The following is a 56,801-nucleotide window of genomic DNA, read 5'->3' on the forward strand; positions in this document are numbered from 1 at the left end:
GAGGAATGCTAAAGGCCTGCCGAGACGTCGATCTCAACGCTCGCGTCCACCTGCACCTCGACCTCGGTCACCGAGAACAGGTCTCGCACCGGCTCGACGGTCCAGGGCATATGCTTGGCGCGCGCGGCCGCGACCGGGGCAAAGAAGCTGCGGTGGTGGATGGTGGGGCCGAGGCGGTCGAGCGCGTCGAGGTGCTCGGGGACGGCATAGCCCTTGTGCTGCTCGAAGCCGTAGCCGGGACAGTCCTGCGCCAGCGCGCACATCAGGCGGTCACGCGTCACCTTGGCGATGATGGAGGCCGCGGCGATCGACAGCACGATGCCGTCGCCGCCGATCACGGCCTCACAGTCGCATTCCGTGTCGAGCCGGTCGCGGCCGTCGACGAAGACATGCCTGGGCGCCTCCGGCAGCGCCACCACGGCGCGCTTCAGCGCCCACAGCGAGGCGCGCAGGATGTTGTCGCGATCGATTCGCGAGGGCGAGGCAACGGCAACCGAGACCTGCGCGGTGGCGCAGATCTTGTCGAACAGCTTTTCGCGCTCCTCGGCCGTCAGGCGCTTGGAATCGTCGATGCCGCGCGGGATGCGGTCGGGGTCGAGAATCACGGCAGCCGCCACCACGGGGCCTGCCAGCGGTCCGCGACCGGCCTCGTCGCAGCCGGCGACCGGCCAGACCCCGCGCTTGATCAGCGCGCGCTCGCGGCGAAAGCTCGGGGGGGCGACGGCAATGATAGCTTTCTTGCCGGCGGGAGCGGCCATTGCTTGGGGCGCAGCCGTTTTCACCTTGGCAGGCGCTGCCTTGTTCGCAGCAGCCTTCTTAGGCGCGTCTTTGGCCGGCTTGGTCGCGGACTTGTCCCGAATCATGGCCGGGATCGTGCGCAAGGGGCCCGGCCTGCGCAACCGGGAACCTCGCACAATTCCCGCTATTCAGGCCCCTACTCCGCCAGATGCACCCGCCGGTCGTCGCCGACATCGATGCCGGGCGCGACCACGACCTCCCAGGGATGGCCGTCAGGGTCGGCGAAATAACCGCAATAGCCGCCGTAATCGGTCTCGTGCGCGGCCTTCACCAGCTTCGCCCCCTTGCCGAGCGCGAAGGCCATCACCGCATCGACCTCCTCACGGGTCCGACAGTTCCAGGCGAGCGTCATGCCGCGGAAGGCCTGCGGCCTCGGCTGGTCCGGCAGCCCCGCGTCGGCCGCAAGCTGATCCCAGCGATACAAGGCGAGCACGGGACCACCGGTATCGTAGAACGCAACCGCCTCGCCGGTCGCCTTCAGCCGGCGCGAGAAACCGAGCGCGTCGTAAAAAGCGATGCTGGCGCGGATGTCGCTGACGCCGAGTGTGATGACTGTGAGCCGCGGCACCGGCGCGTTGAGTTCCTTGAGCATACGACGCCTCTTCCGTTCCCGATCAGAACAGGCTGAGCTGATCGCCGTTCCGCTTCGGCCGCGCAAAGTGATCCGTCGTCAGCTTGGAGCGGCGCTTGTTCAGGCCGAGCCGCTCGCAGGCGATCTCGAAGCGGCGGCCGATGGTCCAGGCCATCGGTCCGGTGCCCTTCATCCGCTCGCCCCATTTCGCATCGTAGTCGCGCCCGCCGCGCATGTCGCGGATCAAGGTGAAGACGTGGCGGTAGCGGTCCGGATAGTTCGCCATCAGCCATTCGCGGAAGAGATCGCGCACCTCCAGCGGCAGCCGCAGCAGCACATAGGAGGCTTCCTTGACGCCGGCATGGGCGGCGGCATCGAGAACGCGCTCGATCTCGCAATCGTTCAGCGCAGGGATCACCGGCGCCACCATCACGGTGGTCGGAATGCCGGCATCTGAGAGCTGCTTCAGCGCCTCCAGCCGCTTCGGCGGCGTCGCGGCGCGCGGCTCCATGGTGCGGGCCAGTTTCGGATCGAGCGAGGTCACGGAGATCGCGACCTTGGCGAGGTTGCGCTTGGCCATCCGCGCGAGAATGTCGATATCGCGCAGCACCAGCGCCGATTTGGTCACGATGCCGACGGGATGGCCGGCACGTTCCAGCACCTCGAGGATGCCGCGCATGATCTTGTGCTCGCGCTCGATCGGCTGATAGGGATCGGTGTTGGTGCCGATCGCGATCATGCGCGGCTCGTAGCCGGCCGCGGCGAGCTCCTTCTCGAGCAGCGAAGGCGCCTCGGGTTTCGCAAACAGCTTCGATTCGAAATCGAGGCCCGGCGACAGGCCGAGATAGGCGTGGGTCGGCCGGGCGAAGCAGTAGACACAGCCGTGCTCGCAGCCGCGATAGGGATTGATCGAGCGGTCGAAGCCGATGTCGGGTGAGTCATTACGGGTGATCACCTTGCGCGACGTGTCGACTGCGACCGTGGTCTTGAACGGCGGCAGCTCTTCCAGGCTCTGCCAGCCGTCGTCGAAAGCGACGCGCGCCTCGGCCTCGTAGCGGCCGCTGGCGTTGGACTGCGCCCCTCGCCCTCGCCGGCGGGCGCGGTCGATGGCGACGCCGAGTTCGGGAAAATCAGAGTCCGCACCCGCCGGCTCGGAGGGCGCCTTGACCGGCGGGTGCTTGAGAGCATGAGAGGATGCTGCTGGACTCATGAACCCAAGATAGCACGCCAAAGGAACAAATCAAGAACACAGATGAAAAATGGAAAACAACCCCATGCAAAGCTGCCGCCCAAATTTCGGGCGCTTTCTCTTGACCTCACGCAACAAGCCTGTCGCAACGATCCCGTTTGATGCCGGACAGGGATCGATCGCGCCGGAACAATGTTGGTGACGATCGCGGGGCGTAGCTCGGCAACAATCGGCAAGAACATGACAAATCAACAACAATCAGCTGCCGCGAGCAGCAATCTCGATCTCCTTGATCGCTATTGGCGCGCCGCCAACTACCTCTCCGTCGGGCAAATCTATCTGCTCGACAATCCACTGCTGCGCGAGCCGTTGCGGGCCGACCACATCAAGCCGCGCCTGCTCGGCCATTGGGGCACGACGCCCGGCCTGAACTTCATCTATGCCCATCTCAACCGCGTGATCCGCGCGCTTGATCTCGACGTGATCTATGTCTGCGGCCCCGGCCATGGCGGGCCGGGCATGGTCGCCAACACCTATCTGGAAGGCAGCTACAGCGAGCTCTATCCCGAGATCGCCCGCGATGCGGACGGTATGCGCAAGCTGTTCAGGCAGTTCTCCTTTCCCGGCGGCATCCCGAGCCATGCGGCGCCGGAGACGCCGGGCTCGATCCACGAGGGCGGCGAACTCGGCTACGCGCTGGTGCACGCCTACGGCGCGGCCTTCGACAACCCTGATTTGATCGTCGCCTGCGTCATCGGCGACGGCGAGGCCGAGACCGGCCCGCTGGCTGCGTCCTGGCACTCCAACAAGTTCCTGAACCCGGCCCATGACGGCGCGGTGCTGCCGATCCTGCATCTCAACGGCTACAAGATCGCCAATCCGACCGTGCTGGGCCGGATGCGAGATGCGGAAATCCGCGATCTCTTTCGCGGTTTCGGCCACGAGCCGCTGTTCGTCGAGGGTGACGATCCCAAATTGATGCACCAGGCCATGGCGGACGCGCTCGACGTCGCGCTCGCCAGCATCCGTTCGATCCAGCAGCACGCACGCGACGGGCGCAGCAGCGTCGAGCGGCCGCGCTGGCCGATGGTCGTGCTGCGCAGCCCGAAGGGCTGGACCGGTCCGAAGGAGGTCGACGGCAAGAAGGTCGAGGGCTTTTGGCGCGCGCATCAGGTCCCCGTCGCCGGCTGCCGCGAGAACCCGGCGCACTTGAAAGTGCTCGAAGACTGGATGCGCAGCTACGAGCCCGAAAAGCTGTTCGACGCCAGCGGCGCCCTCGTTCCCGAGCTTCAGGCGCTCGCGCCTCGCGGCGACCGCCGCATGGGCGCCAACCCGCACGCCAATGGCGGCCTGCTGAAGAAAGAACTGAAGCTGCCGGACTTCCACCGCTTCGCGATCGAGGTGCCGCAGCCCGGCGGCGTCGTGGCCGAAGCGACGCGCGAGCTCGGCAAATTCCTGCGCGACGTCATCCGCCTCAACGCGACGGAGCGCAACTTCCGCATCATGGGCCCGGACGAGACCGCGTCAAACCGGTTGGACGCGGTGTTCGAGGCGACCGAGCGCGTCTGGATGGAACCGATCGAATCTTACGACGTGCATCTGGCGCAGGATGGCCGCGTCATGGAGGTGCTGAGCGAGCATCTCTGCCAGGGCTGGCTCGAGGGCTATCTGCTCACCGGCAGGCACGGCTTCTTCTCGTGCTACGAGGCCTTCATCCATATCGTCGATTCCATGTTCAACCAGCACGCCAAATGGCTGAAGGTCACGCGCGAGTTGCCGTGGCGGCGCCCGATCGCCTCGCTGAATTACCTCCTGACCTCGCATGTCTGGCGTCAGGACCACAACGGCTTCAGCCATCAGGACCCCGGCTTCGTCGATCTCGTCGCCAACAAGAAGGCCGACATCGTCCGCATCTACTTCCCGCCCGACGCCAACACGCTGCTGTGGATCGCCGACCACTGCCTGCGCACCTACAACCGCATCAACGTCATCGTCGCCGGCAAGCAGCCGGCGCCGCAATGGCTATCGATGCAGGAAGCAGCGACGCATTGCGACGCCGGAATCGGCATCTGGACCTGGGCGGGCACGGAACAGGCGACGGGCGAGCCCGACGTGGTGATGGCCTGCGCCGGCGATGTTCCGACGCTGGAGACGCTCGCCGCAGTCGACCTGTTGCGAAAGGCACTGCCGGATCTGAAGATCCGCGTCATCAACGTCGTCGACCTCATGACGCTGCAGCCGAAGGATCAGCATCCGCACGGCCTGTCCGACCGCGACTTCGACAGCCTGTTCACGCGCGACAAGCCTGTCATCTTCGCCTATCACGGCTATCCCTACCTGATCCACCGGCTGACCTATAACCGCACCAACCATGCCGGCATGCATGTGCGCGGCTTTGCCGAGGAAGGCACCACGACGACGCCGTTCGACATGGTCGTGCTCAACGAGCTCGACCGCTACCACCTCGCGATCGAGGCGATCGAACGCGTGCCCGGACTCGCGGCCAAGGCTGCGCAGGCCAAGCAGCAATTCCGCGACAAGCTGATCGAGCATTCCCGCTATGTGCGCGAGCACGGCGAGGACATGCCGGAGATCCGCGACTGGGTCTGGCCCAACAGCTCCGGCGGCAACACGCCTGCCGAAGCCGGCGACTAGCCATGTCGGACATGGTCCTCGTCCTCAACTCGGGATCGTCGAGCATCAAGTTCGGCCTGTTCGACATCTCGGCGGCTGAGCCCGTCCTGCTCTGCAAGGGCCTGCTCGACGAGCACGAGGCAAGACCGCGCCTCGCGGTGAAGAGCCCGGCGGGCGACGACCTGTTCGCGACACGGAGGGAAGCGCCGGATGCCGGCGGCGGCCATTTGTTCGCCGACGTGCTCGCCTTCATCGAGGAGAGGTTCGGCGCCCACAGCCTGCGCGCGGTCGGCCACCGTATCGTCCACGGCGGGCCGGATTATTCGGGCCCGGTGGTGCTGACGGACGACGTCACCGCGACGCTGGCCGCATTGACGCCGCTGGCGCCGCTGCACCAGCCGCGTTGCCTCGCGCCGGTTCGCGCGCTTGCGGCGATCCGGCCTGCGCTGACGCAGATCGCCTGCTTCGACACCGCCTTCCACCACGGCCTCGCGCCGCCCGCGCGCCGTTTCGCGATTCCGCGGCGCTATGAGCAGCGTGGCGTCCGACGTTACGGCTTTCACGGCCTCTCCTTCGAATACGTCACGGGCCGCCTCGCCGCGATTGCACCGGAGCTCATCGCCAAGCGCAGCGTCATCGCGCATCTCGGCAATGGCGCCAGCCTGTGCGCGTTGCACCACGGCCGCAGCATCGACACTACGATGGGACTGACGCCGCTCGACGGCCTCGTGATGGGCACCCGCTGCGGCAGCATCGACCCCGGCGTGCTGCATTATCTGCAACAGCACGAGAAGATGTCGGCCGACGAGATCCAGCACCTGCTCTATCACGAGTCCGGCCTGCTCGGCGTCTCCGGCATCTCCGCGGACATGCGAACGCTGCTGGCGAGCGGCGAGGTCGGGGCGCGGGAGGCGGTCGAGCTCTTCACTCTTCGCGCGGCGCAGCAGATCGCGATGATGGCCACAACACTCGGCGGCCTCGACTGCCTGGTCTTCACCGGCGGCATCGGCGAGCACGCCAAGGAGATACGCAGCGCGATCTGCGAGCGGCTCGGCTGGCTCGGCGTGCGCATCGATGCTGCGGCGAATGACGACGCGCGCGAGCGGATCGGCGCCGGCGGAAGTGCTGTCGATGTGTTCGTCATCCCGACGGATGAAGAGATGATTATTGCGCGACATTGTGCGGCGCTGATCCGCAGCCGCGGCGCCACGTGACATTTTTATGAATGATCTGCCGCAATGAGGCCGTCGCGGTTTCGCGGCATAAGGCTCGGAGCAATCCTCGAGCGGACAGATCATGAAGACCCATATCATCGAAGAGCTCGGACAAGGCGGCATCCTGTTGCCCGCGCTGGTGGCGGAAGGGCTCGCCGCCAACGACCGCATCAAGGTGCGGATGAGCGCACTGCAGGCGGCTGCCCAGCATGCGCAGGAGCCGGGTCGACCCGCGAGCGACCTTGGCGTGGAGAGTCAGACTGCGGGCATCGCGCCCGCGGCGATCGCGGCGCTGATCGGCGGCGCCCGTCTGATCGGGCCGGGCCGGCTCGCGGCTCCCGATCTCGCGCAGCTGATGCAGGAGATTGCGGAAGATGCAGCGACCATGATCCGCGCCGTAGGCGCCGGCGCGGCCAACGAAGGCGAGAGAGCGCAGGCGCGCCTCGACACGATCCGCGCGGCCGGCCTGCTCGACCCCGCCGACGAGATCGCGATGTCCCACATCGTGCGACTGACCGGCGTTGCCGACGCTGGCGGCGACAGTCTGCATCGCCTCGTGATGGATCTGCACAAGCAACTCAACAAGCTGGCGACGAGCTGCTCGGAAGAAACCCTCGACGGCGCCCATGTCTTCGGTCTGCACGGCGACGACCGGCCGGCGGTTGCTGCCTTCATGAAGGGCCTGAACGCGACGCGCGGCCTCAAGTTCAATCATCCGGGCCTCGACACCATGGCGACACGCGCCGACAGTCGGCTGCTGATCCAGAACGACATCGGCACCACGGACGCCCATGTCGTCGTCATCGCAGTGAAGAAGAACGCGGTCACGGTCACCTACACCGACGTGCATTTGGCACGCGCGAAGTTCTTCATCTCGCTGTTCGAGAACTTCGAGGCGACCTGGAGCGGGCTCGATCGTCACACCGCCGCAGGCCTCGGCGAGGACAATTCCTTCTATCTGGTGACCGGGCAGTATCAGTCCGGACACGCCGCCGATCGCAACGAATTCCTCTCCGCACTCGGTGCCGCGCTGGTCTTCCTGATTGACTGGAACAAGGCGCGCAAACTGCTCAGGACCTGGGTTGCCAAGGAGGACGCGGCACGCATCCTGGAATGGGCCGCGCGTCAGCGGATCGGCCACCGCGGCTTCCTCGAGCTCGGCGGCAACGAACTGCTGGGCTCTGCGGTCCGGAACGCCGCCCCCACGCGGATCGGCTTCGGTGAGCGGCTCGACCAGGCGCTCGGCCGCAACGCGGCAATCGATTTTCTGAAGGCGTCTCTGCGCGCCTCCACCGAGGCACTGCTCGCCGGCCGCTCGGTCAGGACGGTGCGCGACCAGATCGAAGCCGATCTGATGCGGCACCTGGATCGCGTCGATGGGGCATTGCTGGCGGCGGTCCTGCGTCAGATCGGCCTCGCCCACGATCTCGTCGCGGCGATCTCGCGCCATATCGCCGCGTTGCGAGCCGGTCAGCCTGCCGACGGCACCCTGCTGACGCAGCGCTGCGGCGTGATCGAGCAAAAGGCCGACAGAATCGCGTTCGAGAGCCGCAACGAGGTCGACCGCCTCAATGCGCGTCCGCTGATCGGCCAGTTGATCGATCGCGCCGAGGAAGCCGTCGACGAATTGGAGCAGGCCGCTTTCATCGCCTCGCTGATGCCGGAAAGGACCGATCCATCCCTGCTGACATCGCTGGCCGAGCTTTGCACGGTGGCAGAGACTGCGACCGAAATCGCCGCGAGCGGCGTCGCCGCTGCGATCGACGTGCCGGAGGGACGACGCGCCGATTCGGAGGACGCGCTCTCCGCCGTGACCCGCCTGATCGACGCCGAACACGCCGCCGACAGCCGCGAACGCGCCACGACCGCACTCGTCTTCCGTGGCGGCTTCGACGTCGCGACCTCGCTGTCGGTGATCGAGCTCGCCCGCGCCGTCGAGCGCGCCACCGATCGCTTCGCCGCGTTCGGTCATCTGCTCCGCCGCCACATCATGATCGATCTTGCAGCTTGAGGGAACCACCATGCATATCGTGCGTATCGGCGGTGAAGCCTCCGAATTGCGGCCTGCCGAAGAGATCGGCGCCAAGGCCGCCAACCTCGCCCGCATGGCGGCACTGGGCCTGCCGGTGCCGCCTGCCTTCGTGCTCCCGGTCAAGCTCTGCGCCGCCATCATTGCCGGCCACGCGCACGCCACGCGACACCTGCGCGACGGCCTGGAGGAGGGAATCTCGTTCCTGGAGAGCGCGACCGGAAGGCGCTTTGGCGACCGCCGGCAGCCGCTGCTGGTGTCGGTGCGCTCGGGTGCGGCGCGATCGATGCCGGGCATGCTCGACACCGTTCTCAATGTCGGCTGCACGTCCGATGCCGTGCATGGCCTGATCCGTGCGACCGGCCGGCCGCGGCTCGCCTGGGATTGCCGGCGCCGTTTCCTGGAGAGCTTTGGCGAGACCGTGCTCGGGCTCGACCAGGCCGGGTTTGCCGCGCGCATCTCAGAACTCGTCGCAGCCGAATGCGCCGGCAGCGACCGCGAGCTCGACAGCGAAGCGCTCGAGCGGCTCGCCGGCCGCGAGCAGGCGCTGATCGAGGACCACACCGACGGCTCGCTGGAGGATGCCTTCGCGCAGTTGGAGGCGGCAGCCCAAGCTGTTTATCGCTCCTGGACGAGCGAGCGCGCGCAGACTTATCGGAGCCTCCAGCACCTCGAAACGCTCGAGGGTACCGCCGTGACCGTGCAGGCGATGGTGTTCGGCAATGGCGGTCTTGCCTCCGGCGCGGGCGTGGCATTCTCGCGCGATCCGTCGACGGGCGCGCGGCGTCCGATGATCGACCTCGTGCTCGATGCGCAGGGCGAAGACGTCGTTTCCGGAAGGCGCGCACCCGATACGACCGAGGCCATCGCCCGCGAGTTGCCGAAACTGGAATCGGAGCTTGGCGATATCCTGAGGCAACTCGAGCGCGCGTTCGCCGACGCGCAGGATGTCGAGTTCACGGTCGAGAACGGCAAGCTCTGGATTCTCCAGACCCGGGCGGCCAAGCGCACGCCGCGGGCCGCCGTCAGGATCGCGATCGACTTCGTTCATGAAGAGCTGATCTCGAAAGACGAGGCATTGGAACGGATCGCGGAGATCGATCTCGCCTCGCTCACCGAAACCCGCTTGGTTTCCTCAGGCAAACCCGCAACGAGGGGCATCGGCGCGTCCGGCGGCATCGGGATTGGACGGGCGGCGTTCTCGTCCGAAAGCGCTCAGCGCCTGTCAGCCGCGGGCGAGCCGGTCATCCTGCTGCGTCCCGATACCAGCACCGCCGATGTCGCGGGATTCGCCCTGGCCGCCGGCATCGTCACGGCTGTCGGTGCGCGCACCTCGCATGCAGCCCTGGTGGCGCGGCAGATGGGCAAGCCCTGCGTGGTCGGCTGCCGTGAGCTGAAGATCGATCCCGTCGCGCGGCAGGCCCAGCTCGGCCAAGTCAGCTTTGCCGAAGGCGAGTGGATGACGATCGAGGGCGACGCCGGAGAGCTCTATCTCGGACGCTGCGAGACGATTCGGACACGGCCCGAAGCCGAGCTCGCCGAGATCGCCGCCTGGAGGGCGCAATCCGGCCGACATGACCAGCTCGCCGCCGCGCCTCAGTGAGTGCCGGTCAGGAGTTGGAAACTCCCCATCGCGACCTCGATCAGGATCAGCACCACGACAGCAATCTCCAGGCGGAGCGAGCGCTGGGTGTCGATGATGTCGGTGAGCGCGTTGCGGTCTCCGACACCGCGGTGAGCTTGCGCTCGAGCGTGTCGAGGCGCTCCTTCAGCTCGTACTCGTCCTCGAGCCGGGAATAGAGCCGGTCGAGCTCGGGCTTCTCCCAGAGCACGTCGGGCTTCTCGGCGATCGCGACGCGGCCGGCGACGCGCTGCTGCACCAGCAATGCGTTGCCGATCAATTGCAGGATGCCCTTGCGCCGTTGCGGCGTGCGGCCGCGTTCGGCGAGCTCCCGCGCAAAGGGCTCGATCACATCGAAGACCGCCGCGACGCGGCGCTCGTCGCGCGCCAGCGACGTGCTCTTGGCGAGCGCATCGGCAACCAGCAACAGCCGGTCGTCGGAGAATTTGGCAAGGCAGATCGGCCCGCCCGGCTGGATCGCCTCGGCGGCCTCATCGCTGCAGAGCTGGGCCTGCGCGATCTCTTCTTCGTAGGGGCTGAGCTCTCCGGTCACGCGTGACTTCAGGTTGTCGATGAGAGCCTTCTCTTCCGACGGCAGCAGGCCGATCAGCACCACGACGCCGTAGCGGAAGATCACGGCCAGACCGGCATGGACCCGGAAGGCCGCCGGCGTGGAAGAGACCAGCGTCCCGATTTCCAGGCCGGAAGCATTGATGCGGTCCCCCAGCATCAGCGCCCGGATCCGCAAGCTCGGCGCAGCCTCCTGCTTCGGCGATGCTGGCGCCATGCCAGCGGCGAGTTGATCGGCGTTCATGTGAGGCCTCTCCCGGCACCAGGATCGCACATTTTCCGTTCGACCTCATCTGGCGAGCTTCGTCCTTGTCTGCGAGAGGCCGACTGCCCGCACGCAGCGAAGTGTTGCCATGAAACTTCGGGTTAATAACGTCGGGATGAACTTGTGCCGAAACATTCGGCAATATCACCTGCCCGCGCGTGACCGATTTGGCCACGATGACTGGCTGCGGTTTACCATCGCACGCCGAAGCGCCGCCCGAAAGTTGCACTCGGCAACGCGACCGGTTTATGACAGCATCATAACGAGCTACGCTTCTCCCGAAGTGCGGACATTGAAGCCTCAATCATGCTGAGCGTCATCATTCCGACCGAAGGCGTCGAGCAGACGGCGGTGGCGACATTGGCCGCGCTGGTGCCCGGCGCCGCCGCCGGTGTCGTCCGGGAAGTGCTCCTGGTCGACGGCACGCGCAACGGCGTGATCGAGCGCGTTGCCGACGTCGCAGGCTGCCGTTTCGTCGGCTTCGAGGGGACCTCGCGGGGCGCCGCGCTCGCCGCCGGCGCGCTCCAGGCGCGTTCGCCCTGGTTGATGTTCCTGCCCGCCGGCGCCGTGCTGGAAACCGGCTGGATCGATGAGACCACCCAGTTCATCCAGGCCGTTGCGACCAGCGGACGGGATCGGGCCGCAGTGTTCCGCTATGCGCGCTCGCCTTATGCAGATACCGGATTGCGCGATATCCTCCGGGCCGCGGCACGCGGGCTGATTGGCCCGCTCGGCGACCAGGGACTTCTGATTGCCCGTGCTCATTACGACCGGATCGGCGGCTACCCGCCGCAGGCCCGACGTTCCCAGGCACAGCTGCTCCGGCGGCTCGGCCGCTCGTCCCGCACCATGCTGCGCAGCCGCATCGTCATGATCGGCTGAGATGAGCTAATACTTGCCAAAGTCAAATAACTATTTGACAATGGCAAGTATTGAGGTGATCCATGCCGATCGACGGTACCGACGACCACATTGCAGCGGTCCGCGCGTTCAACCGCTTCTATACCCGCAAGCTTGGCGTGCTCGACCAGCATCTTGGAAAGAGCCCGTTTTCCCTCAGCGAGGCCCGGGTGCTGTATGAGCTCGCGCAGCGCGACGACCTGGCGGCCAAGGAGATCGGCAACGAGCTCGGTCTCGACCCCGGCTATCTCAGCCGTATCGTCCAGAGCTTCGATGAAAAGGGGCTGATCACGCGCAGGCCCCTGCCCGCGGATCGCAGGCAATATCAGCTCAGCCTCACCGCCAAGGGCCGCCAGGCGTTCACCAGGCTGAACCTGAGTTCGCAAAATGAGGTCGCCGCAATGCTGGCCCAGCTTTCGGCCAGCGATGCATCGCGGCTCACGCAGGCCATGGCGACCATCGAGTCCGTGCTGGAGCAACGGCGAACCCAGCCCGCGGCTTTCATGCTGCGCAGCCATCGCGTCGGCGACATGGGCTGGGTGATCTCCCGACAGGGCGCCGCCTATGCCGCGGACTACAGCTGGGACATCAGCTACGAGGCACTGGTCGCCGAGATCTGCGCACAGTTCATTCGGAACTACGACGCCGCGCGCGAGCACTGCTGGATCGCGGAAGTCGGCGGCGAGCCGGTCGGCTCGGTCTTCCTGGTCAAGGCCACGGACCAGATCGCCAAGCTGCGCCTGTTGCAGGTGGAGAAGAAGGCACGCGGGCTCGGCGTCGGCCGCGCGCTGGTCGAGCAGTGCATCCAAGGCGCGCGCGAGCGGGGCTACAGCAGGATGACGCTGTGGACGCAGAGCATCCTGGTCGCCGCGCGCGGCATCTACAAGAGTGCAGGCTTCAAGCTCGTGGCCACCGAGCCGCACCACAGCTTCGGGCAGGATCTGATCGGCGAGACCTGGGAGCGTGATCTGTGAGCTTGCTGCGGGCGAAATGCGCATCGTGGCGAGATGCACATTAATGTGCCCTCTCCCCTTGTGGGAGAGGGCGTCTCCGCTGGCTGACACAGATCCGCTTGGGTGAGGGGTATGCCTCCGCGAGCGTCAGTGCATGTGGATAGCACCCCTCATCCGGCGCCGTAGCCGAAGCTCCGCTTCGGCGTTCCTAGGAACGGCGGCAGGAGGCCGCCTATGCCACCTTCTCCCACAAGGGGAGAAGGGAAGAAGTCCGTGCCTCGATCAACTGGACATCATCCGCACAACGCACTCACGCCGTCGCGCCCTGGGCCTTCGGCCTTCGCAGATGTTCGTCGAGGCGCGGCATGATCTCGACGAAATTGCAGGGCCGCGTACGGTAGTCGAGCTGGGCCGCAAGGATGCCGTCCCAGCCGTCGCGGCAGGCGCCGGGCGAGCCGGGCAGGCAGAAGATGTAGGTCGCGCCCGCAACGCCCGCAGTGGCGCGGCTCTGGATCGTCGACGTCCCGATCTTGGCGTGGCTGAGCATGTGGAACGCGATCGAGAAACCGTCCATGCGCTTTTCGAACAGCGGCTCGATTGCCTCCGGGGTGACGTCGCGACCGGTGAAGCCGGTGCCCCCGGTGGTGATGACGACGTCGACGCCGGCATCCGCGACCCAGCGGCGAACGACGTCACGGATCGCCTCGACGTCGTCGGTGACGATCTCGCGCGCGGCGAGACGGTGGCCGGCAGCGGTGAGACGATCGGCCAGCGTCTGGCCGGACTTGTCGTCCGCCAGCGCGCGCGTGTCTGACACCGTGAGCACCGCGATGTTGAGCGGGATGAACTGCTTGGTTTCGTCGATGGAAGCCACGACCTCACTCCTGTTTCCCCAGCCTCCGCCGTCATCCTGAGGTGCGCGCGCTGCGATGCACTTGCATCGCAGGGCGAGCCTCGAAGGATGGGCCAGGGGCTCGTCCTCCTTCGAGGCTCGCCAAAGAGGCGAGCACCTCAGGATGACGCCACTACTTCTGAATCCTAAGATGCACAATCACGCATCATAATTCGTGCTGCGTCCGGGGCACGAAATCTTCGCTACAGCGCCCCCGCTCCGAACGTGTTGCAGGCCTGGACCGTGCCCTGCTGATAGCCGGTCATGAACCACTGCTTGCGCTGCGCAGCCGAGCCGTGGGTGAAGGAGTCCGGGACGACGCGGCCCGTCGACTGGCGCTGCAGCGTATCGTCACCGATCGCGCTCGCCGTGCTCAGCGCAGCCTCGATGTCACCCGGCTCGAGGAAGTTCGGACGCTTCTTCGCCTCGCGATTGACCCAGACACCCGACAGGCAGTCGGCCTGCAATTCGACCTTCACCTGGAGCGCATTCGCCTCCGCCTTCGAGCCCGCCTGCTGCTGCAGCCGCGTCACCCGCGGAATGATGCCGAGCACGTTCTGGATGTGATGGCCGGCCTCGTGCGCGATGATGTAGGCGGTGGTGAAATTGCACGCCGACTTGCCGGAGCAGCCGCGGAAGCGCGTCTCGACCTCGCGGAAGAAGCCGGTGTCGAGGAAGATGGTGCGGTCCGGCGGACAATAGAACGGGCCCATCGCCGACTGCGCCATGCCGCAGCGCCCGCCATTGGTGGCGTTGCGGAACAGCACGATCTTCGGCCCGGTATAGGACTGGCCCGAGGCCTGGAAGATCTCGGTCCAGCGATCGTCGATCTCGCCGAGAATGCCCGAGATCATGCTGCCCATCTCGTCGGTCGGCGCGCCGCGCTTGCCGGAGGAGGCCTGGCGGTCGGTCTGGTAGCTCGGGGCATGGCCACCGCCGGTGAGGATCTCGGCGCCGCCGATCAGGATGCGCGGATCGATGCCGAAGGCGTAACCGACGAGACCCAGGATGATGATGGTGCCGATGCCGAGCCCGCCGCCGCCGATCGGCAGGCCGAATCCGCCGCCTCCGCCGCCGCCAAAGCCGCCACCTTCGTCGCGACGATCCTCGATGTCGTCGCTGCGGCGGAAGTCATCGTAACGCATGGCGGCCTTCCTTTGGGGTCCCTGATTCAGGTTCGTCGGCTTCGTCGGACGCATGAACGCGAAAGCTCAACGCGCTACACACGTAAAATTTCCGTTGCTTTTATCAATATCGTGGTCGGCAAAAATTGCCTAGTGCGGCAACATGCCGATGCCAGCAATTTTTTCCGAGGGTCGAGCAATTTTTTCCGAGAGAAATTTGCGGCCCCATTGAAGCCATGATTGCTTCCGCGACCCAAGCAAACGCGAAATCCCCTGTAAAACACAGCGAATCCTCACGACAACATGCACGCAGAACGCGACTCGAGGCCTGCTCAGCAAAGCGGCGGGTTAAGTCGATTTTTACTTTGCCGCTTCAATGTAGCGGTCAGTCGGTTGTTTGGTCCCGCGTCGCCGACAGCGTCGCCTGAGTCAGAGTTCTTGAGTCATGGTAGAGTCGCGTCGCGGGGCGTCTGCAAGGGCGCCCCGCACAAATTTTGAGTCTCCTTCGCATCGCGTCATCCTCGGCGATTGCGTCGCCGAGATGTCGAAGCTTCAGGCCGGTTCGGTCGATCTCGTATTCGCCGATCCGCCCTACAATCTCCAGCTCAAGGGCGATCTCAAGCGCCCCGACGAATCCCACGTCGACGCCGTCAATGACGACTGGGACAAGTTCGATTCGTTCTCCGCCTATGACGATTTCACCCGCGCCTGGCTGCTTGCCGCCCGCCGCGCGATGAAGCCGTCGGCGACGATCTGGGTGATCGGCTCCTATCACAACATCTTCCGCGTCGGCGCGATCATGCAGGACCTCGGCTTCTGGCTCCTGAACGACATCGTCTGGCGCAAGTCGAACCCGATGCCGAATTTCCGCGGCCGCCGCTTCACCAACGCGCACGAGACCATGATCTGGGCCGCGCGCGACGAAAAGTCCAAGGGCTACACGTTCAACTACGAGGCGCTGAAGGCCGCCAACGAGGACGTGCAGGCACGGTCCGACTGGCTGATTCCGCTCTGCACCGGCGAGGAGCGACTCAAGGGCGCCGACGGCAAGAAGGTGCATCCGACGCAGAAGCCCGAAGGCCTGCTCGCCCGCGTGCTGTTGTCCTCGTCGAAGCCCGGCGATCTCGTGATCGATCCGTTCAACGGAACCGGCACCACCGGCGCGGTCGCAAAACGTCTCGGCCGCTCCTATATCGGCTTCGAGCGCGACAAGACCTACGCCAAGGCCGCCGAAGCGCGTATCGCCGCGGTCGAACCGTTGCCGGAAGCGAGCCTCGCCCCGTTCATGACCGCGCGCGAGGCGCCGCGGGTCGCGTTCTCCGAGCTGATCGAGCGCGGCATGATCATGCCCGGCACGAAGCTGTTTGACGCCAAGAAGAAGCTCGGCGCCCTGGTGCGCGCCGACGGCGCCATCATGTTCGGCGACAAGGTCGGCTCGATCCACCGCATCGGCGCGGTGGCGCAAGGCGCGCAAGCCTGCAACGGCTGGACCTTCTGGCACGTCGAGACCAAGAAGGGTCTCAAGCTGATCGACGAGCTGCGCGCCGAAATCCGCGCCGGCATGGCCGCGGAATAGCCGCTTCCCCTCCGTCATTCCGGGGCTCGCGAAGCGAGAACCCGGAATCCATCCAACTACAGCACAGGCGGCCCAATGGATTCCGGGCTCGCGCCAAGAGGCGCGCCCCGGAATGACGGCGCGGTTGAAAGCCACCTCTACGAGGACTAGACTTCCCCGATCAGCCTCCGTCCTGGCCGGCCTGCTCTCATGCGACGACAGTCCGAGACATTGCTGTTGGTGCCGCTGCTGCCGATCTTCCTGGTCGGCATGTTTCCGATGTTCCTGATCGCCCTGCTCGGCTTCTTCGGCCTCGCACTATTCGGCGTGCTCGTGATCTGCGTCGGGCTCGCCAGCAGCAACGAGGCTCACGACAATTTCAATCACGACGTGATCGTGCACGGCTACGCGCGCGGATCGGAGCGCGCCGCGCGGGCCTCCGACATGCATCTCGCCGCGCGCCTCGGGCTGCGCCTGGAGGCGGTCGGCGTGGCGATGATTGTTACGGCGGCAATCGGCCTTTGTTATGCCGGCTGATCTGCGTGGCGCGCAGACACCGCCCGGCAAACTCGCCGGTTGCTCTCTCCGACCCGGTTCGGGCAAGAGAGGCGGCGCGGCAACGACGCTGCATGCGTGCCTGGCAACAAACCCTGGGGAGATCGATGCTCAAATTCTATTTCAACGGATCGCCGAATCCGACCAAGGTCGCGCTCTATTTGGAAGAGAGCGGCCTTGCTTTCGAGCCGGTGAAGATCGACACCCGCAAGGGCGAGCAATTCACGCCCGATTATCTGAAGATCAATCCGAACGGCAAGGTGCCGGCGATCGACGACAATGGGACGATCGTGTTCGACTCGAACGCCATCCTGCTCTATCTCGCCGAGAAGACCGGCAAGTTCCTGCCCGCCGCGAGCCTGCGCGGCGAGACGCTGTCATGGCTGATGTTCGTCGCCACCGGCGTCGGCCCCTATTCGGGCCAGGCGGTGCACTTCAAGCATTTCGCGCCGAAGGACCAGAACCACGACTACGCCCATAACCGCTACCAGTACGAGACCGATCGCCACTACAGGATTCTCGATGCTCACCTCGAAGGCCGCCGCTACATGGTCGGCGACAGCTATTCGATCGTGGACATGGCGCTGTGGGGCTGGGCGCGGATGCTGCCGTTCAAGCTCGGTGACGACGCCTTTGCGCGATACCCGAACGTGAAGCGGCTGGTGGACGAGATCTCGGCGCGGCCCGCCGCAGCGCGCGCGATCGCCTTGAAGGACAAGTTCACCTTCAAGGCCGAGATGGACGACGAGGCGCGCGCCAACATGTTCAAGCACATGACGACCAAGGTCGCCTGATCGCGCGACCTCACCGGTCGGGCCACGCGCTTGCGCGCGGCCCTTTGCCTTCAAGACTCAGGCGGCGTGAACCGAGCTCAGGAACTTGGCGACTTCCTGCTTCAGCCGGTTGCTGTCGGCCGACAGCGAGCGCGCCGCGGACAGCACCTGCGACGAGGCCGATCCGGTCTCCGACGCCCCGCGCTGCACGTCGCCGATATTGGTCGAGACGCGCTGCGTGCCATGCGCCGCTTGCTGGACGTTGCGGGAAATCTCCTGCGTCGCCGCGCCCTGCTGCTCCACGGCGGCGGCCACCGTCGACGAAATCTCCGACAGCCGCTCGATGGTGCCGCTGATCTCCCTGATGGCGCCGACCGATTGCTCGGTCGCAGCCTGGATGTTGGAGATCTGCTGGCCGATCTCACCGGTGGCTTTCGCGGTCTGCTCGGCCAGCGCCTTGACCTCGGAAGCGACCACGGCAAAGCCGCGGCCGGCATCGCCGGCGCGCGCCGCCTCGATGGTGGCATTCAGCGCCAACAGGTTGGTCTGGCCGGCGATGGTGCTGATCAGCTCGACCACGTCGCCGATCCGCGCGGCGGCCTTGGAGAGTTCACCGACATGCGCGTTGGTCCTGCTCGCCTGACCGACGGCCTCGCCGGCGATCCGGGCGGATTCCTGCACCTGGCGGGCGATCTCGGACACCGAGGAGGACAGCTCCTCGGTCGCCGAGGCGACCGCCTGCACATTGGCCGAGGCCTCCTGCGAGGCGCTGGCGACCTCCGTCGACAAATCCTGCGCCCGCGAGGCGGTCGTGGTCAAAGTGCCGGCGGAGGCTTCGAGCTCGTTCGACGCCGACGATACCGTGTTGACGATCTCGCCGACGGCCTGTTCGAACTGGTCAGCCATCCTGACCATGTCCTTCTTGCGGGTTTCGGCCTGCCGCTCCTCGAGCTCGGCCTGCTCGGCGCGCATGCGCTCGGTGTCAATCATATTGTCCTTGAACACCTGGATCGCCTTGGCCATGTCGCCGATCTCGTCGGCCTTGCCGCGACCGGGGATCTCGACCGCGAGATTGCCGCCGGCAATCAGCCCCATCGCACGCGTCATCGAGGTCAGGGGACCGACGATGCTGCGGGCGATCAGGAAGGCGACGATGCCGCCGAACAGGATGGCCAGACCGCCTGCAATCTCCTGAACGGTTGTCGTGCCGGCGATCACGTCTTCGGCGTGGGTGCGCGAATCCTGATAGTCCTTCTTCAGGGTCGCTTCAGCGACCTTGAGCCGGCCGATGCTGTCAACGATGAGGGGCGCGAGGCTCTTGTGGTAGATCTCGTCGGCCTGGAGCATCGCGGCGGAGGTCGTCTCGAACGCGGATTTGTAGATGCCGAGCGCGGTCTTCACCGGCGCGAGCGTGGTTCGCAATTCGGCTGCCTGCGGGCTCTTTTCGATCGCCGCGAGCCGTTGCGCCGCCCTGTCCACACTGGCCCGGAAGTTGGCCGGCCCCTGGGTGTCGCGCAGCGCCAGGAAACGCCAGTTTGCGACCCGGACAAGGAGGACCCTGGATTCGAGGTCGGCAACGAGGGCTGCGGTGTCTTCGTCGACGGCTGCGCGCGCCGTATCGACCAGCTTGCCCATCTTGACAGCCAGCTCCTCGCCGCTCGGCAGCAACGTCGCCTTGCCCGTCCGCGCCTCGTTGACGGCGTCTCCGAGATTGTCACGCAGGCGTCGCATCTTGGCGACGTCGTCGATGAGGCCGTTGTAGAGCGCGCGCCGCTCCTCCGAGAGCGTGCCCTTCGCGCCGACCCGCAACAGCTCGGTCGCCGCAGTTTCCCGCTCTTGCGCCTCCTTCATCGCGGGTTCGTTGGCATCGTAGACGTAGCGCAGATTGGCGCGCTGGATGGCCTGAAGGTGGGTCGAGATTTCCAGCACCCGCGCCGTGCTGTCCGAGAGCGCGGATTGTCTTGCGACCTGATCCTGCACCACCCGCAAATTCCAGATGGCAACCACGGCCATCACGAGACCAACCGCCACCAGGGCCATGAAGCCTGCGTACAGGCGTCCCCTGATCCGCAAACGAAACTTCGGCATTCCCACTGTCCACCACGATGCATTTCACTTCGAGCGGCCGAACGAGTCCGGCGATCGTCACCGGCCACCCCGGCAGCCGTGAGTCGCGTCCTTGCGACCCACGCTGCACCGCGACACAATGGCGGACACTCGTTAATTGAACCTTCCCATTTTTCGCGCGCGCCAAAGCGGCGCGCACAAAATCTGCTGATTTTGTAGCCAGTTGCGCGACGCCTCGGCGTAAGGCGTGCACCCCCATGCAGATAACCGCATGGGGTTGCCAGAATGCGTGCTTGTTAGATGGTGGCCTCCCGCAATCCGCAGTGCTGAATTCCTGCCTCTTCACCTTCATTTTCGTCGGATGGGCCGCTTCAGCTGAAACTCAATCTCCGAACGAGACGTCCCGCAGTCCTGAAGCTCCCGCTCGCTCATGGCTGCGAGTTGGCAGCGCTGGCGAGAGCGCTGCCGTTGAATCCGGACCATCTCCGCCAGCGATCGGAAGACCGGCACGACCCATGCAAACCGGAGCGGACGCCTCCAGCTGGCGGACCAGATGGCGCTCAACCCGGTCAGCTCGCAGCCCTCATCGCTGCTTGCGGAAACGGGCCCAGCGCCCTCTCCGTCAGGATCGAGTCGCAGTACTCGCGGATCTCCTTGATCTTGCCGTTCTCGAGACGGAACACCAGGCAGTAGTCATTGTCGTAGCGCACGCCCTCAGGCGTGACGTTGTCGCCCTTGGCCTCCACGACGACCACGTCGCCGTCGGCGATGAAGCGGTGCGCGACCGTGCGCGTGCGGTCGCGCAGGCGGGTGCGCACATAGCCGTGCAGATCGTTGAGGATCGCCTCCTTGCCCGAAAAGGTGCGCGACCAGGAATACTGGCCGGTGACGACCCATTTGGCGTCGTCGGCAAGGCTTGCGGTGAACAAGGCGCGATCGCGCGCGGCCGGATCGGGATTGGCGGCAGCGGCGAAAATATCCTGCATCAGTTTCTTGTTGGCGGCAGCGCTCATGGCGGCATCTCCGTTTGGTGAGAACACGGAGATCTTCCGGGAGGGAAGAGAATTCTTCAAATCGATAGAGAATATGATATCTATTCACAGCATGAATTTGACTTCGCTTGACCTCAATTTGCTGACTGCACTCGACGCGCTGCTGCGCGAGGCCAATGTCAGCCGCGCGGCGATGCGGATCGGCCTGTCACAGCCTGCTACCAGCCACGCTTTGCAGCGCCTGCGCGATATCTTCGGCGATCCGCTGCTGGTGCGCACCGGCGCACGGATGGAGCTGACGCCGCGGGCGCAGGCCCTGCGCGCGCCGCTCGCTCAGGCGCTCGACCAGGTGCGCGGGCTGTTCGTGCCTGACGACTTCGATGCCGCGCGCAGCGAGCGGCAATTCCGCCTGATGATGCCGGACTTGGCGGTCGAGCTGCTGATGCCGCCGCTGATGGAGAAGGTGACGCGGGCTGCGCCCAACGTCCGGATCGACGTCGTGCCATGGCGGGGACCTGCGATCTTTCACGCCGAGTTCGCCCGCACCATCGATCTCGTGATCTCGATCGGCAACGCCTTCAAGGGCTTTCACCGCCAATTGCTCTACACTGACAGCGATGCGCTGGCCGTGCGGCGCGGCCATCCCATGACGGCGAAGCTGAAGCGGCGCGAGACGTTCCTCGCCGCGCGTCATGTCGGCGTCATCATTCGCGGCAATGCCGAAGATCTCATCGACACCTGGCTGCGCAGCAAGGGCATCGAGCGGCACATTTCGCTGGTGGTGTCGGGCTATCTCGAAGCGCTGCACGTCGCCGCGCGCACCGACCTCGTCGCCTTCGTGCCACGCCGGCTGATTGCCGCACTGTCGAAGCAACTCGGCCTCGTCACAGTGACGCCGCCGCTCGATCCCGGGATCGACGAGCAGTTCATGTTCCATCCGACCCGGGCGCAGATGGACCCCGGCTCCATCTGGTTGCGACGGCTGATGCTGGAGACGGGACGGGAGCTGGAGCAAGCCAAGCGCAAGTTCTCGTAGGGTGGGCAAAGGCGCAAAGCGCCGTGCCCACCATCTTCCGCGGCAACGAACCGATGGTGGGCACGCTTCGCTCTGCCCACCCTACAAAGCCGGAACGTTGTTACGCCTTCTGCGCTTCCATCACCTTGCGCACCGCGGGGCGCTCCGACATGCGCTTGAAGTGATCGGCGATCTTCGGCGTCGCATTGATGTCGACGCTGTCGCCTTCGAGCCAGGTGGCGATCGTGAACAGATAGGGATCGCAGATCGTGTACTGCTCGCCCATCACCCAGGGTCCCCTGAACATCTTCTGCTCCATCAGCGCGAAGCAGGCCGCCATGGTCTTCGGAACCATCGCCTTCATGTCGGCGAACGAGCTCTCCTGGGTCGCCCAGCGCGCGCCGCGCATCTTGTGGGCATGGTTGATGTGCACGGTCGAGCACAGATAGGAGTTGAACGACTGCACCTGGGCGAAGTCGAAGGGATCGTCGAGCGGCGCGAGCTTCGCCTTCGGGAAGGTCTGGGCGAGATAGGCCAGCATCGCCGGCGTCTCGGTCAGGACGCCGCGATCGGTCACCAGCGCCGGCACGCGGCCCTTCGGGTTGATCTTGAGATAATCAGGGCTGTTCTGCTGGTTGTCCTTGAAGCTCAACCGTTCGGCCGTGTAGTCGGCTCCGGCCTCCTCCAGGGTGATGTAGGTGGCGAGCGCGCAGGTGCCGGTGGCGTAGTAGAGCTTGAGCATGTCGGACCTCGTGGGGAAAATCCGAGGTTAGCGGCCCTCCGCCGCGCCGTCCATAGGCGACCTCTTCGCAGTTGCCCACCGCCGCCCGCCTGTGCCAAGACGCCTTCAATCGGAGGGGATCTCATGACCGTACTCATCGCCGGTGGCGGCATCGGCGGGCTGACGCTTGCGCTCAGCCTGCACCAGATCGGCGTTCCCGTGAAAGTGTTCGAGAGCGTCGCCGAGCTGAGGCCGCTCGGCGTCGGCATCAACGTGCTGCCGCATGCGGTGCGCGAGCTGATCGAGCTCGGGCTGCTGGACAAGCTGGATGCCAGCGGCGTGCGGACGCGCGAGCTCGCCTATTTCTCCAAGCATGGCAAGCCGATCTGGAGCGAGCCGCGCGGGCTGGAGGCCGGCTATAAATGCCCGCAATTCTCGATCCATCGCGGCACGCTGCAACAGCTGCTGCTCGATACCGCGATCGAGCGGCTCGGCCGCGACAACATTCTCACCAGCCATCATCTGACCGGCTGGACCGAGACCGCAGAGGGCGTGCGCGCCGACTTCATCGACCGCGCGACCGGCAAGGCCGCCGGAACCCATGAAGGCGCGATCCTGATCGCCGCCGACGGCATTCATTCCGCCGCGCGAGAAAAGCTTTATCCGAACGAAGGCCCGCCGATCTGGAACGGCCGTATCCTCTGGCGCGGCGTCACTCCGGCGAAGGCCTTCCTCACCGGCCGCACCATGATCATGGCCGGGCATGAGATCCTGAAATTCGTCTGCTATCCGATCAGCAAGGAGCCGGACGCGAACGGCAATCATCTGATCAACTGGGTCGCCGAGCGCCATATGCCGCCGACCTATCGGTGGCGGCGCGAGGACTATAACCGCACCGCGCGCCTGGAGGAGTTCCTGCCCTGGTTCGAGAGCTGGCAGTTCGACTGGCTCGACGTGCCCGGCCTGATCAGAGACTGCCCGCATGCCTATGAATATCCACTGGTCGACCGCGATCCGGTTTCGCAATGGACTTTCGGCAAGGTCACGCTGATGGGGGACGCCGCGCATCCGATGTATCCGATCGGATCGAACGGCGCCTCGCAGGCGATCCTCGATGCCCGCGTCATCACCCGCGAGATTCTCGCGCATGGACCGACCAGCGCGGCGCTGCTCGCCTATGAGGCCGAGCGCCGGCCCGCCACCACCGATCTCGTCCTGCTCAACCGCAAGAACGGCCCCGAGCAGGTGATGCAGCTGGTCGAGGAGCGCGCGCCCGACGGCTACAAGACCGTCACCGACGTGCTGTCGCAAAAAGAGCTGGAAGACATCGCCGCCAATTACAAGCGCGTCGCGGGGTTTCAGGTCGAGGCGCTGAACGCCAAGCCGCCGATCGTGAGCGCAGGTGCGCGCGCTGGGGTTTGAGCGTTCGCCGCGAGCTCCTGTTCACCTCGCCCCGCTTGCGGGGAGAGGTCGGATTGCATCGAAGATGCAATCCGGGTGAGGGGGCACAGGTCTCACGACAATCTCACCCGGAGAGAGAGACCCCTCACCCCACCCTCTCCCCGTAAGAACGGGGCGAGGGAGCGAAAGAGTGGTGCCCGCCTTACTTCACAGCCCTCGCCGCCTCCAGCAGCCGCTCGCTCGCGCTCGCTGTCGCCAGCACCGTGCCGTCCTCCGCCATCAGCTTCGCCTCGACGAAGGCGATAGTCTTGCCGAGCTGCGTCACCCTGGCTTCGCCAATAATCGTCCCAGGCCGTGCGGGGCTGAGGAAATTCACGGTCATGCTGATGGTGGTCGTGTAGAGCCGGCCTTCGCTCATCACCAGCACCGCCGGCCCCATGGTGTCGTCGAGCATGGCCGAGAGCATGCCGCCCTGAATGAACCCTGCGGGGTTGCAGAACGCCGGCTTGCCTTCGAAGGAGAGCCTGATCCAGCCTTCCTCGGGACGGGCGTCGAGCAGGCGCCATCCCAGCAGCTCGGCACAGGGCGGTCTTGGAAAGTTGTCGAGTGCGGTCTTGACCATTGGCAGCCTCCGGTTCGCACCCCCGATAGCGCAACGCTGCTGCCAGCGTGCTGTCAGGAGGATCGGCGCGGTGGAAGATCCAGCGCGTGTGCGATGACCTTGCGCATGACGTTGGGCAGCGCTTCGCCGGCAAGGGTCGCGGTCGGCACCCAGCGCATGCCCTCGGGCGCGCGCGTGCGCGCCGCCGCCTTCGCCGTATAGACCACGAGCTCCAGCGGAAAATGCGTAAAGACGTGGGTGACCACGCCCACCTTGCGCTGCCAGCGTGACAATCCCTTCAACTCGGGCGCCTGCCGCTTGGCGGTCGCATCGTCCTGGCCGGCGAGCCAATCCGAGCCGGGCACCTCCGTCATGCCACCGAGCAGCCCCTTTTCCGGCCGGCTGCGGACCAGCAGCTCATCGCCACGCGTCACGACGAAAGCGGCCCCGCGCCGCAACGTACCGCTCTTCTTCGGCGCCTTGCGCGGGAAGGTCTCCTGCGTGCCTTGCGCACGCGCGATGCAATCCTCGTTCAGCGGACACAGCGAGCACGCCGGCTTCTTCGGCGTGCAGATCGAGGCGCCGAGATCCATCAGCGCCTGTGCGCTGTCTCCGGCCCGGCTGTCGGCCAGCAGCGTCGCCGCCAGTTGCTGGATCAGCGCCTTGGCCTGAGGCAGCTCTTGCTCGACCGCGAAGAGCCGCGACACCACCCGCTCGATATTGCCGTCGACCGGCATGGTGCGGCGGTCGAAGGCGATCGCCGCAATCGCCGCCGCCGTATACGGCCCGATCCCCGGCAGCGCGCGCAGGCCCTCCTCGGTGTCCGGAAAGATGCCGCCATGCGCGCGCGTCACCGCGACGGCGCAGGCATGGAGGTTGCGTGCGCGGGAGTAATAGCCGAGCCCTGCCCACATCCGCAGCACGTCATCCTGCGAGGCGCTTCCCAGCGCCGTGACATCCGGCCAGCGCACGACGAATTTCTCGAAATAGGGCCCGACCGCCTTAACCGTGGTCTGCTGCAGCATGATCTCCGACAACCAGACGCGATAGGGGTCCGACGCCTGCCCCGGCGCGGCGCGCCAGGGCAACCGGCGGCGGTGGCGGTCGTACCAGGCGAGCAGGAGGTTCGGGCGTGATGTTGCTTTCGACGGCGCGGGTTCCGGCCTGGCCTTGAGGGCAGATCTGGGGCTCATGCTCTTACCCTAACCGACGTTGAGCCGATCTCTCCACGTCATGTCCGCGCTTGTCGCGGGCATCCACGTCTTTCTTCGCGGGAGAACGTGGATGGCCGGGACAAAGTCCGGCCATGACGGCGATGCGCATGTGGCCCGCCCGCCGAAATGCTATAAGGCGCCATGTCCAAATCCGGTCCCATCTTCAAACCCGGCCCCATCAGCGCCAAGCCGCTCGGGATCCTGCTCGACGACGTCTTTGCCGAGGCCTATGCCAAGCAGGGGTTCGCGGCGCGCGAGCTGGTGACGCGGTGGGCGCAGATTGCGGGAGCCGAGATCGCCGCCCATGCCGAGCCCTTGAAAATGCAATGGCCGCGGCCGGTCGAGGGGCAGCCGCAGCAGCCGGCGACCCTGGTGCTGCGGGTCGAGGGGCCGATGGCGCTGGAGATCCAGCACTCCGCCGACGTGATCCTGGAGCGGGTCAATCGCTTCTTCGGCTGGAGCGCGGTCGGCAAGCTGGCCTTCCGCCAGGCCCCGCTGTCGCGGCCCCAGGCCCGGAAGCGGCCCGCCCCGCCGGACCCCAAGAGCGTCGCCAAGGTGGCGGAGAGCCTGGGGGAGATTGAAGACGAAGAACTGAAGACGGCGCTGGCCCGGCTCGGGGCCGCCATCAAGCGAAATTGAGCCTCATTTCGCGGCCAATCTGGACCGATCCCTGTCGCGCGCCATTGCCTCAAACCACGTTTCAAGCTAGCGACAGGCCGCCCGGGAACCTTGCCAAACCTCGGGGCGAGACCACGCCAATTCGGGAGCCGACCGTGATCATCACCCGCCGCGCCTTCACCACGATGCTGTCGCTGACCGGGCTTGCCGCGCTCGCCGGGCTCTCGCCGCTCCGCTTCATCTCCGACGCGATGGCGCAGTCGGCCGCCGACGTCGCCAAGCCGGTGTCGCTGCCCGACATGGCGCTCGGCCCGAAGGATGCCGCCGTCACCATCACCGAATACGCCTCGATGACGTGCCCGCACTGCGCCGTCTTCAACGAGCAGGTATTCCCCAAGATCAAGAAGGAATACATCGACACCAACAAGGTGCGTTACATCTTCCGCGAGTTCCCGCTCGACATCAAAGCCGCCGCCGGCTCCATGCTGTCGCGCTGCATCGCCAAGGACGACGCGCCGAAATACTTCGCGGTCACCGACATGCTGTTCCGCCAGCAGAACGACTGGGTGGTGAAGAACACCACCGAGACCCTGACCCGGATCGGCAAGCAGGCCGGCCTCACCCAGCAGCAGGTCGAAGCCTGCCTGAAGGACCAGGCGCTGCTGGACAAGATCGCCGCCGACCAGAAATACGCCAGCGACGTGCTCAAGGTGGATTCGACGCCGACCTTCTTCATCAACGGCGAGAAGATCAAGGGCGAAACCTCGTTCGAGGAGTTCGCCAAGAAGATCAATCCGCTGCTGAAGAGCTGATTCGCACGCGACAGCTCTGATTCGCGCATCCGACAGCCGTATCTTTCCCGGCATAAATCCCTTGGGAAAAGCGGCTTTCGCCGGTTGCCCTCGCTGCCCACCGCGGCCATTGTCCAGCCGCATGAGGCGCCTCGCGCGACTCGCCCGGATACCGACATTGCCTTCCATGGTATTGTCCCGGCAGGGGGATTCGCGCCTGCCAACAGAGATGCGTGCTTATGAAAATCACCCGCCTGCGCCTTCACGGCTTCAAGTCCTTCGTTGAGCCCACGGACTTCGTCATCGAGCCCGGCCTGACCGGCGTGGTCGGCCCCAACGGCTGCGGCAAGTCGAATCTCGTCGAGGCGCTGCGCTGGGCGATGGGCGAGACCTCCTACAAGAGCTTGCGCGCCGCCGACATGGACGCGGTGATCTTCGCCGGCTCCGGCAACCGTCCGGCACGCAACCACGCCGAAGTGACGATGACGATCGACAATGCCGATCGCACTGCGCCCGCGGCGATGAACGACAGCCAGCTGCTCGAAATCTCGCGCCGCATCGAGCGCGAGGCCGGCTCGGTCTATCGCATCAACGGCCGCGACGTGCGCGCCCGTGACGTGCAGATCCTGTTCGCCGACGCCGCCACCGGCGCGCGCTCGCCCGCGCTCGTCCACCAGGGCAAGATCGGCGAGATCATCCAGGCCAAGCCCGAGCAGCGCCGCCGCGTGCTGGAAGACGCCGCCGGCGTCGCCGGCCTGCACGCCCGCCGCCACGAAGCCGAGCTGCGGCTGAAGGCGGCCGAAACCAACCTCACCCGCGTCGAGGACGTGATCGGCCAGCTCTCCGGCCAGATGGAAGGCCTGAAGAAGCAGGCCCGCCAGGCGGTGCGCTATCGCGAGGTCGCGGCCAAGGTCCGCAAGGCCGAGGCAACGCTGTACCATCTGCGCTGGATCGGCGCCCATGCCGACGTCAATGAGTCCGGCCAGACCCACGACCTCGCCGTCCGCGAGATGGCCGAGCGCACCCAGCACCAGGCCGAGGCCGCCCGCATCCAGGCGATCCGCGCCGCGGAGATGCCTGCACTGCGCGATGCCGAAGCGCGCGCTGCGGCCGGGCTGCAGCGCCTCACCAATGCCCGCGAGCTGCTCGACCGCGAGGAAGAGCGCGCCAAGGAGCGCGTCGCCGAGCTCGAGCGCCGCCTCGCCCAGTTCGAGGGCGACATCTCGCGTGCCCAGCAGCAGACCATGGATGCCGACGTCGCGCTGCAGCGGCTCGACACCGAAGACGCCGAGCTGAAGGAAGAGATCAAGTCGCGCGTCGAGAAGCGCTCCGGCGTCGACGAGCGTGTCGCCGAGGCCGAGGCGGTGCTGACCGAAACCGAGCAGCAATTCGCCGAGCTCACCACCGCGCTCGCCGACCTCACCGCCAAGCGCAATCAGCTCGAGGCCAACGTCCGCACCCACCGTGACAAGCTCGCCCGGCTCGACCAGGAGATCGCGAACGTCGCCGCGGAAGAGCAGAAGCTCACCGAGGCGACCGGCGGCTTCGGCGACCTCGACGAGCTGACCGCGCTGGTCCAGACTGCGGAAGAGACGCTGGCGGCGTCCGAAGCTGCGGCACAGGCCAGCGAAGCCGCCCACGTCGCGGCCCGCCAGACGCTGGAATCCTCGCGCTCGCCGCTGGTCGAGGCCGACAAGCGCGTGCAGCGCCTTGAGACCGAGGCGCGCACGATCTCCAAGATCGTCAACGGCGAGACCAAGAATCTGTGGCCGCCGATCATCGACGGCATCACCGTCGACAAGGGCTTTGAAAAGGCGATCGGCGCCGCGCTCGGCGACGATCTCGACGCCCCGATCGACCCATCGGCGCCGATGCGCTGGACCAATGTCGGCCACACCGAAGGCGATCCGGAGCTGCCTGAAGGCGCCGTGCCGCTCGCCAACCACGTGCAGGCGCCGGCCGAGCTGGCCCGCCGCCTGGCCCAGATCGGCGTGGTGCCGCGCGAGCGCGGCGCCGAGCTGGTCTCGCAGCTGAAGACCGGCCAGCGGCTGGTCTCGCCCGAAGGCGATGTCTGGCGCTGGGACGGTTTTGTCGCCGCCGCGCATGCCCCGACCGGCGCCGCCCGCCGCCTCGCCGAGCGCGCCCGCCTCGTCGACATCGAGAACGAGCTGGAGCAGGCCCGCATCGATGCGCAGATCAAGCGTCAGGCGCTGGAGAACGCCGAGTCCGAGCTGCAGATGGCGGCGAGCACCGAAGGCGCCAGCCGCGAAGCCTGGCGCGCTGCGCAGCGCGAGCTCAACGTCGCGCGTGAGCGTCATGCCAATGCCGAGCGCGAGATCAGCCGCCATGCCGCGCGCAAGGCGACGCTGTCGGAAGCGCACAGCCGTCTCGCCGCCGACCGCGCCGAGGCCGAGGCCGCCTACGAATATGCCGAGGCCGGCATCAGCGAGCTGCCGTCGAGCGAGGACACCGAGACCCGTCTCGCCGCCGTTCGCAGCGACATCGAAGGCCACCGCCGGATCGCCGCCCAGGTCCGCGCCGAAGCGCAGGCGCTGGCGCGCGAAGCCGAGCTCGCCGACCGCCGCGTTCAGGCGATCCTCGCCGAGCGCACCGAGTGGCAGAACCGCAAGGAGAGCGCGGCCTCCCATATCGACACGATCCAGGCCCGCATCGCCGAGCTCACGATCGAGCGCAGCGAGCTCGAAAACGCGCCCGCCGTGTTCGCCGAGAAGCGCAGCGCGCTGATCACCGAGATCGAGTACGCGGAGAACGACCGCCGCATGGCCGCCGACGCGCTCGCCACGGCGGAAAGCGCGATGGCCGAGACCGACCGCGTCGCCAAGCTGACGCTGGAGGCGCTCTCCAGCGCCCGCGAGGCCACCGCCCGCGCCGAGGAGCGCATGGAAGGCGCCCGCCGCCGGCTCGAAGACGTCGAGCGCGAAATCCGCGACATGCTGGAGGTCGAGCCGCAGGCCGTCGCGGGCCTTGCCGAGATCGAGCCCGGCGCCGAGCTGCCGCCGCTGCACGACATCGAGGAAGACCTCGAAAAGATGCGCCGCGACCGCGAGCGTCTCGGCGCCGTCAATCTGCGCGCCGAAGAGGAGCTGCGCGAGGTCGAGACCCAGCACAACGGCCTGGTCACCGAACGCGACGACCTCGTTGAGGCCATCAAGCGGCTGCGCCAGGGCATCCAGAGTCTCAACAAGGAGGCGCGCGAGCGGCTGTTGACCTCGTTCGAGGTCGTCAACAACCACTTCAAGCGGCTGTTCGTCGAACTGTTCGGCGGCGGCGAAGCCGCGCTGCACCTGATCGAGAGCGACGACCCGCTGGAAGCCGGTCTCGAAATCATCGCCAAGCCCCCGGGCAAGAAGCCGCAGACGCTGTCGCTGCTCTCGGGCGGCGAGCAGGCGCTGACCGCGATGGCGCTGATCTTCGCGGTGTTCCTGACCAACCCCTCGCCGATCTGCGTGCTGGACGAAGTCGACGCGCCGCTCGACGACCACAACGTCGAACGCTACTGCAACCTCCTGCACGAGATGACCGGCTCGACCGACACGCGCTTCATCATCATCACACACAACCCGATCACGATGGCGCGGATGAACCGCCTGTTCGGCGTCACCATGGCCGAGCGCGGCGTCTCCCAGCTGGTGTCGGTGAGCCTGCAAGAGGCCGTGGACATTCTCGACCAGAACGTGGCGTGAGGCTGCTCTCGTCCTCCACCCATTGACGTCATCATCCGCGAAGGCGGATGATCCAGTACGCCGTGACATCTCGGTTTACGGCACTGTCTCGGAGTACTGGATGCCCCGCCTTCGCGGGGCATGACCGCGGATGATGATTACCCCGACCCTCCCCGCCGAACTGAAGGCCGCCCTCGACGCCAAGCTGCAGGGCTTTTCCCGCACCGACGCGGCACAGCGGTCGCAGAAGATCTCGACCACTTATCGCGCCGGCGGCGGCTCCGGCGCGATCAAGTCGGAAGCCGATGCCCTCGCCTACGCGCTGGCGCGCATGCCGGCAACCTATGCGGCGGTGGCTGCGAGCCTGAATGCGCTCACCGAGATCGCGCCCGACTTCGCCCCGGAAACGCTGCTCGACGTCGGCGCGGGCCCGGGCACCGCGAGCTGGGCCGCCGCGGAGGCGTTTCCGTCGCTGCAGGATTTCACGCTTCTCGACGCCAATGCCACGCTGAGCCGCCTCGCGCTCGAGCTGGCGCGCGACAGCTCGCGGCTCGCCGAGTGCCGCTATCTGCCCGGCGATGCCGGCGGAAACCTTGCAGAGGTCTCGCAAGCCGATCTCGTCATCGCCAGCTACGTCATCGGCGAACTCGGTGAGACCGAGCAGCGCGCGCTCACCGAGGCGATGTGGGCGAAAGCGCGCCACGCGCTGGTCGTGATCGAGCCCGGCACGCCCGCCGGCTATGCCCGCATCCTCGCGCTACGCCAGCAACTGATCGCGGCCGGCGCCTACGTCGCCGCGCCCTGCCCGCACGAAAAGCCCTGCCCGCTCATCGCGCCCGATTGGTGCCATTTCAGCCAGCGCCTGCCGCGCTCGCAGGCGCACCGCCAGATCAAGGGCGCCGAGGTGCCGTTCGAGGACGAGCGCTTTATCTACGTCGCCCTGACCCGCACAGCGCCCGCAAGCCGCGCCGCGCGCGTGCTGGCGCCGCCGGACGTCGGCAAGGCCGAGATCACGGCCAAGCTCTGCACAGAAGACGGCGTTGAGCTCGCGACGGTACCTCGGCGCGACAAGGCGGCCTATGCAGCTGCCCGGCGCTGGCGCTGGGGCGACACCGTCATGGCCGAAAGTTAACCTCGTTCCTCGCCTTGCCTTGAACTTGGCCGGCTCTCCGTTCGACCAAGTCTAACCCCCCTCCGCGTCGGGCTCTCATCCTGCACCAATCTGGTCTATCCTAGCGCCCGCCTTCTTTCCCCTTCAGGAGTTCTCCATGTCGACCGGCTGGATCGTTCTCGGCGTCATCGTCGTCCTCGCGCTGTTCGCCTTCAGCGCGTATAACCGCCTCGTGGCGCTGAGCCAGCGCGTCGGCCAGGCCTTTGCCGATATCGACGTGCAGCTCAAGCAGCGCCACGATCTGATCCCGAACCTCGTCGAAACGGTAAAGGGCTATGCCTCGCATGAGCGCGGCACGCTCGACGACGTCATCAAGGCGCGCAATTCGGCAATGTCGGCGCAAGGTCCCGCGCAGGTATCCGCAGCCGAGAACCAGCTGTCCGGCGCGCTCGGCCGGCTGATCGCGCTGTCCGAAGCCTACCCGGACCTCAAGGCCAATGCCAATTTCCAGCAGCTCGCATCCGAGCTCTCCGACCTCGAGAACAAGATCGCGGCGAGCCGCCGCTTCTTCAACAGCGCGGTCCAGGAATACAACACCGGCATCCAGCAGCTGCCGGCTGCGCTGTTCGCCGGCATGTTCGGCTTCACCAAGAAGGACTTCTTCGATCTCGGCGCCAGCCGCACCGAGGTCGAGGCCGTACCCCAGGTGAAGTTCTGATTGCCTGATATGTCGATTGTTCTTCTCCGTCATTCCGGGGCGTTGCAAAGCGACGAACCCGGAATCTCGATCGAGATCCCCAATCTCTGGATTCCGGGTTCAGGCCTCCGGCCTGCCCCGGAATGACGGTGATGAGGAAGCAGCCATGGCCGCCTATGGTCTCTACACGCATATCGCCTCGAACAAGTTTCGTTCGATGCTGCTGCTCGGCGGCCTGTTCGCGCTGGTTTATGTGCTGGTCTATGCCGGCGCCCTGGTCGCCGAAGTCTTCATCAACGGCAATGAGACCGTCGCGTACTATCTGAGGCATGCCTTCTCCGACCTGCTCAAGGCCGCGCCCGTTGCGACGATCGTGGCGGCGGTCTGGATCGTGATCGCCTATTTCTTCCATCAGTCGATGATCGATGCGGTGACCGGCGGCCATGACGTCACCCGGCGGGAGGAGCCGCGGCTCTACAACCTGCTCGAAAACCTCTGCATCTCGCGCGGCATCACCATGCCGAAGCTGAAGATCATGGAGAGCCCGGCGCTGAACGCGTTCGCGACCGGCCTCAATCCCAGGCAATATTCCATCACCGTCACCACGGGTCTCCTCGATGCGCTTGATGACAAGGAGATCGAGGCGGTGCTGGGCCACGAGCTGACCCATATCAAGAACGGCGACGTCCAGCTGATGGTGGTCGCCGTCATCATCGCCGGCGTGGTCGGCTTCTTCGGCGAGATGTTCTTTCGCCTGTTCACGAATTTCAACTGGAGCTCCGGCTCCGGCGGCTCGTGGTCCTCGGGCTCCTCCTCGTCGTCGCGCTCGTCCTCGTCATCGAGCGACAGCAAGAGCTCCGGCGGCGGCGCGGTGATCGTGATCATCATCGCGATCGTGCTGATCGTGGTGGCCTGGCTGCTGTCTCAGGTGGTCAAGCTCGCGCTGTCGCGGTCGCGCGAGTATCTCGCCGACGCCGGCTCCGTCGAGCTGACGAAGGATCCCGATGCGATGATCTCGGCGCTGCGCAAGATCGAGAATCGCGGCGAGCTGCCCGGCGCGACCTCGGCCGTGATGGAGCTCTGCGTCGACAATCCCCGCGAAGGCTTTGCCGATCTGTTCGCAACCCACCCCTCGGTGCAATCCAGGGTCGATGCACTGGTCAAGTTTGCCGGCGGCCATGATCCGGGCCCGCTGCCGTCGACCGAGGCAACGGACGAGCCCGAGGCCCCAGCCGACCAGCAGGACGCCCCGCCGCCGCCAAATCACGGCCCCTGGAACGATGCCGGCGGCCCTGTCGCTCCGCCGCCCGTGCCCGCACCCGGCCCCTCCGGAACTGCGAACAGCAACCCCATGGGCACGCCGGTCGGCAATTCCATGGGCAATCCTATGGGTCCTTGGGGCCGTCATTAAGCGTGCAGTGTGCCGCCATGCGGGGCAGTTTCGCCGCGATTGGGAAAAACTTCAGGAATTGCCGTATCGACATGCCGAGGAATTGAATTCTCCCTTGTTTCTGCCATGTTCGCGCCCAACAGCAGACTCGGGACATCCTTGGGACATCCTTGGGACATCGATTTGGGGCCCGGCCGATTGCGACCTCGCGATCGGGGGCGCGTTAGGGGACAGCAATGGCAAAGCCGGCAGTGGTTGTGGTGGGTGCGGACAAGGGCGGGGTCGGCAAGACCACGGTGTCGCGCACCTTGCTCGATTATTTCTCAGCCAACAACGTGCCGACGCGCGCCTTCGACACGGAATCGCCCCGCGGAACCCTGAAGCGCTTCCACCCCGACATCACCGAGATCGTCGACATGACGACGACGTCGGATCAGATGAAGATCTTCGATACGCTCAATGCGACCAGCCCGTCGGTGACCGTGATCGACGTCCGCGCCGGCCTGCTCTCGCCGGCGCTCGCCTCGCTGCGCGACATCGGTTTCCTCGACGCCGCCAAGGCCGGGCAGATCACCTTCGCGGTATTCCACATCCTGGGACCCTCGATCGCCTCGCTGGACGAGATCGCCGAGACCGCCGGCTTCATGACCGGTGCAAAATATTTCCTGGTGAAGAACTTCATCAACGACACCCAGTTCTTCCAGTGGGACCAGGCGACCTATAATTCCTACTTCCACCGCATCAAGGACGCCACCGAGCTGACCATCCCCAAGCTCAACGAAATGGCCTATGAGCAGGTCGAGGTGTCCTCCGTTCCGTTCCTGAAGTTCGTCGCCAACAAGGGCATCAATGACGAGGCCGCGAACTATTCCTTCGTGCTGCGCGGCTATGTCCGGCACTGGCTGGCCAACGTCTGGAGCGAGTTCGACCGCATCCGGCTGACCGACATCGTCGGTTCGAAGCCGGTGAGCCGCAACAGCGAAAAATAGTTGCGCAAGCCGGGCTGATACGGCTGGATTGGTCGCCAAGTTCGACTGATATAGTTGTCGATGTCCGCAACGCCCGTCTACATCATCTGCTCGCCCCGCCCGCAGGTCGGCAAGACCCTGCTGGCGCGGCTTTTGAGCGAGTTCCTGCTGCTCAAGAACGGCAACGTCGCGGCCTTCGACGTCAATCTGAAGGAGCCGTCGCTGCTCGACTACCTGCCCGGCGTCACCGAGACCGCCGACGTGATCGACACCTACGGCAAGATGCAGCTGATGGACCGCGTCATCGTCGACGACGGGCTTGCCAAGGTGATCGACCTCGGCTTCCACGCCTTCGACGAGTTCTTCAAGATGACCGACGAGATCGGCCTGTTGAAGGAAGCAGCCCGCCGCCATGTCGCGCCCCAGATCCTGTTCATCGCCGACACCGACCGCGTCTCGGCCCGCGCCCACGAGATGCTGCGCACGCAGATCCCGCGCATGAACCTGATCACGGTCGACAACGAATATGTGGTGCGCGGCGAGATGCCGGCCGCGATGGAAGGCGGCCGGCTGCTCCGCCTGCCCGCACTGCCCGGCTTCCTCAAGACCTATGTCGACCGGCTGAACTTCTCGTTCACCCGCTATCTGCGCCAGGAGAAGGACTCCTCCACCGAGCTGCATCAGTGGACCCGGCGCAATTACCTCGCCTTCCGTGAGCTCGAGCTCAATCTGATCCTGCAACGGTCCTGAATATTTTACCCGGGTAATATTGACAGGGGCCAGACGTGCCGCTACTGGATTGCGCAGCAATGCCCTCAGTTAAAAGGCCCGTCCGTGAGCATCGACCGGAAAGCAGCGATCACCGCCTACAAGGAGCGCAAGACCATTGCGGGCGTCTACGTCGTGCGCTGCGCAGCGTCGGGGCAGGCCTGGGTCGGCCAGGCGCCGAACCTGGAGACGATTCAGAACCGCATCTGGTTCTCGCTGCGCCAGGGCAGCCACACCTGCCGCAGCCTCCAGGCCGCCTGGACCACGCATGGCGAGGCAGGCCTGAGCTTTGCCGAATGCGAGCGTTTGGAGGACGAAGAGAGCGCCTATGTCAGGAACGCGCTCCTGAAGGAGCGCCAGCAGCATTGGCGGGCCGAGCTGAAGGCCGAGCTGATCTGACCACGGCAAGCGGCTCAGTGGCCTTCGAACGTCATCAGCGTGCGCACCGGCACGTCCATGGCGCGCAGCTTGGCGGCGCCGCCGAGCTCGGGCAGGTCGATGATGAAGCAGGCGGCGACCACGTTGGCGCCGATCTGGCGCAGCAGCTTCACCGCGCCTTCCGCGGTGCCGCCGGTGGCGATGAGATCGTCGACCAGGATGACGCGCTCGCCGGGCTGGATCGCGTCGACATGCATCTCCATCTCGTCGATGCCGTATTCGAGCGAGTAGGCGATCCGCACGGTGGTGTGCGGCAGCTTGCCCTTCTTGCGGATCGGCACGAAGCCGGCCGAGAGCTGGTGCGCCACCGCGCCGCCGATGATGAAGCCCCTCGCCTCCATGCCCGCGACCTTGTCGATCTTGTTGCCGGCCCAGGGATTGACGAGCTCGTCGACCGCGCGGCGGAAGGCGCGCGCATCGGCGAGCAGCGTGGTGATGTCGCGGAACATGATCCCCGGCTTGGGATAGTCGGGAATGGTGCGGACGCTCGCCTTGATGTCGTGGTCAAAGGTCATGGTTATCTCGCTCTGGTGTTTCCACCGTCATTGCGAGCGAAGCGAAGCAATCCAGGCCTTCTCCGCGGCAGCAGTCTGGATTGCTTCGTCGCTTCGCTCCTCGCAATGACGGCCCCTATTCAATCCGCCCAGCATCCAGCCGGAACGCGTTTTCAACAATACGTAGTCCCACTTCATTGCCGAGCGACATCAGCGATTCCGGATGGAATTGCACGCCGGCGACCGGCAGGGTCTTGTGCTCCAGCGCCATGGCGACGCCGTCCTCGGTGCTGGCGGTGACGGACAACACTTCCGGCATGCTGTCGCGCTCGACGTAGAGCGAGTGATAGCGGCCGATGACGATCTCGTTCGGCAAATTGCGCATCAGGCGCCCGCCGCGCACCTGCACCCGCGAGGGCCGGCCGTGCGCGGGATGCGTCAACTGCCCAAGCTCGCCGCCGAAATATTCGCCGATGGCCTGGACGCCGAGGCAGACGCCGAACACCGGCAGCTTCTTCTCCAGCGCCGCATCGATCGTCTTCTTGATCGCAAAATCTTCCGGCCTGCCGGGGCCCGGCGACAGCACCAGCAAATCCCAGGTCTTCTGCCTGAGCATGTCGAGCGCGTGCACATGGCGGACCACGGTGACGTCGGCGCCGACCTGGCGGAAATAATCGGCCAGCATGTGCACGAAGCTGTCGTCGTGGTCGATCAGCAACACCCGCTTGCCCGAACCGGTCGCATCGGGCGCGAAGGTCGACAGCGGCTTCGGCGGATCGCCGCGCAGCGCCTGGAACAGCGCGGCGGCCTTGACCTGACATTCGCGGTCTTCCGCGGCCGGATCGGAGTCGAACAGGCAGGTGGCGCCGACCCGCACTTCGGCGAGGCCATCCTTCATCCGGATGGTGCGGATGGTGAGGCCGGTGTTGATGCTGCCATCGAAATTCACCGCCCCGATCGCACCGGCATACCAGCGCCGCGGCGAGCGCTCGTGATCCTCGACGAATTGCATCGCCCAGAGCTTTGGCGCGCCTGTCACGGTCACGGCCCAGGCATGGGTGAGGAACGCATCGAGCGCGTCGAAGCCGGGGCGCAGCATGCCCTCGACATGATCGACGGTGTGGAACAGCTTCGAATAGGTCTCGATCTGGCGGCGCGCCAGCACCTTGATGGTGCCGGGGACACAGACGCGCGCCTTGTCGTTGCGGTCGACGTCGGTGCACATGTTGAGCTCGAACTCGTCCTTCTCCGAGTTCAGCAATTGGCGGATCTGCTCGGCATCGCCGATCGCATCAAGGCCGCGCGCGATGGTGCCCGAGATCGGGCAGGTCTCGACGCGACGTCCGTCCGAGCGCACGAACATTTCCGGCGAGGCGGAGACGAGAAACTCTCCCTCCCCCAGATTCATCAGCGCGCCGTAGGGGGAGGGGTTGATGACGCACAGACGCTGGAAGACTTCGGCCGGCGAGCGGTCGCAGGGCTCGGCGAACAGCTGTCCCGGCACCGCCTCGAACAGATCACCGCGGGCAAAGGCGGCGCGCGCGGTCTCGACCGTGGCCTGATATTCGCCCGGCGCGTGATCGGCAAAGCCCTGGCGCGGCGTCTTCAGGTACGGGCTCTCGGCGGTCTCGCGCGGCAGGCCCTCGGTCGACTTGCCCTTCCAGGCGAAGTCGTAAGCGAGGACGACGCCGCGGCCGGTGGCGCGGTCATAGGCCAGCAGACGATCGGGCACATAGAGCACGATGTCGCGCTGGTCCTGCTCACGCGGGCGCTTCTGCACGAGGTCCTCGATCTGGAACACGAGGTCATAGGCGAAGGCACCGAACAGGCCGAGCAGCCCGTCGTCATTGGCGAAGAAAGCGGCGATGATGTCGCGTACCAGCGACATCACGCTGGCGCGCCGCGTGCGCTGGTCCTCCTCGACCGGCGCGTCGCCGCGGACGATGTGGCCGGCAAGGCGCGTCGCGGTCTTCTCGGAGATCACGACGCAGGGCTCGCGCAGGACGTCGCCGAGGAAGGCGATCAGCACCTCTCCTCGCCGGTTGAGCGCCTCGAGCTTGAAATTGATGCCTGTGGTCTCGAGCTTGAGCGGCGGATCGGAGAAGCCGAGGTCAAAGCTCTCGTAGCGACCGGGGACGGTCGTGCCCGACGACAGCACCACGCCGCGGCGGCGGTCGAGCAGATTGATCAGGTCGTCGAGCCGGCTGGCGCCGCCGGTGAACTGCTCAGCCACGCGCGTGATCGCAAGACCGGCGCGGGTCGCATAGTCGCTTCTGGCCGGAAGGGCAAAGACGGTCCTGTTCATGTCGTCCTCTTACGAAACTTGCCGAGGGAACGCCACACAGGACAAACGATCAGGCCGCCGCACTGCGTGGGCGACCTTCGACGATTTTGGGAAAAGAAATCGCACCGGCCACCTCGTCAGGAGGTGCGCCACCAAAGACGGGCTGGGCGGACGGCGGTGCTCATGGGGCGATACTCACCATGGCGCGGGGACGGCGTCAAGGTGAGAAAACCCGCCCCCTGCGTGGCGGAGCCGTGCCGCGCTCGGGTGCCGCCCATGCCGGGCTAAAGCTCCTCGGCCTGCGGCTCCCAACCGAACCTGTTCTTCTTCCGATCCCATTTGAGCACGGAATAGCCGTCGCATTCCATGCATTCCCAAAGGACGAGCTTGCCGCCCTTGTCCTTCGAAAGAGCTCCGAATTGGCGGTTCGTACGTACGGCGTCGAGAAAGCGGATCTTCGGCTTCCCGCCGTCCGGCTGATCGAGGACCAGCATGAACCTGCCTTTTGGACCCGCACACTCCTGAAACACGCCGACCACGGCGATCTGCCTCGTGGCGGCGCCGTCGAAGCGCCCCTCGATCGCAAAGGACATGCCGGCGCCCTTCATCGCATCAGCGACACTCTCGAACAGCAGCTCCTTGGGAATGAGGTCCTTGCGGAATTCGGTCGCCTTGCACCAGCTCTTGCGGATCTGGTTCGCGGGGATGCCGCGAACCTCGGCCGTGAACGGATGGAATTCCGCGATGACCCACCAGGCCTCTTTCTTGAGGTCGCCATGCAACGTGACGAAGGCCTGCTCGGCTGCCGCCTGAGCCGTTGTCAAGGCGACGATGCCGGCAATGCCGGCCACGCCCCGAACGATCAGGCCGAACACGCGGCGGGTGAGAGACGACATCGCCATACTTCGCTGCTCCCGATCGATCGCTCCGGTCTCACCCCAGATGCTTGCGGAAAAACTCCGTCGCCCTGCCCCAGGCGAGCTCGGCGGCTTCGCGGTCGTGCACGGCCTGGCGCTGCTCGTTGACGAAGGCGTGCTCGGCGTCATAGCGGAACAGCTCGAGCGACTTGCCGGCAGCCTTCATGGCCTTCTCGAAGCCGTTGACCAGCTCCGGCGTGCACCAATCGTCCTTGTTGGCGAAATGGGCCTGGAGCGGAATCTTGACGTCGGCGGGCTTGGCGGCTTGCTCCGGCGGGATGCCGTAGAACACGACGCCGGCCGCGAGCTCCGGGATCCTGGTCGCGCCGATGATGGTGACGGCCCCGCCGAGGCAGAAGCCGGTCAGGCCGACCTTGGCGCCGTTGCGCGCCAGATATTGCGCGGCGCCGCGCACCGTCTGCGTGGTGGCGTCCATGAAGTCGAGCGAGTTCATCTCCTTGTTGGCGCTGTCCGTGTCGTGATACGGCACCACCTTGCCCTTGTAGAGATCGGGCGCCAGCGCATCGAAGCCGGCCAGCGCAAAGCGGTCGCACAGGCCCTTGATCTGGTCCGACAACCCCCACCATTCCTGAATCACGACCACGCCCGGCGCGTTGCCGCGCGCGGCATTGGCGAGATAGCCCGAGGCGTCCTTGCCGTCCGGACGCTTGAAGGTGATGGCGGTTCCCATGGTGTCCTCCGGTGAGTTTCTGAGGGAGCGGTTGACGGGTATTCTGGCCGCTGGACGCGCGCGGCGCAATCCACACTCCCGTCATTCCGGGGCGCGCGATAGCGCGAACCCGGAATCCATCGGGCCTCAACGTCGGTGGATGAATGGATTCCGGATTCGCGCCAAGAGGCGCGCCCCGGAATGGCGGCTCGACAAAAAAGCCCCCTTGCGGGGGCTTTTTCATTTCTCGTCTCGTCAGGCGCGGCCTCAGTGCGAGCTGGCCCAGACCTTCTTCTTGGTGAAGTACATCAGGCCCGCGAACAGGACCAGGAACACGAAGACCTGGAAGCCGAGACGCTTGCGCGCTTCCATGTGCGGCTCGGCGGTCCACATCAGGAACGTGGTGACGTCCTTGGCGTACTGGGCGACGGTGGCCGGCGAGCCGTCGTCATAGGTCACCTGGCCGTCGCTGAGCGGCTTCGGCATCTTGATGGCATGGCCCGGGAAGTACCTGTTGAAGTAGGAGCCCTCCGGGATGGTCACGCCCTCAGGCACCTTCTCCTCATACCCCTGGAGCAGCGCGGTGACATAGTCAGGCCCCTGCTCCTGATACTGGGTGAAGGCGTCGAAGATGAACCAGGGGAAGCCGCGCTTGTAGGAGCGCGCCTTGGTAATCAGGGACAGGTCGGGCGGCGCCGCACCCCCGTTCGCCGCACGTGCAGCCTGCTCGTTCGGGAATGGCGACGGGAAATAGTCCGCCGGCCGGCCCGCACGCTCGAACATGTCGCCCGCATCGTTCGGGCCGTCCTTGACCTTGTACTCGGCAGCAAACGCCGACGCCTGCGCCACCGAATAGCCGGGCCCGCCGGGCTCGGCGAGGTTGCGGAAGGCGACATAGGACAGGCCGTGGCAGCTGGCGCAGACCTCCTTGTAGACCTTCAGGCCACGCTGCAGCGCCCCGCGGTCAAACGTACCGAAGGGGCCCGAGAACGACCATTTGTTGCCGGGCGGCCTGTCGCTGCCTTCGGACGCCTTCGCGCTGTCGATGGAGCCCGCGAACAACGAACCGGCGAGCGCCAGCACGATCGCGGTCGAGACCATCGGCGTCGACCGGCTGCCGGTCTTGGCGAGCACTGCATCCGAGATCGAGTTCGGCACCGGCCGCGGCTTCTCGATGCGCGCGAGCAGCGGCAGCACGATCAGGAAGTAGGCGAAGTAGCAAAAGGTCAGGACCCGGCCGGCAATGACGTAGATGCCTTCCGGCGGCTGCGCGCCGAGATAGCCGAGCAGGATGCAGACAACGACGAAGATCCAGAAGAACTGCTTGGCCAGCGGGCGATACTTCGACGACTTCGTCTTCGCGGCGTCCAGCCAGGGCAGGAAGCACAGGATGATGATCGCGCCGAACATCGCGACGACACCCGCGAGCTTGTCCGGAATCGAGCGCAGGATCGCGTAGAACGGCAGGTAATACCATTCCGGCACGATGTGCGGCGGCGTTACGCCCGGGTTCGCCGGAATGTAGTTGTCGGCGTCGCCGAGATAGTTCGGCATGTAGAAGATGAACCAGGCGTACAGCAGCATGAAGCAGACGACGCCGAACATGTCCTTGATGGTGGCATGCGGCGTGAACGGCACCGTGTCCTTCTCCGTCTTCGGCTCGACGCCGTCAGGATTGTTCTGGCCGGCGACGTGCAGCGCCCAGACGTGCAGCACGACGACGCCCGCGATCACGAACGGCAGCAGATAGTGCAGCGAGAAGAAGCGGTTCAGGGTCGGGTTGCCGACCGCATAGCCGCCCCACAGCAGCGTCACGATGCTCTCGCCGACATAGGGAATGGCGGAGAACAGGTTGGTGATGACGGTGGCGCCCCAGAAGCTCATCTGGCCCCAGGGCAGCACGTAGCCCATGAAGCCCGTCGCCATCATCAGGAGGTAGATGATGACGCCGAGGATCCACAGCACCTCGCGCGGCTCCTTGTAGGACCCGTAGTACAGGCCGCGGAACATATGGACGTAGACGGCGACGAAGAACATCGAGGCGCCGACCGCGTGCATGTTGCGCAGCAGCCAGCCGTAGTTCACGTCGCGAACGATCAGCTCGACCGACTTGAAGGCGAGATCGGCATGCGGCGTATAGTGCATCGCCAGGATCACGCCGGTCAGGATCTGCATCCCCAGCATGAAGGACAGAATGGCGCCGAAGGTCCACCAATAGTTCAGGTTACGCGGGGTGGGATAGGCGACGAACGAGGAGTGCATGAGGCCGAAGATCGGCAGGCGCCGCTCGATCCATTGCAGGGCCGGATTGCTCGGCTGGTAGTCGGATGGTCCGCTCATGATGCGATCCTGAGGAAATAATACGACGAGACGGCGCGAAGCTTCGGACGAAGGCCCAAAGCTCAGCCGATCTGGATTTTGGTGTCGGAAACGAACTGGTACGGCGGCACCGGCAGGTTCGAGGGCGCAGGGCCCTGGCGGATGCGGCCGGACGTATCGTACACCGAACCATGGCAGGGGCAGAAGAACCCGTCGTAACTGCCTTCATGAGCAATCGGGATGCAGCCGAGATGGGTGCAGATACCGATCACGACCAGCCACTGATCGTGACCGGACTTGACCCGAGCCTCGTCGGTCTGCGGATCGGGCAGGCTCGCCACGTTGACGGCGCGCGCCTCCTCGATCTGCTTCTTGGTGCGGTGGCTGATGTAGATCGGCTTGCCGCGCCAGAACACCTTGATGTCCTGGCCCTCGGCGATCGGGCTGAGATCGACCTCGATCGGCGCACCGGCGGCGATGGTCGAGGCGTCAGGATTCATTTGGGAGATGAAGGGCCAGAGCGCGGCCGCGCCCCCTACTGCTGCAGCTGCCCCGGTTGCAACGAATAAGAAATCACGGCGTGTCGGATGGTCCGCCGAAGACGCTGTCGTCACGATTCCAACCCTTTCTTCTTGTGCAACCGGTGGAACCGCTCCAGGGGGCGCCCATGAGGCCCCCGGAAAGGCTGCCGGCGCCCGCGGCCCCCCGCGGCGGCAGAACTTCGCTTATTCGCCTCTAAACAGGCGAAACAGCAGTCCAGAATCGTTCTATTGGCACCCTTGCCGGGCGAGCGCAAGCCCGCTATCGGCGCGGGGGCGTGCCATGCACGAATTCCCGGGCAGGCGATGTTTTATTGAGACATTTCCGTCCCACAGCCAACCCGCCACTCCCGATGCAGATAGCGCTTTTCCAACCCGACATCCCTCAGAACACCGGCACGATTCTCAGGCTCTGCGCCTGCCTCGGACTGGACGCCCATATCATCGAACCGGCGGGGTTCCCGGTGTCCGACCGCGCGTTCCGCCGGGCGGGAATGGACTACCTCGGCCATGTCAGCATCGTCAGACACGATTCCTGGTTGAAATTCGAGGACTGGCGCGCCGCGCACGGCCACCGCCTGCTGCTGTTCACGACCAAGGCGGCCACCGACTATCGCGATTTCCGTTACCAGACGTCGGACATCCTGCTATTCGGGCGCGAGAGCGCCGGCGTCACCGAGGCGGTGGTCGAGGCCGCGGATGCGCGGCTGGTGATCCCGATCAAGGCCGGGCTGCGGTCGCTCAATGTCGCCATGACCGCGGCGATGGCCGCAGGCGAGGCGCTGCGGCAGATCCGAAACCCGCAAGTCTGAAGGTTCAACAAGTCCGAAGGTTTGAGGAGAGACGATTGAGTTACGCGGTCAAGGAAATCTTCCTGACCCTGCAAGGCGAAGGGGCCCACGCCGGGCGCGCCTCCGTGTTCTGCCGCTTTGCCGGCTGCAACCTCTGGAGCGGGCGCGAGGCGGACCGGCTTGAGGCCACTTGCAAGTTCTGCGACACCGACTTCGTCGGGACCGACGGCACGCTCGGCGGCCGCTACGGCTCGGCCGCCGAGCTCGCCGACACCATCGCCGCGCAATGGCGCGCCGCCGAAGCGAGCCGCTACGTGGTGCTGACCGGCGGCGAGCCGCTGCTCCAGGTCGACACCGCGCTGATCGAGGCGCTCCACGCCCGCGGCTTCGAGATCGGCGTCGAGACCAACGGCACCATCGAAGCGCCTGATGGCCTCGACTGGATCTGCGTCAGTCCCAAGGGCGGCAGCGAGCTGGTGCTGCGCCGGGGCCACGAGCTGAAGCTGGTCTACCCGCAGGCCCTCGCCGCGCCCGAGACGTTCGAGAACCTCGCTTTCGAGCGCTTCTCGCTGCAGCCGATGGATGGACCCGAGGTGATCGAGAACACCGCGCGCGCGATCGACTATTGCCTGCGCCATCCGCAATGGCGGCTCAGCGTGCAGACGCATAAATCGCTCGGCATCAGATAGGGACAGATCTCGCAGGGTGGGCAAAGCGAAGCGTGCCCACCACTCAGGATGACGACAAAGACGTGGGCACGGCGCAAGGGAGCCTTTGCCCACCCTATGGCACTACGCATGGCAAGCGACCGGGAATGAAGATGGACAGTTCGACGATCGAAGACCGCAAGACCCGCGCCCGCACCTGGTTCGAAGCCTTGCGCGACGACATCTGCGCGAGCTTCGAGCTGCTCGAGGACGACGCCCCGCACGACCTCTATCCGGGCGAGGCCGGCCGTTTCAAGCGCACGCCCTGGCAGCGCGCCGACCATACCGGCGCGCCCGGCGGCGGCGGGGTGATGTCGATGATGCATGGCCGGCTGTTCGAGAAGGTCGGCGTGCATTGCTCGACCGTGCACGGCGAGTTCGCCCCTGAATTTCGCGCCCAGATTCCCGGCGCGGCGGACGACCCGAAGTTCTGGGCCTCCGGCATCTCGCTGATCGCGCATATGCGCAATCCGAACGTGCCCGCCGTGCACATGAACACGCGCTTCGTCGTCACCACGAAAGCCTGGTTCGGCGGCGGCGCCGATCTCACGCCGGTGCTCGACCGCCGCCGCACGCAGGACGATGCCGACGCGATCGCCTTCCACGCCGCGATGAAGGAGGCCTGCGCGCAGAACAGCGGCGTTGCCGACTACGACAAGTACAAGACATGGTGCGACGAGTATTTCTACCTGCCGCACCGCAAGGAGTCGCGCGGCATCGGCGGCATCTTCTACGACTGGCACGACAGCGGCGACTGGGACGCCGACCTCGCCTTCACCAAGGACGTCGGCCGCGCTTTCCTGAAGATCTACCCCGAGATCGTCCGGCGCAATTTCGCCAGCGCCTGGACCGCCGCCGACCGCGAGGAGCAATTGGTCCGGCGCGGCCGCTATGTCGAGTTCAACCTGCTCTACGATCGCGGCACCATCTTCGGGCTCAAGACCGGGGGCAATGTCGAGTCGATCCTGTCGTCGATGCCGCCGGAGGTGAAGTGGCCGTGACCGTTTCGAAGCCGCTCCCCCGCGCCATGCTGATCGACATGGACGACACCATCCTGTCGGCCTATGGCCGGCCCGAGATCGCCTGGAACACGATCGCGAACGAGTTTGCCGAGGAGCTCGCGCCGCTGCCGCCGCCGCAGGTCGCGACCGCAGTGCTCGCCTATGCGCGGCAGTTCTGGTCGACCGCGGAGCCGATCTGGCGGATGAAGCTCGGCGAGGCGCGGCGGCTCACGGTGCGCGGCGGCTTCGCCGCGCTCGCCGCCGACGGCCATCGCGCCCTGTCGGACGATCTCGCCGATCGCATCGCCGACCGCTTTACCACCTACCGCGAGGAAGCGATCTTCGTCTTCCCCGGTGCGCATGATGCGATCGACGCGTTCAGGGCACGCGGCGTCAAGCTCGCGCTGGTCACCAACGGCGCCGCCGACATGCAGCGCGCCAAGGTCGAGCGGTTCGAGCTGGCGCATCGCTTCGACCACATCCAGATCGAGGGCGAGCACGGTTTCGGCAAGCCCGAGGAGCGCGCCTATCTGCATGCAATGGAGGCGCTCGGCGTCACGCCTGCGGACACCTGGATGATCGGCGACAATCTGGAATGGGAAGTCGTGACGCCGCAACGCCTCGGCATCTATTCGATCTGGATCGACGTGCATGGCGACGGCCTGCCCGAAGGCTCGACCGTCAAGCCCGACCGCATCATCCGCTCGCTGACCGAATTGGTGCCGGGCCGGTCCTGAGCAGGTCGCCAAACAAAAAATCGAAAAACAACCCCATGCACAGTAGACGACTCCTGCAAGATCAAGGCCTTGCGGATTTTACGAAACGACCTTGATCCCGTCGGGCAAAACAGGGGTATGATGTCATCGTCGAAATTCGCGACGGGGAGGTCTTCGCGCTGCATTCGTCTGCCCGGCGAGCCGTGATGCGGTCGGGATGAGGCGTCTTCGCGCTTCATGCAATTCTACCGGCGGCTGGGCGCGACCGTTGATCGCGAGGCCGTGCCGCATCTTCCGCTGCTGCAGACGAGCGACTAAAGCATGATGGAGTGAGGCTCGATCGGCGCGGGCGATTGCCCCTCCCCCTGATTTGCGTCGCCCCTCTCTCCGCCGACCCGCCGGCGGTATTTCCGGTCGGGGCCAGCCGGCGTGATCGGCCTGTCATGACCGCTTGCTAGGCTGCCTTGCAGATCGATCACGCGAAAGGACAATCCATGGAATTGAAAGCCGGCGATCTCGTGATGTTGAAATCCGGCGGTCAGCCGCTGACGGTTGCGGAGGTGAAGGAGAACGACGTGCTCTGCCTCTGGATGGGCATGGAAGGCGACCTGTTCCGCGAGACGTTGCCACTGGCCGTGCTGGTGCAGGTGGAAGAGGAAGATGAGGAGGAAGAAGACGACGAGGACGAAGAGTAGGCGCGCTCAAGACCGCATCCCGGCCAGGCCGGCCTGCTCGGCTCCAGCGCGTTCGATGTCTGCTGATCTGCCAATCGCGGGCAACAGCTGACATGGCTGGATGTTGCAGTAGGGCCAATAGCCGACCCGCCGCATCACAGATTTTTCACCAAGCGCCGGTGGAGCGTTGCGGCGTTGGGCTGCCTGGCGGCCCACTCCAAATTACGTTCGCCATCGATCTTCACCCAAAACGTACGAGTCGGCGCATCGCTGCCAGTGAGCGAGTTGAACGTACATGATGCCCTTTCTCGCATGATGGCACCGACGGAATCCTGAGCTTGGAAGTCGATGAGCGCCACATACTGAACCGGCGGGTGGCGCGCTGATTGCATCATGAATCTTCTGGTTGACTCGGGTACGGCCCGTTCCGGCTCGGCGAAAAATTCGTCCCACGTGATCGTTCTTCTGGAGTCTTCCAGGTCGATCCGTTGATAGGTGGAGGGATCCGCCAGCCGCTCTTGAATCGCCTTTTCGCAGGTCTGCACAAATTGAGACGTGAACGGCGGATAGCTACGCACGTAAGCATTACCGAGACCAGCGACACCGAGGACAACGAATGCTGCAATGGCAAGCTTGATTTTCATCTCTGATTCTTGCAAGTCCGCCAACTTGGATTGGAGCGGATGGAAGTAGGTTGCGCACCGTCACTCACGCATTTGCACGCGCTGACGTAAAAAACAAAGGCCATCACGCCGTTCACAACAAGAACACCGAAGTAAACGACAGCTGCGTATTCAGCGGGAAGCTGAAGAATTAGCATTGCAATGAGTACGATGCTTGCCCATGCAACATTAATCATGAATCTCTTGAACAGCACTCCAAGGGTTGGGACACCTGCGAACCAGTCGCTCAAAAGAAACACAGACTCATACGGCCTCGGGCCAGCAAGCAGCAACGAACGGACTACCGTAACTCGATTAAGGCTAAGCGTGCATTAACCGGCGCGCACAACCCTTCATTCTAGAGTGTGGTACTTTGCCGCTGGCGCGTGTGACGGCGAGTTGTCCGATTTATTCTGGCCAGAACGTCTGGTTTGGGCGTCGACGATGCCGATACGCGGTCAGGTTCGCTTTGCCCATGGCAGCCGATAGGCGAACGAACCCCGAGTCTTGTCGGCATGGGTCAACAGCTGCCGCGGACAGTCTCGAGCGGAATGTGTTTCGGTTGAGTCGATGCGTACGGAGAACTCGGATCACCTCTCCCGTAGGGAGACAGGGCAATCGCAATTGAATGACACGGGGACTGTCTGCAGGCTTGCTCCGCCTCTCCCGCTTGCGGGAGAGGCCGGCGCGCTCGCAGAGCGCGGCGGGTGAGGGCTCTCGCCGCACAGGGAGGTCCTCAGTTGTTCTCAATAATCCCTGCGCGGAGATACCCTCTCCCCAACCCTCCCCCGCAAGCGGGAGAGGGAGCGCACTGCCGATGCCGATGCATCCTGCACATCATATGCGATTGCTCTGCATGGGGAGAGGTAAGTTGCGAATGACCAGTTGGCCCGCTCGTCTACGCGACGAGCTGCCTCGCCGCCACCGCCGAGATCATCACCAGCCCGCCGGTGATGACAGCCACATCGAGAATCGCGGTGTGGATATGCAGCGGCATCCGCTCGACGAAGGCCCTTGCCAGGAAGGCGCCGGGGATCGCGATTGCGCCGATCAGCAGCGCGAAGGCGAGCACCTGCGCGGTGACGGCGCCGGCGAGGCCGAACACGGAGATCTTGATGAGGCCGGTGCCGAGCGAGATCATCGCATCGGTCGCGATCACGGCGGCGCCCTCCAGGCCGGCGGCCATCAGGAGCGAGAGCAGGATCACGCCGGAGCCGGAGGTGCCGCCGACCAGGACGCCGTAGCCGACCGAGCCGGCGGCGAGGCCGCCGTCGCCGATCCGCACGCTTCGGCGGCGGAGCACGCGGCGCAGCGGCACGCTCAGGATCAGCATGGTGCCGATCACGAGCGCCGCGCCCGCGTTGGTCAGCCGCGTGTAGCCGTAGGCGCCGAGCGCGGTGGTCAGCGCGGCGCAGGCGAGCACGATCAGCGCGCGGCGGCGGTCGGCATAGCGCAGGTAAGCGACCGCGCGGCTGCAATTGGTGAAGATGGCGGAGATCGCGATGATCGGCACCACGGGCTCGGCGCCGACCAGCGGCACCAGCACCAGCGGCATCAGGGCGCCGGTGCCGTAGCCGGCGAGACCGCCGATGATCGAAGCAAACAACGCCATCAACGCGACCAGCAGCAGCTGGAAAATCGAGATGTCGGCGAAGCCTGAGACGATGGTCACGTTCTCTCGTCGCGGTTGATGCGGGCCGCAGCTTGATCGGCGATGGCAGCGAGCGCGGCTTCCTCTAGGGGAAAATCCGCCGCAAGCCAAGCGTCCTCGGCGAGCGTCAACACATGTCCGAGCGCGGGTCCTTCGGGCAGTCCGCGGGCGATGAAGTCGGCGGCCTTCAGCGGAAATTTCGGCGCAGTCCAGCGCTGCGGCAGCTCGGCGAGCGCGCGCCAGCGCGTGGAGGCGACATCGCCGCCGCTCCGCGCCCAGCCGAGCAACACGCGATCGTGATAGCGCTCGGCACCGAGCCGGTAGAGCAGCCGCCGCGCATTGGCGTCGTCCTTGGTGGCGAGGCGCCACCAGCGGTGTCCCATCGAATCCAGCGCCTTGGTCTCGGCATTGGACAGCCGCAGGCGCGCGGCGACGCGCTTGGCATCCTCGGTCACGGCGACGGTCAGCGCAGCGAGGCGCCGCGTGCTGCCGGCGGCGAGACCGAGTTCGCGCTCGATCGCGATCATCGTCGCCAGCGGCCCGGTGTAGACGACGCCGCCGGCCAGCGTCTGCAGGAGGCCGCCCTCGGCCATGGCCAGCGCGGCCGCGGCTGCGCCCGATGCCACCAGGAGCTTCAGCATCTCCATCCGCACCCGCTCGGCCGAGAGGCTGGCAAGGCCGGCCCGGCCGCGGATGCAGGCGAGATAGCCGTCGCGGTCGGGCTCGCCCGCGCCGAAAGCGGCGTGGATGCGGAAGAAGCGCAGGATGCGCAAATAGTCCTCGGCGATGCGCTGGTCGGGATCGCCGATGAAGCGCACGCGGCGCGCTTTGGCATCCGCAATGCCGCCGACATAATCGTAGACGACGCCCTTTGCGTCGACCGACAGGCCGTTCATGGTGAAGTCGCGCCGCTGGGCGTCCTTGACCCAGTCGCGGCCGAACGCGACCTTGGCCTTGCGGCCGAAGGTCTCGGTGTCCTCGCGCAGCGTCGTCACTTCATAGGGATGGCTGTCGATGACCAGCGTGACGGTGCCGTGATCGATGCCGGTCGGCACTCCCTTGATGCCGGCAGCCTTGGCGCGCCGGATCACCTCCTCCGGCCGCGCCGTGGTCGCGATGTCGATGTCGCCGGGCTTGAGGCCGAGCAGCGCGTTGCGCACCGCGCCGCCGACCACCCGCGCCTCCTCGCCGTCGGCATTGAGCAATTGCAGGACGCGCGCGGTCCCGCCTGAGATCAGCCAGGGCGCATCGGCAAGGACCGGCGCGAGTAACGGCTCCGCGCTCATCGTGCTGCCCCTATTTTTCCACGCCCGGCACCAGCCGACCGTTCTCGATATGGGCGGGAATATAGGTCGAATCCGGCGGCGCGCCGGAGAACTCCGCAAGGCCGATCAGGCCCGCGATGACGAGCGCAAGCGCGACCAAAGTGAGGCGCGCGACGATCGTGACCGGCCAGGACGAACGCGCGAACACACCGGAGCGGCTCGCGACCAGAAACAGCGCATAGACGGCAAAGGGGATGAGGAAAATTCCGATCTCGGTCAGAACCGTCCGGATCATGATGAATAGATCCGCTCATACAGCACACGCAGCATTCCGGCCGTCGCCCCCCAGATGTAGCGCTCCGCGAACGGCATCGCGTAATAGGACCGCTCCATGCCGCGGAATTCCTTGCTGTGCACCTGATGGTTCACCGGGTTCATCAGAAAGGATAGCGGCACCTCGAAGGCGTCATCAACCTCGGAATGGTTGATGGTGAGCGAAAAGCCCGGCCGGACCTTGGCGACCGTCGGCAGGATCCGGAAGCCGAACGCGGTGCCGTAGAGATCGAGATAGCCGAGCGGCTCGACGAAGTCCCTGGACAGCCCGACCTCCTCCTCGGCCTCGCGCAGCGCCGCGTCCAGCGGCGAGGAATCGGTCGCGTCGATCTTGCCGCCGGGGAAAGCGACCTGGCCGGCATGGTCATTGAGATGCGCCGCGCGCTGCGTCAGCAGAATGGTCGGCTCGGGATGATCGACCACGGCGATCAGCACCGCCGCGGGGCGCACCGGCTGCTCGCGTGCGATGATCTCCAGCATCTTGTCGGTGCCGGGATCGCCCGAGGTGGGAATGATGTTGGGATCGTAGAGGCCGGCCGGCACGTCGAAGCCGAGCTTCGCCCTGGAGCGGGCGAAGAAATCCGCCGCACCGAGCGCAACCTGGTCGCTTTTCAGAATGGGCTTGTTCAAAGCGCGGCCCTCACCTGCTCCGCATCGGCCATGGCGAAGAATTCGCCCGCCGATTCGACGCCGAACATCGGCTGGCCATCGACCATCCGCTCCTCGCCCATGTCAACCAGATCGTAATAGAGCGCTCTCGTGACCTTGGCCCAGAGATCGGCACGGACATGCAAGTAAGGCGTCAGCCCGCCGTCCGCCGCCTGCTCGAAGCGCAGCCGGTGCGCGGCATCGCAGCTGACCCAGTCGTCGACATTGGTGCGGAAGCGCAGCACGCGATGGCCGCTCTCGCCGTCCTTCTGCATCTCGACCGCCATGAACGGCGCATCGTCGACGCGGATGCCGACCTTCTCCACCGGCGTGACCAGGAAATGCTTGTCGCCCTCGCGCTTGAGGATGGTCGAGAACAGCCGCACCAGCGCGGGACGCCCGATTGGCGTGCCCAAGTAGAACCAAGTACCATCGGAGGCGATTCGGATGTCGAGATCGCCGCAAAACGGCGGATTCCACAGGTGCACCGGCGGCAGGCCCTTCTTGCCGCCTTCGGCATTGGCAGCGTTCTTGGCGGCGGCAGTCAGCCCCTCGAGGCCGCGATCGGCGCTCTGCCCTTGGTTCGCCATGGTTTGCCCTGACTTTGTCCTTGGCACGATTGGTGCAGGTCTACGTTGTACGCGGGTGCACGGTTCCATCCGGAATAGCCCGGTGTGGAGGTCGCCACTTCGTGATGCCGTACATAACCCGAAGCCGATAAGGTGGGGATAGGTTAATTCAACGAATACATGGTCTTCCTGCAAGCCTAGCATGGGCCCATGATTTGACGCGATGCGATGCCATGACGGCCCAGGCGAGCCGCCTGGCGGCTGAAGGAGCGAGCGGATGGCGGAGAGTGTCGAGAAACTCGAGGACGGGATCGTTCGTTCGGCCGAGCAGGTGTCGAGCCAGATTCGCGCCGCGAAGGATGCGATCGCGTCCGTCATCTTCGGCCAGGATCGCGTGATCGAAAACACGCTGGTCACCATCCTCTCCGGCGGCCATGCGCTCTTGATCGGCGTGCCCGGCCTTGCCAAGACCAAGCTGGTCGAGACCCTCGGCGTCACGCTCGGCCTCGATGCCAAGCGCATCCAGTTCACGCCCGATCTGATGCCGTCGGACATTCTCGGCGCCGAGGTGCTGGACGAGAGCACCACGGGCAAGCGCGCCTTCCGCTTCATTTCCGGTCCGGTGTTCGCGCAGCTCCTGATGGCGGACGAGATCAACCGCGCCAGCCCGCGCACGCAATCGGCGCTGCTGCAGGCGATGCAGGAGCAGCACATCACCGTCGCCGGCGCGCGCCACGACCTGCCAAAACCCTTCCACGTGCTGGCGACGCAAAACCCGCTGGAGCAGGAAGGCACCTATCCGCTGCCCGAAGCGCAGCTCGACCGCTTCCTGATGGAGATCGACGTCGACTATCCCGATCGCGACGCCGAACGCCGCATCCTGTTCGAGACCACCGGCGCCGAGGAAACGCTGGCGAAGGGATCGATGACCGCGGACGCGCTGATCACCGCGCAGCGGCTGATCCGGCGCCTGCCGGTCGGCGATTCCGTCGTGGAGGCGATCCTGTCGCTGGTGCGCGCGGCCCGTCCGGGTCCCGACGCCGGCGAATCCGGCAAGTTCATCGCCTGGGGCCCCGGCCCGCGCGCCAGCCAATCCCTGATGCTGGCGGTGCGCGCGCGTGCGCTGATCGACGGCCGTCTGGCGCCGTCGGTCGACGACGTGCTCGATCTCGCCGAGCCCGTGCTGAAGCACCGCATGGCGCTGACGTTCCAGGCACGCGCCGAAGGCCGCACGATTCCGGACGTGATCCGGCAATTGAAGACACGGATCGGTTGATGGCAGCGGAGAACGGGCACACGGCCAAGGAGGTCCTCGCGATCCGACGTGCCGATGGCGAAAGCCGCACGCTCGCAGCTTCCTTGCCGCGCCTGGTCCTCGAAGCCCGCCGTATCGCCGCCAACGTCATCCACGGCCTGCACGGCAGGCGCCGCGCCGGGTCCGGCGAAAATTTCTGGCAGTATCGCCGTTTCGTCTCCGGCGAGCCGTCGCAGAACGTCGACTGGCGGCGCTCGGCGCGCGACGACCATCTCTATGTCCGCGAGCTCGAATGGGAAGCCTCGCACACGGTCTGGATCTGGCCCGACCGTTCGCCCTCGATGGCGTTCGCCTCGAAGACCGCGCGCGAGTCCAAGCTCGAACGGACGCTGATCGTCGCCTTCGCGCTGGCCGAGCTCCTGGTCTCCGGCGGCGAACGCGTCGGGATTCCCGGGCTGATGGCGCCGACGGCGAGCCGCAGCGTCATCGACAAGATGGCGCAGGCGATGCTGCATGACGATGCCGATCGTCTCAGCCTGCCGCCGTCCTTCGTGCCTGCTGCGCTCGCCGAGACGATCGTGCTGTCGGATTTCTGGTCGCCGATCGCCGAGATCAGGACGACGCTCGCGGGGCTGTCCGGCTCCGGGGCGCACGGCACGCTGGTGCAGGTCGTCGATCCCGCCGAAGAATCGTTCCCCTATTCCGGCCGCGTCGAGTTCGTCGAGCCCGAAGGGTTCGGCGTGATCACCGCCGGCCGCGCCGAGAGCTGGGCGCAGGATTACACCGCGCGGCTCGCGCTGCACCGCGACCAGATCCGCGCCGAGACCAAGAAGCTCGACTGGCTGTTCACGACGCATGCCACTGACCGCTCCGCCGCCGAGCTCTTGCTGTTCCTGCATGCCGGCATGCAGGTGAGCAAGTCGGGCGCCCGCACCACGACCATCAAGGCGGGGCCGGCCGCATGATGGGACTGCCGCTCGCCTTCACCCAGCCGCTGCTCCTGATCGGCCTCGTCAGCCTTCCGGTGCTGTGGTGGCTGCTGCGCGTGATGCCGCCGCGGCCGCGCCGCATCGAGTTTCCGCCGACCCGCCTGTTGTTCGACATCGCCCCGCGCGAGGAGACCCCCTCGCGGACGCCATGGTGGCTGACCGCGCTGCGGCTGCTTGCGGCAGCGCTGGTGATCTTCGCCGCCGCCGGCCCGATCTGGAATCCGCAGACCGGCCTCGCCGGCAGCAAGGCGCCGCTGATGATCATGTTCGACGACGGCTGGAGCGCCGCATCGCACTGGGATGTCAGGATCAGGGCCGCCGACGAGCTGATCGCCAATGCCGACAACGACCGCCGCGCCATCGCGCTGGTGCCGCTGTCCGAGCCGAACCGCGACATCACCCTGATGCCGGCGGGCGCCGCCCGTGTCGCGCTGCGCCAGCTCGCGCCAAAGCCCTATTCGATCGACCGCGTCGACACGCTCGCCGCGATCGACCGCTTCCTCAAGGCCACCGGCGATTGCGAGATCGCCTGGCTGTCGGATGGCGTCGACACCGGCCGCGGCGAGGAATTCGTGGCCGGCCTCGGCAAGACCATCGGCGAGCGCAGCCTGACCATCTTCGAAGGCGGCACCTCCTCGCCGCTGGCGCTGGTCGCGGCCGAGAACGCCGCCGCGAAGATGACGGTGAAGGTGCTGCGCACCGACAGCGGCATCGCGGTCGGCACCGTGCGCGCGCTCGACCAGAAGGCCTCGCCGATCGGCGAAGCGCGGTTCTCGTTCGGCCCGCAGGACAAGGAGACCGACGCCGCGTTCGATCTGCCGGTCGAGCTGCGCAACGACATCAATCGCCTCGAGATCTCGGGCGAGCGCTCCGCCGGCGCTGTGCAGCTGCTCGACAAGCGCTGGCGCCGCCGTGCCATCGGCATCGTCTCGGGCTCGACCAGCGAGACTGCGCAGCCGCTGCTGGCGCCGACCTTCTACCTCACCCGCGCGCTGGCGCCGTTCGCCGACGTCAGGCTCGCCGACAAGGGCTCGCCGCAGCAGGGCATCACACAATTCTTGGACCAGAAGCTGCCGATGATCATCCTCGCCGATGTCGGCACCATCGCGCCGGAGCTGCGCGAGCGCATCAACGCCTGGATCGACCAGGGCGGCGTCTTGGTGCGGTTCGCAGGTCCCCGGCTGGCCCAGGCCGAAGACGACCTCGTGCCGGTCAAGCTGCGCAAGGGCGGCCGCACGCTCGGCGGCAGCCTGACCTGGGAGAAACCGCAGCATCTTGCGGCCTTCGCGGCCGACGGCCCGTTTGCCGGCGTCGCGGTGCCGAAGGACGTCACCGTCAGCCGCCAGGTGCTGGCCGAGCCCGACGCGGTGCTCGCCACCAGGAGCTGGGCCTCGCTCGAAGACGGCACGCCGCTGGTGACCGGCGAGCATCGCGGCAAGGGGCTGGTCAGCCTGTTCCACGTCAGTGCCGACATGCGCTGGTCGGACTTGCCGATGTCGGGCACTTTCGTCGAAATGCTGCGGCGGGTGGTCGACATGTCCGGCTACACGTCCAAGCCCGGCCCCGGAATTGCCGGCGAAGCGACCACCGAGACGGTGGCGCCGCTGCACATCCTCGACGGCTTCGGCGCCTTCGGCCCGCCGCCGGCGACCGCAAAGCCGCTGCCCGCGGATTACCGCGACCGCGCCACATCAGATCATCCGCCGGGCTTCTACGGCCCGGCCGAAGGACCGCTCGCCGTGAACACGCTTGCTGGCGCCGACCGCATCGCTGCCCTCAACACCGCGAGCCTGCGCGCCCGGCACGCCACCTACACCAATGCCGAACCGCGCGACCTGCGCGGCTGGCTGCTGTCGACGGCGCTCGGCCTGTTCCTGATCGACGCCCTCATCGTCGCGGTGCTCGGCGGCGGGATCGCCGCGCTGCTGCGCCGCCGCGCCGCGCCCGCCATGATCGTGCTCGGCCTGCTGCTCACCTCGCTCGCGCCGACGCCGTCACGCGCCGACGGCGCCACGGACGATTTCGCGATGAAAGCGACGGCGCAAACCCGCCTCGCCTATGTCGTCACAGGCAATGCCGACGTCGATTCCATCGTCAAGGCGGGGATGAACGGGCTGACGCTGTTTTTGGCCCAGCGCACCGCGCTCGAGGCCGGCGATCCCGTCGGCATCGATCCCACGCGCGACGAGCTCGCCTTCT

51 protein-coding genes and 1 pseudogene (1 of these 52 cut by a window edge) are annotated in these 56,801 nt (G+C 66.0%); 28 read left to right on the forward strand and 24 right to left on the reverse strand.

What is annotated here, in order from left to right:
- Positions 1–8: 8 nt before the first annotated feature.
- The 3 genes from rnhB to D6B98_RS28895 form a co-directional block, all read right to left on the reverse strand.
- Positions 9–863, reverse strand: a complete 855-nt coding sequence (rnhB, locus tag D6B98_RS28885; RefSeq protein ID WP_126260432.1) for a ribonuclease HII — start codon at positions 861–863, stop codon at positions 9–11.
- A 71-nt stretch (positions 864–934) separates the two neighbouring features.
- A complete protein-coding gene (locus D6B98_RS28890) occupies positions 935–1,390 on the reverse strand; it encodes a VOC family protein (RefSeq protein WP_126260433.1) in 456 nt (151 codons plus the stop codon).
- 22 nt (positions 1,391–1,412) lie between these two features.
- The gene (locus tag D6B98_RS28895; protein WP_126260434.1) at positions 1,413–2,579 is read right to left on the reverse strand and encodes a PA0069 family radical SAM protein; all 1,167 of its coding nucleotides are present in this window, start codon (positions 2,577–2,579) and stop codon (positions 1,413–1,415) included.
- A 219-nt stretch (positions 2,580–2,798) separates the two neighbouring features.
- On the opposite strand from D6B98_RS28895, the gene D6B98_RS28900 reads away from it, so the two are divergent.
- The 4 genes from D6B98_RS28900 (at position 2,799) to D6B98_RS28915 (ending at position 10,038) form a co-directional block, all read left to right on the forward strand.
- Complete coding sequence (locus tag D6B98_RS28900) at positions 2,799–5,213, forward strand: phosphoketolase family protein (RefSeq protein WP_164718936.1); 2,415 nt, start codon at positions 2,799–2,801, stop codon at positions 5,211–5,213.
- A gap of 2 nt (positions 5,214–5,215) precedes the next feature.
- Complete coding sequence (locus D6B98_RS28905; protein WP_126260436.1) at positions 5,216–6,406, forward strand: acetate/propionate family kinase; 1,191 nt, start codon at positions 5,216–5,218, stop codon at positions 6,404–6,406.
- Between the two features lie 82 nt (positions 6,407–6,488).
- Positions 6,489–8,417, forward strand: coding sequence for a hypothetical protein (locus D6B98_RS28910; protein WP_126260437.1), 1,929 nt, complete (start codon positions 6,489–6,491; stop codon positions 8,415–8,417).
- Between the two features lie 10 nt (positions 8,418–8,427).
- Positions 8,428–10,038: a PEP/pyruvate-binding domain-containing protein gene (locus D6B98_RS28915; RefSeq protein WP_126260438.1), complete on the forward strand. Its 1,611-nt coding sequence runs from the start codon at positions 8,428–8,430 to the stop codon at positions 10,036–10,038.
- Here the strand turns inward: D6B98_RS28915 and D6B98_RS28920 are convergent.
- Positions 10,032–10,870: pseudogene (locus tag D6B98_RS28920) on the reverse strand (RMD1 family protein). The gene D6B98_RS28915 and the pseudogene D6B98_RS28920 overlap by 7 nt on opposite strands.
- 327 nt (positions 10,871–11,197) lie before the next feature.
- Here D6B98_RS28920 and D6B98_RS28925 point away from each other — a divergent pair.
- Both D6B98_RS28925 and D6B98_RS28930 read left to right on the forward strand, forming a co-directional pair.
- A complete protein-coding gene (locus tag D6B98_RS28925; RefSeq protein WP_126260439.1) occupies positions 11,198–11,773 on the forward strand; it encodes a glycosyltransferase family protein in 576 nt (191 codons plus the stop codon).
- 62 nt (positions 11,774–11,835) lie between these two features.
- Complete coding sequence (locus D6B98_RS28930) at positions 11,836–12,765, forward strand: bifunctional helix-turn-helix transcriptional regulator/GNAT family N-acetyltransferase (RefSeq protein ID WP_126260440.1); 930 nt, start codon at positions 11,836–11,838, stop codon at positions 12,763–12,765.
- 289 nt (positions 12,766–13,054) lie between these two features.
- Here the strand turns inward: D6B98_RS28930 and moaB are convergent, their stop codons facing one another.
- Both moaB and ypfJ read right to left on the reverse strand, forming a co-directional pair.
- Entirely contained in the window at positions 13,055–13,618 is a 564-nt protein-coding gene (moaB, locus tag D6B98_RS28935) for a molybdenum cofactor biosynthesis protein B (RefSeq protein WP_126260441.1), read from the reverse strand.
- Positions 13,619–13,839: 221 nt separating this feature from the next.
- Positions 13,840–14,781, reverse strand: a complete 942-nt coding sequence (gene ypfJ, locus D6B98_RS28940; RefSeq protein ID WP_126260442.1) for a KPN_02809 family neutral zinc metallopeptidase — start codon at positions 14,779–14,781, stop codon at positions 13,840–13,842.
- Between the two features lie 424 nt (positions 14,782–15,205).
- Between ypfJ and D6B98_RS28945 the strand changes: the two genes are divergently transcribed.
- The 3 genes from D6B98_RS28945 (at position 15,206) to D6B98_RS28955 (ending at position 17,664) form a co-directional block, all read left to right on the forward strand.
- Positions 15,206–16,336, forward strand: a complete 1,131-nt coding sequence (locus tag D6B98_RS28945) for a site-specific DNA-methyltransferase (protein ID WP_126260443.1) — start codon at positions 15,206–15,208, stop codon at positions 16,334–16,336.
- Between the two features lie 189 nt (positions 16,337–16,525).
- Positions 16,526–16,852, forward strand: a complete 327-nt coding sequence (locus D6B98_RS28950; protein ID WP_126260444.1) for a hypothetical protein — start codon at positions 16,526–16,528, stop codon at positions 16,850–16,852.
- A gap of 125 nt (positions 16,853–16,977) precedes the next feature.
- Positions 16,978–17,664, forward strand: coding sequence for a glutathione S-transferase family protein (locus D6B98_RS28955; protein ID WP_126260445.1), 687 nt, complete (start codon positions 16,978–16,980; stop codon positions 17,662–17,664).
- Positions 17,665–17,721: 57 nt separating this feature from the next.
- On the opposite strand, the gene D6B98_RS28960 is transcribed toward D6B98_RS28955, so the two are convergent.
- The 3 genes from D6B98_RS28960 to D6B98_RS28970 all read right to left on the reverse strand — a co-directional run bounded on the left by D6B98_RS28960 (position 17,722) and on the right by D6B98_RS28970 (position 20,723).
- Positions 17,722–19,731, reverse strand: a complete 2,010-nt coding sequence (locus tag D6B98_RS28960) for a HAMP domain-containing methyl-accepting chemotaxis protein (protein ID WP_164718937.1) — start codon at positions 19,729–19,731, stop codon at positions 17,722–17,724.
- Between the two features lie 327 nt (positions 19,732–20,058).
- On the reverse strand, positions 20,059–20,193 hold the full coding sequence (locus D6B98_RS41515; protein ID WP_126260573.1) for a YjiS-like domain-containing protein: 135 nt from the start codon (positions 20,191–20,193) through the stop codon (positions 20,059–20,061).
- Positions 20,194–20,279: 86 nt separating this feature from the next.
- A complete protein-coding gene (locus D6B98_RS28970) occupies positions 20,280–20,723 on the reverse strand; it encodes a nuclear transport factor 2 family protein (protein WP_126260447.1) in 444 nt (147 codons plus the stop codon).
- A gap of 91 nt (positions 20,724–20,814) precedes the next feature.
- Here D6B98_RS28970 and D6B98_RS28975 point away from each other — a divergent pair, with 91 nt between their 5' ends.
- Positions 20,815–21,738: a LysR family transcriptional regulator gene (locus D6B98_RS28975; protein ID WP_126260448.1), complete on the forward strand. Its 924-nt coding sequence runs from the start codon at positions 20,815–20,817 to the stop codon at positions 21,736–21,738.
- Between the two features lie 100 nt (positions 21,739–21,838).
- Here the strand turns inward: D6B98_RS28975 and D6B98_RS28980 are convergent, their stop codons facing one another.
- Complete coding sequence (locus tag D6B98_RS28980; RefSeq protein ID WP_126260449.1) at positions 21,839–22,459, reverse strand: glutathione S-transferase family protein; 621 nt, start codon at positions 22,457–22,459, stop codon at positions 21,839–21,841.
- A gap of 123 nt (positions 22,460–22,582) precedes the next feature.
- Here D6B98_RS28980 and D6B98_RS28985 point away from each other — a divergent pair, with 123 nt between their 5' ends.
- Positions 22,583–23,860 (forward strand): flavin-dependent oxidoreductase, encoded by a 1,278-nt coding sequence (locus tag D6B98_RS28985; protein WP_126260450.1) that lies wholly within the window; start codon positions 22,583–22,585, stop codon positions 23,858–23,860.
- A gap of 181 nt (positions 23,861–24,041) precedes the next feature.
- Here the strand turns inward: D6B98_RS28985 and D6B98_RS28990 are convergent, their stop codons facing one another.
- Both D6B98_RS28990 and mutY read right to left on the reverse strand, forming a co-directional pair.
- Positions 24,042–24,461, reverse strand: coding sequence for a PaaI family thioesterase (locus tag D6B98_RS28990; RefSeq protein WP_126260451.1), 420 nt, complete (start codon positions 24,459–24,461; stop codon positions 24,042–24,044).
- Between the two features lie 53 nt (positions 24,462–24,514).
- Positions 24,515–25,633 carry an A/G-specific adenine glycosylase gene (mutY, locus tag D6B98_RS28995; protein WP_126260452.1) on the reverse strand — a complete coding sequence of 373 codons (1,119 nt, stop codon included), beginning with the start codon at positions 25,631–25,633 and terminating at the stop codon, positions 24,515–24,517.
- A gap of 162 nt (positions 25,634–25,795) precedes the next feature.
- Between mutY and D6B98_RS29000 the strand changes: the two genes are divergently transcribed.
- From D6B98_RS29000 to D6B98_RS29040, 9 genes are all read left to right on the forward strand, one after another.
- A complete protein-coding gene (locus D6B98_RS29000; RefSeq protein WP_126260453.1) occupies positions 25,796–26,293 on the forward strand; it encodes a DUF721 domain-containing protein in 498 nt (165 codons plus the stop codon).
- A 134-nt stretch (positions 26,294–26,427) separates the two neighbouring features.
- Positions 26,428–27,084 carry a DsbA family protein gene (locus D6B98_RS29005; protein ID WP_126260454.1) on the forward strand — a complete coding sequence of 219 codons (657 nt, stop codon included), beginning with the start codon at positions 26,428–26,430 and terminating at the stop codon, positions 27,082–27,084.
- A 218-nt stretch (positions 27,085–27,302) separates the two neighbouring features.
- Positions 27,303–30,767 carry a chromosome segregation protein SMC gene (gene smc, locus D6B98_RS29010; RefSeq protein WP_126260455.1) on the forward strand — a complete coding sequence of 1,155 codons (3,465 nt, stop codon included), beginning with the start codon at positions 27,303–27,305 and terminating at the stop codon, positions 30,765–30,767.
- A 130-nt stretch (positions 30,768–30,897) separates the two neighbouring features.
- Positions 30,898–31,878, forward strand: coding sequence for a small ribosomal subunit Rsm22 family protein (locus tag D6B98_RS29015; RefSeq protein WP_126260456.1), 981 nt, complete (start codon positions 30,898–30,900; stop codon positions 31,876–31,878).
- A gap of 136 nt (positions 31,879–32,014) precedes the next feature.
- On the forward strand, positions 32,015–32,575 hold the full coding sequence (locus D6B98_RS29020) for a LemA family protein (RefSeq protein ID WP_126260457.1): 561 nt from the start codon (positions 32,015–32,017) through the stop codon (positions 32,573–32,575).
- A gap of 145 nt (positions 32,576–32,720) precedes the next feature.
- A complete protein-coding gene (locus D6B98_RS29025) occupies positions 32,721–33,965 on the forward strand; it encodes a M48 family metallopeptidase (RefSeq protein ID WP_126260458.1) in 1,245 nt (414 codons plus the stop codon).
- Positions 33,966–34,180: 215 nt separating this feature from the next.
- Positions 34,181–34,933 (forward strand): P-loop NTPase family protein, encoded by a 753-nt coding sequence (locus D6B98_RS29030; protein WP_126260459.1) that lies wholly within the window; start codon positions 34,181–34,183, stop codon positions 34,931–34,933.
- A gap of 60 nt (positions 34,934–34,993) precedes the next feature.
- On the forward strand, positions 34,994–35,662 hold the full coding sequence (locus D6B98_RS29035; RefSeq protein ID WP_126260460.1) for a hypothetical protein: 669 nt from the start codon (positions 34,994–34,996) through the stop codon (positions 35,660–35,662).
- A gap of 84 nt (positions 35,663–35,746) precedes the next feature.
- Positions 35,747–36,079, forward strand: a complete 333-nt coding sequence (locus D6B98_RS29040; RefSeq protein WP_126260461.1) for a GIY-YIG nuclease family protein — start codon at positions 35,747–35,749, stop codon at positions 36,077–36,079.
- Between the two features lie 14 nt (positions 36,080–36,093).
- Here D6B98_RS29040 and D6B98_RS29045 read toward each other — a convergent pair whose 3' ends face one another.
- The 6 genes from D6B98_RS29045 to petA all read right to left on the reverse strand — a co-directional run bounded on the left by D6B98_RS29045 (position 36,094) and on the right by petA (position 43,416).
- Positions 36,094–36,633 (reverse strand): adenine phosphoribosyltransferase, encoded by a 540-nt coding sequence (locus tag D6B98_RS29045; protein ID WP_018323310.1) that lies wholly within the window; start codon positions 36,631–36,633, stop codon positions 36,094–36,096.
- Positions 36,634–36,748: 115 nt separating this feature from the next.
- Positions 36,749–38,917 carry an anthranilate synthase component I gene (locus D6B98_RS29050; RefSeq protein WP_126260462.1) on the reverse strand — a complete coding sequence of 723 codons (2,169 nt, stop codon included), beginning with the start codon at positions 38,915–38,917 and terminating at the stop codon, positions 36,749–36,751.
- A gap of 263 nt (positions 38,918–39,180) precedes the next feature.
- Positions 39,181–39,798, reverse strand: a complete 618-nt coding sequence (locus D6B98_RS29055) for a hypothetical protein (RefSeq protein WP_245481481.1) — start codon at positions 39,796–39,798, stop codon at positions 39,181–39,183.
- Between the two features lie 31 nt (positions 39,799–39,829).
- Positions 39,830–40,504 (reverse strand): dienelactone hydrolase family protein, encoded by a 675-nt coding sequence (locus D6B98_RS29060; protein ID WP_126260463.1) that lies wholly within the window; start codon positions 40,502–40,504, stop codon positions 39,830–39,832.
- Between the two features lie 246 nt (positions 40,505–40,750).
- Positions 40,751–42,823, reverse strand: coding sequence for a cytochrome b/c1 (gene fbcH / locus D6B98_RS29065; protein ID WP_126260464.1), 2,073 nt, complete (start codon positions 42,821–42,823; stop codon positions 40,751–40,753).
- Between the two features lie 62 nt (positions 42,824–42,885).
- Positions 42,886–43,416, reverse strand: a complete 531-nt coding sequence (petA, locus tag D6B98_RS29070; RefSeq protein ID WP_028134854.1) for a ubiquinol-cytochrome c reductase iron-sulfur subunit — start codon at positions 43,414–43,416, stop codon at positions 42,886–42,888.
- 278 nt (positions 43,417–43,694) lie between these two features.
- On the opposite strand from petA, the gene D6B98_RS29075 reads away from it, so the two are divergent.
- The 5 genes from D6B98_RS29075 (at position 43,695) to D6B98_RS29095 (ending at position 47,251) form a co-directional block, all read left to right on the forward strand.
- Positions 43,695–44,153, forward strand: coding sequence for a tRNA (cytidine(34)-2'-O)-methyltransferase (locus D6B98_RS29075; RefSeq protein ID WP_126260465.1), 459 nt, complete (start codon positions 43,695–43,697; stop codon positions 44,151–44,153).
- A gap of 35 nt (positions 44,154–44,188) precedes the next feature.
- Complete coding sequence (gene queE / locus D6B98_RS29080; protein WP_126260466.1) at positions 44,189–44,821, forward strand: 7-carboxy-7-deazaguanine synthase; 633 nt, start codon at positions 44,189–44,191, stop codon at positions 44,819–44,821.
- Positions 44,822–44,952: 131 nt separating this feature from the next.
- Complete coding sequence (hemF, locus tag D6B98_RS29085; protein WP_164718938.1) at positions 44,953–45,840, forward strand: oxygen-dependent coproporphyrinogen oxidase; 888 nt, start codon at positions 44,953–44,955, stop codon at positions 45,838–45,840.
- Positions 45,841–45,866: 26 nt separating this feature from the next.
- Positions 45,867–46,577 (forward strand): HAD family hydrolase, encoded by a 711-nt coding sequence (locus D6B98_RS29090; RefSeq protein ID WP_164718946.1) that lies wholly within the window; start codon positions 45,867–45,869, stop codon positions 46,575–46,577.
- Positions 46,578–47,050: 473 nt separating this feature from the next.
- Positions 47,051–47,251 (forward strand): YodC family protein, encoded by a 201-nt coding sequence (locus tag D6B98_RS29095; RefSeq protein WP_126260469.1) that lies wholly within the window; start codon positions 47,051–47,053, stop codon positions 47,249–47,251.
- 134 nt (positions 47,252–47,385) lie between these two features.
- Here the strand turns inward: D6B98_RS29095 and D6B98_RS29100 are convergent, their stop codons facing one another.
- From D6B98_RS29100 to D6B98_RS29125, 6 genes are all read right to left on the reverse strand, one after another.
- Positions 47,386–47,874 carry a hypothetical protein gene (locus D6B98_RS29100; protein WP_126260470.1) on the reverse strand — a complete coding sequence of 163 codons (489 nt, stop codon included), beginning with the start codon at positions 47,872–47,874 and terminating at the stop codon, positions 47,386–47,388.
- Positions 47,875–48,790: 916 nt separating this feature from the next.
- Positions 48,791–49,564: a sulfite exporter TauE/SafE family protein gene (locus tag D6B98_RS29105; RefSeq protein ID WP_126260471.1), complete on the reverse strand. Its 774-nt coding sequence runs from the start codon at positions 49,562–49,564 to the stop codon at positions 48,791–48,793.
- Complete coding sequence (locus D6B98_RS29110; protein ID WP_126260472.1) at positions 49,561–50,829, reverse strand: CCA tRNA nucleotidyltransferase; 1,269 nt, start codon at positions 50,827–50,829, stop codon at positions 49,561–49,563. Before D6B98_RS29110 ends, D6B98_RS29105 begins: the two co-directional genes overlap by 4 nt.
- Positions 50,830–50,839: 10 nt before the next feature.
- Entirely contained in the window at positions 50,840–51,103 is a 264-nt protein-coding gene (locus tag D6B98_RS29115) for a DUF6111 family protein (RefSeq protein ID WP_126260473.1), read from the reverse strand.
- Complete coding sequence (locus D6B98_RS29120) at positions 51,100–51,771, reverse strand: CoA pyrophosphatase (RefSeq protein ID WP_126260474.1); 672 nt, start codon at positions 51,769–51,771, stop codon at positions 51,100–51,102. The genes D6B98_RS29115 and D6B98_RS29120 overlap by 4 nt, the downstream gene beginning before the upstream one ends.
- Positions 51,768–52,379, reverse strand: coding sequence for a DUF1285 domain-containing protein (locus D6B98_RS29125; RefSeq protein WP_126260475.1), 612 nt, complete (start codon positions 52,377–52,379; stop codon positions 51,768–51,770). Before D6B98_RS29125 ends, D6B98_RS29120 begins: the two co-directional genes overlap by 4 nt.
- A 256-nt stretch (positions 52,380–52,635) precedes the next feature.
- Between D6B98_RS29125 and D6B98_RS29130 the strand changes: the two genes are divergently transcribed.
- The 3 genes in view from D6B98_RS29130 to D6B98_RS29140 are tightly spaced (each overlapping or abutting the next) and all read left to right on the forward strand, a layout consistent with a single transcriptional unit that may run on beyond the window.
- The gene (locus D6B98_RS29130; RefSeq protein ID WP_126260476.1) at positions 52,636–53,634 is read left to right on the forward strand and encodes an AAA family ATPase; all 999 of its coding nucleotides are present in this window, start codon (positions 52,636–52,638) and stop codon (positions 53,632–53,634) included.
- The gene (locus D6B98_RS29135; protein ID WP_126260477.1) at positions 53,634–54,578 is read left to right on the forward strand and encodes a DUF58 domain-containing protein; all 945 of its coding nucleotides are present in this window, start codon (positions 53,634–53,636) and stop codon (positions 54,576–54,578) included. Before D6B98_RS29130 ends, D6B98_RS29135 begins: the two co-directional genes overlap by 1 nt.
- Positions 54,575–56,801: the 5' portion of a DUF4159 domain-containing protein gene (locus D6B98_RS29140; protein WP_126260478.1), read on the forward strand. 578 nt of this gene lie beyond the right edge of the window; only the first 2,227 of its 2,805 coding nucleotides appear in the window; it begins with the start codon at positions 54,575–54,577; its stop codon lies beyond the right edge, outside the window. The genes D6B98_RS29135 and D6B98_RS29140 overlap by 4 nt, the downstream gene beginning before the upstream one ends.

This window comes from Bradyrhizobium sp. LVM 105 (assembly GCF_003957705.1).
GTDB classification, from domain to species: domain Bacteria; phylum Pseudomonadota; class Alphaproteobacteria; order Rhizobiales; family Xanthobacteraceae; genus Bradyrhizobium; species Bradyrhizobium frederickii.

Coding starts and splice junctions, on each gene's coding strand:
- D6B98_RS29055 (WP_245481481.1), bottom strand. CDS start 39,798: ATGGCGATGTCGTCTCTCACCCGCCGCGTGTTCGGCCTGATCGTTCGG.
- mutY (WP_126260452.1), bottom strand. CDS start 25,633: ATGAGCCCCAGATCTGCCCTCAAGGCCAGGCCGGAACCCGCGCCGTCG.
- D6B98_RS28930 (WP_126260440.1), top strand. CDS start 11,836: ATGCCGATCGACGGTACCGACGACCACATTGCAGCGGTCCGCGCGTTC.
- D6B98_RS29020 (WP_126260457.1), top strand. CDS start 32,015: ATGTCGACCGGCTGGATCGTTCTCGGCGTCATCGTCGTCCTCGCGCTG.
- D6B98_RS29025 (WP_126260458.1), top strand. CDS start 32,721: ATGGCCGCCTATGGTCTCTACACGCATATCGCCTCGAACAAGTTTCGT.
- D6B98_RS28985 (WP_126260450.1), top strand. CDS start 22,583: ATGACCGTACTCATCGCCGGTGGCGGCATCGGCGGGCTGACGCTTGCG.
- ypfJ (WP_126260442.1), bottom strand. CDS start 14,781: ATGCGTTACGATGACTTCCGCCGCAGCGACGACATCGAGGATCGTCGC.
- D6B98_RS29135 (WP_126260477.1), top strand. CDS start 53,634: ATGGCAGCGGAGAACGGGCACACGGCCAAGGAGGTCCTCGCGATCCGA.
- D6B98_RS28950 (WP_126260444.1), top strand. CDS start 16,526: ATGCGACGACAGTCCGAGACATTGCTGTTGGTGCCGCTGCTGCCGATC.
- D6B98_RS29050 (WP_126260462.1), bottom strand. CDS start 38,917: ATGAACAGGACCGTCTTTGCCCTTCCGGCCAGAAGCGACTATGCGACC.
- D6B98_RS28905 (WP_126260436.1), top strand. CDS start 5,216: ATGTCGGACATGGTCCTCGTCCTCAACTCGGGATCGTCGAGCATCAAG.
- D6B98_RS28895 (WP_126260434.1), bottom strand. CDS start 2,579: ATGAGTCCAGCAGCATCCTCTCATGCTCTCAAGCACCCGCCGGTCAAG.
- D6B98_RS28960 (WP_164718937.1), bottom strand. CDS start 19,731: ATGCCGAAGTTTCGTTTGCGGATCAGGGGACGCCTGTACGCAGGCTTC.
- D6B98_RS41515 (WP_126260573.1), bottom strand. CDS start 20,193: ATGGTCCGGATTCAACGGCAGCGCTCTCGCCAGCGCTGCCAACTCGCA.
- D6B98_RS29095 (WP_126260469.1), top strand. CDS start 47,051: ATGGAATTGAAAGCCGGCGATCTCGTGATGTTGAAATCCGGCGGTCAG.
- D6B98_RS28970 (WP_126260447.1), bottom strand. CDS start 20,723: ATGAGCGCTGCCGCCAACAAGAAACTGATGCAGGATATTTTCGCCGCT.
- fbcH (WP_126260464.1), bottom strand. CDS start 42,823: ATGAGCGGACCATCCGACTACCAGCCGAGCAATCCGGCCCTGCAATGG.
- D6B98_RS29045 (WP_018323310.1), bottom strand. CDS start 36,633: ATGACCTTTGACCACGACATCAAGGCGAGCGTCCGCACCATTCCCGAC.
- D6B98_RS29130 (WP_126260476.1), top strand. CDS start 52,636: ATGGCGGAGAGTGTCGAGAAACTCGAGGACGGGATCGTTCGTTCGGCC.
- hemF (WP_164718938.1), top strand. CDS start 44,953: ATGGACAGTTCGACGATCGAAGACCGCAAGACCCGCGCCCGCACCTGG.
- D6B98_RS29000 (WP_126260453.1), top strand. CDS start 25,796: ATGTCCAAATCCGGTCCCATCTTCAAACCCGGCCCCATCAGCGCCAAG.
- D6B98_RS29115 (WP_126260473.1), bottom strand. CDS start 51,103: ATGATCCGGACGGTTCTGACCGAGATCGGAATTTTCCTCATCCCCTTT.
- D6B98_RS29090 (WP_164718946.1), top strand. CDS start 45,867: ATGCTGATCGACATGGACGACACCATCCTGTCGGCCTATGGCCGGCCC.
- D6B98_RS28900 (WP_164718936.1), top strand. CDS start 2,799: ATGACAAATCAACAACAATCAGCTGCCGCGAGCAGCAATCTCGATCTC.
- D6B98_RS28980 (WP_126260449.1), bottom strand. CDS start 22,459: ATGCTCAAGCTCTACTACGCCACCGGCACCTGCGCGCTCGCCACCTAC.
- D6B98_RS29075 (WP_126260465.1), top strand. CDS start 43,695: ATGCAGATAGCGCTTTTCCAACCCGACATCCCTCAGAACACCGGCACG.
- rnhB (WP_126260432.1), bottom strand. CDS start 863: ATGATTCGGGACAAGTCCGCGACCAAGCCGGCCAAAGACGCGCCTAAG.
- D6B98_RS29035 (WP_126260460.1), top strand. CDS start 34,994: ATGTCCGCAACGCCCGTCTACATCATCTGCTCGCCCCGCCCGCAGGTC.
- smc (WP_126260455.1), top strand. CDS start 27,303: ATGAAAATCACCCGCCTGCGCCTTCACGGCTTCAAGTCCTTCGTTGAG.
- D6B98_RS29110 (WP_126260472.1), bottom strand. CDS start 50,829: ATGAGCGCGGAGCCGTTACTCGCGCCGGTCCTTGCCGATGCGCCCTGG.
- D6B98_RS28915 (WP_126260438.1), top strand. CDS start 8,428: ATGCATATCGTGCGTATCGGCGGTGAAGCCTCCGAATTGCGGCCTGCC.
- D6B98_RS29060 (WP_126260463.1), bottom strand. CDS start 40,504: ATGGGAACCGCCATCACCTTCAAGCGTCCGGACGGCAAGGACGCCTCG.
- D6B98_RS28925 (WP_126260439.1), top strand. CDS start 11,198: ATGCTGAGCGTCATCATTCCGACCGAAGGCGTCGAGCAGACGGCGGTG.
- D6B98_RS28945 (WP_126260443.1), top strand. CDS start 15,206: ATGGTAGAGTCGCGTCGCGGGGCGTCTGCAAGGGCGCCCCGCACAAAT.
- D6B98_RS29015 (WP_126260456.1), top strand. CDS start 30,898: ATGATGATTACCCCGACCCTCCCCGCCGAACTGAAGGCCGCCCTCGAC.
- D6B98_RS29125 (WP_126260475.1), bottom strand. CDS start 52,379: ATGGCGAACCAAGGGCAGAGCGCCGATCGCGGCCTCGAGGGGCTGACT.
- D6B98_RS28975 (WP_126260448.1), top strand. CDS start 20,815: ATGAATTTGACTTCGCTTGACCTCAATTTGCTGACTGCACTCGACGCG.
- D6B98_RS28890 (WP_126260433.1), bottom strand. CDS start 1,390: ATGCTCAAGGAACTCAACGCGCCGGTGCCGCGGCTCACAGTCATCACA.
- D6B98_RS29100 (WP_126260470.1), bottom strand. CDS start 47,874: ATGAAAATCAAGCTTGCCATTGCAGCATTCGTTGTCCTCGGTGTCGCT.
- D6B98_RS29030 (WP_126260459.1), top strand. CDS start 34,181: ATGGCAAAGCCGGCAGTGGTTGTGGTGGGTGCGGACAAGGGCGGGGTC.
- D6B98_RS28990 (WP_126260451.1), bottom strand. CDS start 24,461: ATGGTCAAGACCGCACTCGACAACTTTCCAAGACCGCCCTGTGCCGAG.
- D6B98_RS28955 (WP_126260445.1), top strand. CDS start 16,978: ATGCTCAAATTCTATTTCAACGGATCGCCGAATCCGACCAAGGTCGCG.
- D6B98_RS28910 (WP_126260437.1), top strand. CDS start 6,489: ATGAAGACCCATATCATCGAAGAGCTCGGACAAGGCGGCATCCTGTTG.